This is a genomic window from Arenibacter antarcticus, assembly GCF_041320605.1.
Taxonomy (GTDB): Bacteria; Bacteroidota; Bacteroidia; order Flavobacteriales; family Flavobacteriaceae; genus Arenibacter; species Arenibacter antarcticus.
Genome location: NZ_CP166679.1, coordinates 1,960,829 through 2,018,499, shown reverse-complemented (window position 1 = coordinate 2,018,499; position 57,671 = coordinate 1,960,829). Strand labels below are relative to the sequence as shown.

58 protein-coding genes and 1 riboswitch (2 of these 59 running past the window's edge) are annotated in these 57,671 nt (G+C 39.4%); of the genes, 31 read left to right on the top strand and 27 right to left on the bottom strand.

Annotated features, from left to right (window positions below; all coding sequences use genetic code 11):
* The 9 genes from KCTC52924_RS08295 to KCTC52924_RS08255 form a co-directional block, all read right to left on the bottom strand.
* Positions 1-275: the 5' portion of a 2Fe-2S iron-sulfur cluster-binding protein gene (locus tag KCTC52924_RS08295; RefSeq protein ID WP_251806259.1), read on the bottom strand. The gene continues 55 nt to the left of window position 1, outside the view; 275 of the gene's 330 nt are visible here — the first part of the coding sequence; the start codon lies at positions 273-275; the stop codon falls past the left edge of the window.
* 140 nt (positions 276-415) lie between these two features.
* Positions 416-1,474 (bottom strand): NAD(P)/FAD-dependent oxidoreductase, encoded by a 1,059-nt coding sequence (locus tag KCTC52924_RS08290; protein ID WP_251806258.1) that lies wholly within the window; start codon positions 1,472-1,474, stop codon positions 416-418.
* 72 nt (positions 1,475-1,546) lie between these two features.
* The gene (locus tag KCTC52924_RS08285) at positions 1,547-1,786 is read right to left on the bottom strand and encodes a NifU family protein (RefSeq protein ID WP_251806257.1); all 240 of its coding nucleotides are present in this window, start codon (positions 1,784-1,786) and stop codon (positions 1,547-1,549) included.
* A 2-nt stretch (positions 1,787-1,788) separates the two neighbouring features.
* Positions 1,789-2,934 (bottom strand): Mrp/NBP35 family ATP-binding protein, encoded by a 1,146-nt coding sequence (locus tag KCTC52924_RS08280; protein ID WP_251806256.1) that lies wholly within the window; start codon positions 2,932-2,934, stop codon positions 1,789-1,791.
* A 161-nt stretch (positions 2,935-3,095) separates the two neighbouring features.
* A complete protein-coding gene (locus tag KCTC52924_RS08275; protein WP_251806255.1) occupies positions 3,096-3,431 on the bottom strand; it encodes an MGMT family protein in 336 nt (111 codons plus the stop codon).
* The gene (locus KCTC52924_RS08270; RefSeq protein WP_251806254.1) at positions 3,431-4,063 is read right to left on the bottom strand and encodes a LysE family transporter; all 633 of its coding nucleotides are present in this window, start codon (positions 4,061-4,063) and stop codon (positions 3,431-3,433) included. Before KCTC52924_RS08270 ends, KCTC52924_RS08275 begins: the two co-directional genes overlap by 1 nt.
* 3 nt (positions 4,064-4,066) lie before the next feature.
* Complete coding sequence (trmB, locus tag KCTC52924_RS08265) at positions 4,067-4,738, bottom strand: tRNA (guanosine(46)-N7)-methyltransferase TrmB (RefSeq protein ID WP_251806253.1); 672 nt, start codon at positions 4,736-4,738, stop codon at positions 4,067-4,069.
* A 200-nt stretch (positions 4,739-4,938) separates the two neighbouring features.
* Entirely contained in the window at positions 4,939-5,994 is a 1,056-nt protein-coding gene (locus KCTC52924_RS08260; protein ID WP_251806252.1) for a cell wall metabolism sensor histidine kinase WalK, read from the bottom strand.
* Entirely contained in the window at positions 5,994-6,680 is a 687-nt protein-coding gene (locus tag KCTC52924_RS08255) for a response regulator transcription factor (RefSeq protein WP_251806251.1), read from the bottom strand. Before KCTC52924_RS08255 ends, KCTC52924_RS08260 begins: the two co-directional genes overlap by 1 nt.
* Before the next feature lie 280 nt (positions 6,681-6,960).
* On the opposite strand from KCTC52924_RS08255, the gene KCTC52924_RS08250 reads away from it, so the two are divergent.
* The 5 genes from KCTC52924_RS08250 to KCTC52924_RS08230 all read left to right on the top strand — a co-directional run bounded on the left by KCTC52924_RS08250 (position 6,961) and on the right by KCTC52924_RS08230 (position 13,690).
* Entirely contained in the window at positions 6,961-8,406 is a 1,446-nt protein-coding gene (locus tag KCTC52924_RS08250; protein WP_251806250.1) for a hypothetical protein, read from the top strand.
* Positions 8,407-8,495: 89 nt separating this feature from the next.
* Positions 8,496-11,324, top strand: a complete 2,829-nt coding sequence (locus KCTC52924_RS08245) for a TonB-dependent receptor (RefSeq protein WP_251806249.1) — start codon at positions 8,496-8,498, stop codon at positions 11,322-11,324.
* A 383-nt stretch (positions 11,325-11,707) separates the two neighbouring features.
* A complete protein-coding gene (locus KCTC52924_RS08240; RefSeq protein WP_251806248.1) occupies positions 11,708-12,019 on the top strand; it encodes a T9SS type A sorting domain-containing protein in 312 nt (103 codons plus the stop codon).
* Positions 12,020-12,200: 181 nt separating this feature from the next.
* Positions 12,201-12,524: a T9SS type A sorting domain-containing protein gene (locus KCTC52924_RS08235; RefSeq protein ID WP_251806247.1), complete on the top strand. Its 324-nt coding sequence runs from the start codon at positions 12,201-12,203 to the stop codon at positions 12,522-12,524.
* 176 nt (positions 12,525-12,700) lie between these two features.
* On the top strand, positions 12,701-13,690 hold the full coding sequence (locus tag KCTC52924_RS08230; protein WP_251806246.1) for an acyl transferase: 990 nt from the start codon (positions 12,701-12,703) through the stop codon (positions 13,688-13,690).
* On the opposite strand, the gene KCTC52924_RS08225 is transcribed toward KCTC52924_RS08230, so the two are convergent.
* Both KCTC52924_RS08225 and tyrS read right to left on the bottom strand, forming a co-directional pair.
* Complete coding sequence (locus tag KCTC52924_RS08225; protein WP_251806245.1) at positions 13,685-14,215, bottom strand: hypothetical protein; 531 nt, start codon at positions 14,213-14,215, stop codon at positions 13,685-13,687. The genes KCTC52924_RS08230 and KCTC52924_RS08225 overlap by 6 nt on opposite strands.
* 184 nt (positions 14,216-14,399) lie before the next feature.
* A complete protein-coding gene (gene tyrS, locus KCTC52924_RS08220; protein ID WP_251806244.1) occupies positions 14,400-15,695 on the bottom strand; it encodes a tyrosine--tRNA ligase in 1,296 nt (431 codons plus the stop codon).
* A 314-nt stretch (positions 15,696-16,009) separates the two neighbouring features.
* Here tyrS and KCTC52924_RS08215 point away from each other — a divergent pair, with 314 nt between their 5' ends.
* On the top strand, positions 16,010-17,017 hold the full coding sequence (locus KCTC52924_RS08215) for an NAD-dependent epimerase/dehydratase family protein (protein WP_251806243.1): 1,008 nt from the start codon (positions 16,010-16,012) through the stop codon (positions 17,015-17,017).
* Here the strand turns inward: KCTC52924_RS08215 and KCTC52924_RS08210 are convergent.
* From KCTC52924_RS08210 to KCTC52924_RS08200, 3 genes are read right to left on the bottom strand one after another with little or no spacing between them, the layout of a single operon-like run.
* A complete protein-coding gene (locus tag KCTC52924_RS08210; RefSeq protein WP_251806242.1) occupies positions 16,998-17,417 on the bottom strand; it encodes a DUF4296 domain-containing protein in 420 nt (139 codons plus the stop codon). The two genes, KCTC52924_RS08215 and KCTC52924_RS08210, sit on opposite strands and share 20 nt — an antisense overlap.
* 2 nt (positions 17,418-17,419) lie before the next feature.
* The gene (locus KCTC52924_RS08205) at positions 17,420-18,754 is read right to left on the bottom strand and encodes a dihydroorotase (protein WP_251806241.1); all 1,335 of its coding nucleotides are present in this window, start codon (positions 18,752-18,754) and stop codon (positions 17,420-17,422) included.
* A gap of 1 nt (position 18,755) precedes the next feature.
* Positions 18,756-19,484 (bottom strand): polyprenol monophosphomannose synthase, encoded by a 729-nt coding sequence (locus tag KCTC52924_RS08200; protein ID WP_251806240.1) that lies wholly within the window; start codon positions 19,482-19,484, stop codon positions 18,756-18,758.
* 279 nt (positions 19,485-19,763) lie between these two features.
* On the opposite strand from KCTC52924_RS08200, the gene KCTC52924_RS08195 reads away from it, so the two are divergent.
* From KCTC52924_RS08195 to KCTC52924_RS08185, 3 genes are read left to right on the top strand one after another with little or no spacing between them, the layout of a single operon-like run.
* The gene (locus tag KCTC52924_RS08195) at positions 19,764-21,431 is read left to right on the top strand and encodes a glycosyltransferase family 39 protein (protein ID WP_251806239.1); all 1,668 of its coding nucleotides are present in this window, start codon (positions 19,764-19,766) and stop codon (positions 21,429-21,431) included.
* Positions 21,431-22,096 carry a DUF4271 domain-containing protein gene (locus KCTC52924_RS08190; RefSeq protein ID WP_251806238.1) on the top strand — a complete coding sequence of 222 codons (666 nt, stop codon included), beginning with the start codon at positions 21,431-21,433 and terminating at the stop codon, positions 22,094-22,096. Before KCTC52924_RS08195 ends, KCTC52924_RS08190 begins: the two co-directional genes overlap by 1 nt.
* A complete protein-coding gene (locus KCTC52924_RS08185; RefSeq protein ID WP_251806237.1) occupies positions 22,093-22,839 on the top strand; it encodes a uroporphyrinogen-III synthase in 747 nt (248 codons plus the stop codon). Before KCTC52924_RS08190 ends, KCTC52924_RS08185 begins: the two co-directional genes overlap by 4 nt.
* 94 nt (positions 22,840-22,933) lie before the next feature.
* Here KCTC52924_RS08185 and pckA read toward each other — a convergent pair whose 3' ends face one another.
* Together pckA and KCTC52924_RS08175 are read right to left on the bottom strand one after the other, a co-directional pair.
* Positions 22,934-24,550, bottom strand: a complete 1,617-nt coding sequence (gene pckA / locus KCTC52924_RS08180) for a phosphoenolpyruvate carboxykinase (ATP) (RefSeq protein WP_251806236.1) — start codon at positions 24,548-24,550, stop codon at positions 22,934-22,936.
* A gap of 60 nt (positions 24,551-24,610) precedes the next feature.
* Positions 24,611-25,003 (bottom strand): DUF423 domain-containing protein, encoded by a 393-nt coding sequence (locus tag KCTC52924_RS08175; protein WP_251806235.1) that lies wholly within the window; start codon positions 25,001-25,003, stop codon positions 24,611-24,613.
* A 78-nt stretch (positions 25,004-25,081) separates the two neighbouring features.
* On the opposite strand from KCTC52924_RS08175, the gene KCTC52924_RS08170 reads away from it, so the two are divergent.
* The 4 genes from KCTC52924_RS08170 to KCTC52924_RS08155 all read left to right on the top strand — a co-directional run bounded on the left by KCTC52924_RS08170 (position 25,082) and on the right by KCTC52924_RS08155 (position 28,162).
* On the top strand, positions 25,082-26,458 hold the full coding sequence (locus KCTC52924_RS08170) for a saccharopine dehydrogenase family protein (RefSeq protein WP_251806234.1): 1,377 nt from the start codon (positions 25,082-25,084) through the stop codon (positions 26,456-26,458).
* Between the two features lie 173 nt (positions 26,459-26,631).
* On the top strand, positions 26,632-27,102 hold the full coding sequence (locus KCTC52924_RS08165) for an Lrp/AsnC ligand binding domain-containing protein (protein WP_251806233.1): 471 nt from the start codon (positions 26,632-26,634) through the stop codon (positions 27,100-27,102).
* 40 nt (positions 27,103-27,142) lie between these two features.
* Positions 27,143-27,463: a hypothetical protein gene (locus KCTC52924_RS08160; protein WP_251806232.1), complete on the top strand. Its 321-nt coding sequence runs from the start codon at positions 27,143-27,145 to the stop codon at positions 27,461-27,463.
* Positions 27,464-27,646: 183 nt separating this feature from the next.
* Entirely contained in the window at positions 27,647-28,162 is a 516-nt protein-coding gene (locus KCTC52924_RS08155) for a ferritin (RefSeq protein WP_251806231.1), read from the top strand.
* A gap of 247 nt (positions 28,163-28,409) precedes the next feature.
* On the opposite strand, the gene KCTC52924_RS08150 is transcribed toward KCTC52924_RS08155, so the two are convergent.
* Both KCTC52924_RS08150 and leuS read right to left on the bottom strand, forming a co-directional pair.
* Positions 28,410-29,105, bottom strand: a complete 696-nt coding sequence (locus KCTC52924_RS08150) for a zinc metallopeptidase (protein ID WP_251806230.1) — start codon at positions 29,103-29,105, stop codon at positions 28,410-28,412.
* Between the two features lie 175 nt (positions 29,106-29,280).
* Positions 29,281-32,214, bottom strand: a complete 2,934-nt coding sequence (gene leuS, locus KCTC52924_RS08145) for a leucine--tRNA ligase (RefSeq protein WP_251806229.1) — start codon at positions 32,212-32,214, stop codon at positions 29,281-29,283.
* 229 nt (positions 32,215-32,443) lie between these two features.
* On the opposite strand from leuS, the gene KCTC52924_RS08140 reads away from it, so the two are divergent.
* The 6 genes from KCTC52924_RS08140 to KCTC52924_RS08115 all read left to right on the top strand — a co-directional run bounded on the left by KCTC52924_RS08140 (position 32,444) and on the right by KCTC52924_RS08115 (position 37,882).
* Complete coding sequence (locus KCTC52924_RS08140) at positions 32,444-34,321, top strand: T9SS type B sorting domain-containing protein (RefSeq protein WP_251806228.1); 1,878 nt, start codon at positions 32,444-32,446, stop codon at positions 34,319-34,321.
* A 110-nt stretch (positions 34,322-34,431) separates the two neighbouring features.
* Positions 34,432-35,310 (top strand): ABC transporter permease, encoded by an 879-nt coding sequence (locus KCTC52924_RS08135; protein WP_251806227.1) that lies wholly within the window; start codon positions 34,432-34,434, stop codon positions 35,308-35,310.
* A gap of 9 nt (positions 35,311-35,319) precedes the next feature.
* On the top strand, positions 35,320-35,586 hold the full coding sequence (locus KCTC52924_RS08130) for a DUF3098 domain-containing protein (protein ID WP_251806226.1): 267 nt from the start codon (positions 35,320-35,322) through the stop codon (positions 35,584-35,586).
* A 3-nt stretch (positions 35,587-35,589) separates the two neighbouring features.
* On the top strand, positions 35,590-36,375 hold the full coding sequence (uppP, locus tag KCTC52924_RS08125; RefSeq protein WP_251806225.1) for an undecaprenyl-diphosphatase UppP: 786 nt from the start codon (positions 35,590-35,592) through the stop codon (positions 36,373-36,375).
* Positions 36,375-37,070 (top strand): tRNA pseudouridine(55) synthase TruB, encoded by a 696-nt coding sequence (truB, locus tag KCTC52924_RS08120; protein WP_251806224.1) that lies wholly within the window; start codon positions 36,375-36,377, stop codon positions 37,068-37,070. Before uppP ends, truB begins: the two co-directional genes overlap by 1 nt.
* 80 nt (positions 37,071-37,150) lie before the next feature.
* On the top strand, positions 37,151-37,882 hold the full coding sequence (locus KCTC52924_RS08115; protein WP_251806223.1) for a hypothetical protein: 732 nt from the start codon (positions 37,151-37,153) through the stop codon (positions 37,880-37,882).
* Here the strand turns inward: KCTC52924_RS08115 and KCTC52924_RS08110 are convergent.
* Positions 37,865-38,491 carry a thioredoxin family protein gene (locus tag KCTC52924_RS08110; RefSeq protein WP_251806222.1) on the bottom strand — a complete coding sequence of 209 codons (627 nt, stop codon included), beginning with the start codon at positions 38,489-38,491 and terminating at the stop codon, positions 37,865-37,867. The genes KCTC52924_RS08115 and KCTC52924_RS08110 overlap by 18 nt on opposite strands.
* A gap of 118 nt (positions 38,492-38,609) precedes the next feature.
* Positions 38,610-39,545: a YitT family protein gene (locus KCTC52924_RS08105; protein WP_251806221.1), complete on the bottom strand. Its 936-nt coding sequence runs from the start codon at positions 39,543-39,545 to the stop codon at positions 38,610-38,612.
* Positions 39,546-39,832: 287 nt separating this feature from the next.
* Between KCTC52924_RS08105 and KCTC52924_RS08100 the strand changes: the two genes are divergently transcribed.
* Both KCTC52924_RS08100 and KCTC52924_RS08095 read left to right on the top strand, forming a co-directional pair.
* Positions 39,833-40,396 carry a DNA-3-methyladenine glycosylase I gene (locus KCTC52924_RS08100; protein ID WP_251806220.1) on the top strand — a complete coding sequence of 188 codons (564 nt, stop codon included), beginning with the start codon at positions 39,833-39,835 and terminating at the stop codon, positions 40,394-40,396.
* Positions 40,386-40,958, top strand: coding sequence for a hypothetical protein (locus KCTC52924_RS08095; protein ID WP_251806219.1), 573 nt, complete (start codon positions 40,386-40,388; stop codon positions 40,956-40,958). Before KCTC52924_RS08100 ends, KCTC52924_RS08095 begins: the two co-directional genes overlap by 11 nt.
* Here KCTC52924_RS08095 and aat read toward each other — a convergent pair.
* From aat to KCTC52924_RS08080, 3 genes are all read right to left on the bottom strand, one after another.
* A complete protein-coding gene (aat, locus tag KCTC52924_RS08090; RefSeq protein WP_251806218.1) occupies positions 40,933-41,604 on the bottom strand; it encodes a leucyl/phenylalanyl-tRNA--protein transferase in 672 nt (223 codons plus the stop codon). The two genes, KCTC52924_RS08095 and aat, sit on opposite strands and share 26 nt — an antisense overlap.
* Positions 41,605-41,727: 123 nt before the next feature.
* On the bottom strand, positions 41,728-42,105 hold the full coding sequence (locus KCTC52924_RS08085) for a DUF3127 domain-containing protein (RefSeq protein ID WP_251806217.1): 378 nt from the start codon (positions 42,103-42,105) through the stop codon (positions 41,728-41,730).
* Between the two features lie 294 nt (positions 42,106-42,399).
* On the bottom strand, positions 42,400-43,281 hold the full coding sequence (locus KCTC52924_RS08080) for a flavin reductase family protein (protein WP_251806460.1): 882 nt from the start codon (positions 43,279-43,281) through the stop codon (positions 42,400-42,402).
* Between the two features lie 125 nt (positions 43,282-43,406).
* Here KCTC52924_RS08080 and KCTC52924_RS08075 point away from each other — a divergent pair, with 125 nt between their 5' ends.
* Complete coding sequence (locus tag KCTC52924_RS08075; protein ID WP_251806216.1) at positions 43,407-44,555, top strand: PAS domain-containing sensor histidine kinase; 1,149 nt, start codon at positions 43,407-43,409, stop codon at positions 44,553-44,555.
* Positions 44,556-44,559: 4 nt separating this feature from the next.
* Entirely contained in the window at positions 44,560-44,910 is a 351-nt protein-coding gene (locus KCTC52924_RS08070; RefSeq protein WP_251806215.1) for a hypothetical protein, read from the top strand.
* Here the strand turns inward: KCTC52924_RS08070 and KCTC52924_RS08065 are convergent.
* Positions 44,903-45,295: an HIT family protein gene (locus tag KCTC52924_RS08065; protein WP_251806214.1), complete on the bottom strand. Its 393-nt coding sequence runs from the start codon at positions 45,293-45,295 to the stop codon at positions 44,903-44,905. The genes KCTC52924_RS08070 and KCTC52924_RS08065 overlap by 8 nt on opposite strands.
* Positions 45,296-45,477: 182 nt before the next feature.
* Positions 45,478-45,951 carry a transcription elongation factor GreA gene (gene greA / locus KCTC52924_RS08060; protein ID WP_251806213.1) on the bottom strand — a complete coding sequence of 158 codons (474 nt, stop codon included), beginning with the start codon at positions 45,949-45,951 and terminating at the stop codon, positions 45,478-45,480.
* A gap of 116 nt (positions 45,952-46,067) precedes the next feature.
* Here greA and KCTC52924_RS08055 point away from each other — a divergent pair, with 116 nt between their 5' ends.
* Entirely contained in the window at positions 46,068-46,496 is a 429-nt protein-coding gene (locus KCTC52924_RS08055) for a hypothetical protein (protein ID WP_251806212.1), read from the top strand.
* Between the two features lie 3 nt (positions 46,497-46,499).
* Here the strand turns inward: KCTC52924_RS08055 and KCTC52924_RS08050 are convergent, their stop codons facing one another.
* Positions 46,500-47,483, bottom strand: coding sequence for a Gfo/Idh/MocA family protein (locus KCTC52924_RS08050; protein WP_251806211.1), 984 nt, complete (start codon positions 47,481-47,483; stop codon positions 46,500-46,502).
* A 364-nt stretch (positions 47,484-47,847) separates the two neighbouring features.
* On the opposite strand from KCTC52924_RS08050, the gene KCTC52924_RS08045 reads away from it, so the two are divergent.
* From KCTC52924_RS08045 to KCTC52924_RS08020, 6 genes are all read left to right on the top strand, one after another.
* A complete protein-coding gene (locus KCTC52924_RS08045) occupies positions 47,848-47,970 on the top strand; it encodes a DUF1080 domain-containing protein (RefSeq protein WP_251806210.1) in 123 nt (40 codons plus the stop codon).
* Positions 47,971-48,070: 100 nt separating this feature from the next.
* On the top strand, positions 48,071-48,541 hold the full coding sequence (locus KCTC52924_RS08040) for an OsmC family protein (protein ID WP_251806209.1): 471 nt from the start codon (positions 48,071-48,073) through the stop codon (positions 48,539-48,541).
* A gap of 286 nt (positions 48,542-48,827) precedes the next feature.
* A complete protein-coding gene (locus KCTC52924_RS08035; protein WP_251806208.1) occupies positions 48,828-49,421 on the top strand; it encodes a DUF1080 domain-containing protein in 594 nt (197 codons plus the stop codon).
* A 147-nt stretch (positions 49,422-49,568) separates the two neighbouring features.
* Positions 49,569-50,672 (top strand): PmoA family protein, encoded by a 1,104-nt coding sequence (locus KCTC52924_RS08030; RefSeq protein WP_251806207.1) that lies wholly within the window; start codon positions 49,569-49,571, stop codon positions 50,670-50,672.
* Positions 50,673-50,729: 57 nt separating this feature from the next.
* The gene (locus KCTC52924_RS08025; RefSeq protein ID WP_251806206.1) at positions 50,730-52,106 is read left to right on the top strand and encodes a Gfo/Idh/MocA family protein; all 1,377 of its coding nucleotides are present in this window, start codon (positions 50,730-50,732) and stop codon (positions 52,104-52,106) included.
* Between the two features lie 398 nt (positions 52,107-52,504).
* The gene (locus KCTC52924_RS08020) at positions 52,505-53,104 is read left to right on the top strand and encodes a collagen-like protein (protein WP_251806205.1); all 600 of its coding nucleotides are present in this window, start codon (positions 52,505-52,507) and stop codon (positions 53,102-53,104) included.
* Positions 53,105-53,347: 243 nt separating this feature from the next.
* Here the strand turns inward: KCTC52924_RS08020 and KCTC52924_RS08015 are convergent, their stop codons facing one another.
* On the bottom strand, positions 53,348-55,510 hold the full coding sequence (locus KCTC52924_RS08015) for a TonB-dependent receptor (protein WP_370671545.1): 2,163 nt from the start codon (positions 55,508-55,510) through the stop codon (positions 53,348-53,350).
* A 116-nt stretch (positions 55,511-55,626) separates the two neighbouring features.
* Positions 55,627-55,721: riboswitch (TPP riboswitch) on the bottom strand.
* Between the two features lie 126 nt (positions 55,722-55,847).
* Here KCTC52924_RS08015 and KCTC52924_RS08010 point away from each other — a divergent pair.
* A protein-coding gene (locus KCTC52924_RS08010) for an ATP-binding protein (RefSeq protein WP_251806203.1) crosses the window boundary here: on the top strand, positions 55,848-57,671 show its 5' portion. It continues 648 nt past the right edge of the window; 1,824 of the gene's 2,472 nt are visible here — the first part of the coding sequence; it begins with the start codon at positions 55,848-55,850; the stop codon falls past the right edge of the window.

Sequence of the window (57,671 nt, the reverse complement as noted above, 5' to 3'; positions counted from 1 at the left end):
ATTTGACAGCCTAAACGGCTGTTATTCTTCACGTGAAATGCTTCCGCCAACATAGCGTCTTCATCATCGGACATTTCCGGAAGCGGATGGTCAGATTCCACATAACACTGGCAAGAGGCACACATGGCCATTCCTCCACATATCCCAATAGTGCCCTCAGGAGCAAGTTCGTAAGAACGTACGATCTCCATAAGGTTCATATTCATATCCGTTGGGGCATCAACTTCGTGCAATACTCCGTCCCTATCCTTAATTTTTATTTTTATATCGCTCATTATGTTGGTTAAAATGACAAAAGCTCACTACAAAGTCCCAAAATACAAAAAGGGCGAAACCAATCTGGATCTCTTTTATTTTTGAAGTGAATACCGTTGTAAATGCAGTTTTAGAAGTTTAGGTATTCGTTAAATATCTATTAAATTATGGTTTTTACCACCGCTTTGGGAGCTTCTTTCTTACTTCCGTCAAAACCGGAAACACCGCCTACAGTTGTATATTTCATAACGTATTTTTTATCTGGAAAAATACGCTGATAGGCACTTTGGCACATTAAGGTTGCCTCGTGAAAACCACATAGGATCAACTTTAATTTTCCAGGATAGGTATTTACATCTCCGATGGCGTATATGCCAGGTATATTGGTCTGATAATCAAAAGTATCCACTTTAATGGCATTTTTCTCGATTTCCAGTCCCCAATCTCCTATTGGACCTAATTTTGGGGAAAGCCCGAACAAGGGGATAAAATGGTCTACTTCGTGTATGATTTCCTCATCAATATCTCCCGATTTTTGAATCACAACCGCCTCTAGGGTGTCGGTTCCCTTTAATCCTACCACTTCTGCAGGGGTAATTAGTTTAATACGACCAAGGTTTTTAAGGGTCTGGACTTTCTCAACGGAATCCAAAGCTCCCCTAAATTCATTTCTCCTATGTACCAAGGTTACCTCCGAAGCCACATCGGCCAAAAAAATACTCCAATCCAAGGCAGAATCTCCTCCCCCTGAGATCAGGACTCTTTTATCGCGAAAAACCTCTGGGTCCTTTATAAAATAGGAAACGCCCTTATCCTCAAAAGCATTTAAATTGTTTATCAGGGGTTTTCTTGGCTCGAAGCTCCCCAAACCACCTGCTATGGCAATTACTGGTGCATTGTGCTTGGTCCCCTTATTAGTAGTAACTACAAAAGTCCCATCTTCCAATTTCTCTATGGTATTAGCGCGTTCCCCAAGGGTAAAACCTGGTTGAAACGGCTTAATCTGTTCCATTAAATTATTCACGAGATCTCCTGCCAATACTTCAGGAAACCCAGGAATATCATAAATGGGTTTTTTAGGATAAATCTCCGAACACTGTCCCCCTGCCTGCGGCAGAGCGTCTATAAGGTGGCACTTTAACTGTAATAGGCCTGCTTCAAAAACAGCAAAAAGGCCAGTAGGACCAGCACCAATTATTAGAATATCTGTTTTAATCATGAAAAAGTAAGCTTAAAATAGCCGTAAAGCTATAAAAGGAGATGGTATCAGTTTATGATAATAATCAGATATTCACTCCACATTAATCACTTCTAGTATCTGAGGCGCATATTTTTTTATGGTCATTTCTACACCGGTTTTAAGGGTCATTTGGTTTACTGTACAGCCCACACATGCCCCTTCCAATCTAACTTTTACAGAAGTATCGTTATCGATGGAAATAAGGGAAATATCCCCTCCATCACTTTGTAAAAAAGGTCGGATTTCATCCAGGGCCTTTTCTACATTATTCTTTAGTTCAATAGATGTCATAGTTACTTCTTTTTAACAGCCGAACAACCCGCCATTGTAGTTATTTTAATAGCTTCCGTAGGCGGTAAGCCCTTGTTCCTTCCTACTACTTCCCTAACCACATTTTTGGTGATTTCCTCAAATGCGCTCTCTATCGGTGTAGCAGTTTGCATTGCTGCTGGCCTTCCTAAATCCCCAGCTTCCCTAACACTCTGCACCAAAGGAATTTCTCCCAAGAATGGCACTTTTAGATCTTCTGCCAAATGCTTGGCACCTTCCTTACCAAAGATATAATATTTATTGTTTGGCAATTCATCAGGAGTGAAATAGGCCATATTTTCTATTATCCCCAAAACCGGAACGTTAATGGACTCTTGTTGGAACATGGCAACCCCTTTCCTAGCATCGGCCAAAGCCACCTCTTGGGGAGTGCTCACTACTACCACACCCGTGATGGGCAACGACTGCATTATACTCAAATGTATATCTCCTGTACCCGGAGGCAAATCGAGCAACATAAAGTCCAACTCTCCCCAATGGGCATCAAAAATCATTTGATTAAGGGCTTTCGCCGCCATTGGGCCTCGCCAAATTACCGCTTGGTTAGGTTGAGTAAAGAATCCTATAGAAAGGATTTTTACCCCATAATTCTCCACGGGTTTCATCTTAGATTTCCCGTCAATATTAACTGATAGGGGCTTTTCCAAAGCAACGTCGAACATGATAGGCATGGAAGGACCATATATATCAGCATCCAACAAACCTACCTTAAATCCCATTTTCGCCAAGGTAACCGCTAAGTTTGCTGTAATGGTAGATTTACCTACCCCTCCTTTACCAGATGCGACGGCAATAATATTTTTGATCCCGGGAATAGCCTTCCCTTTAATTTCGTTTACCTCGGCTTTGGCTTTGGCAGGGGTCTCAACCTTTACATTAACGGTTATTTTAGCCTTTTGGTAAACTTCGGAATGGATAATTTTTAAAATTTCCACCTCCGTTTTCTTTCGGGCCTGCAAGCTAGGGTTGGCAATAGTAATATCTACCACCACCTCATCACCAAACACCATTATATTTTTTAATGCACCACTTTCAACCATGTTTTGGCCCTCTCCTGGAACCGTGATATTCTCCAGTGCCTTCCTTATATCGTTCTTGTCTAATTTCATCCTAATACATTCTTATTCAGTTTTTATTAAAACTGATTCTAAATTACAAAGATAAGGTTTAGGACCGAGAATAAGAAGCATGGAATTAAAAAGTAACACCTATAAGAGGCCATTATTTTTATAGCGTAGAAAAGTAAATAAAAAATGGGGGGCGATAATCTCTATTGCAACTCCTTCCAGGGGTCCCAGAAGAATTTTTCAAACTCCACAATTTGATTGTCTACTATTATAATCCCCTCATTTTCCAGTAATTGCTGCATCAAATTAGTCCCATCAAAGTGATGTTTCCCAGTTAATAGACCCTTGCGGTTTACCACCCGATGTGCGGGGACATCCTCCATATTATGGGCGCTGTTCATAGCCCAACCTACCATCCGTGCACTCCTTGCCATACCTAAATATTTGGCAATGGCGCCGTAGGATGTCACGCGCCCATAGGGTATCTCCCGGACTACGACATACACTTTTTGGAAAAAGTTGGTGTTTTCGGGATTCATTAGGTATACAAAATCCGGATTAAAGTAATTACGAGTAAAAGCATCATTAAAACGCTTAGGATATAGTTGGAATTTTTTGAAAACCTGCCGGATTTTATTTCCAACTTGGTAAAATAAATAGTGTACAAATAAAGCACAGTAAAGGTTCCACAACCTGCGGCCAAAATAAAGGTGGCTATGTCCTTAAATTGAAATTTGATCCAACCAGAGGCATTCCACATTGCGTTAAGCCCACTGTAATAAGGGATGGCAAGTAAGTTTACGGCTGCTAATAACACCCCTTTAAAAAAACTGTTCCTCTTGCTTACCTTAACAATCTCTAGAGGGGCCTCCCCATTGATTTTTGCGGCTTTTAAAAAAAAATATATTGCAAAAAAGGCAAAGATGACCAGCGCTATCTTTAACAACAGATCTATTACCCCGGGATTATTAAATAAGTATTTAGAGATTAATACGGAAATATAGGCTTGGACCATGATCATGCATGCCACCCCCAAACTAAAAATTATTCCGTTAGTCTTCCCTTTTTCTACGCTGATCTTGGCAGCGTTCATATTTAACAATCCAGGAGGTACCGTAGCCATAAAGGCTGCAGAGAAGGTGGCAAAAAAAAGAACTATAATATGCTCCATGGACTAATATACTCTAAACTTGATATATGTAATGGGCTTTCCTTTTTCAAGATACTGCTTTTCATAGAATGTCTGAATTTCCAATACTTCCTTAGGACTTCCTTCGTTCTTGTACACATCGTGATTGGCATAGATAACTTCCAAACCGCTTCCATGTAAGAGTCCTAAAGTATAGCCATGCATAAACTCACTATCGGTCTTTAGGTTTACGGTACCTTCTTCTTTTAGTATCGTTTTATATTTTTCTAGAAACAGGGCATTGGTAAGCCTGTGTTTAGTTCGTTTGTATTTGATCTGCGGATCTGGAAAGGTAATCCAAATTTCGGAAACCTCATTTTCATCAAACAGCTCATCAATTAATTCTATCTGCGTTCTAATAAATGCGGTATTCTTAATGCCTTCGTCTATAGCAGTTTTAGCACCACGCCAAAATCGAGCTCCCTTAATATCGATCCCAATAAAGTTTTTATTCCCATTTTGCTGGGCCATACCGATGGTGTATTCACCCTTTCCACAGCCAAGCTCCAGGACTATAGGATTGTCATTCCCGAAAAATTTATTCCATTTTCCTTTATGTGGGAACCCTTCGTTTACAATTTCCTCCCTGGTAGGTTGTATTACGTTTCCAAAGGTCTCGTTCTCCTTAAATCTTTTAAGTTTGTTCTTGCTTCCCACAGATTTCAACTATTTAATAATTTGGCAAAGCTAAGGAAATCTAACTTGTTTCTCAGGGGTGTGCCATTACCATCTTAAAAATAGCTCCAAACAACTGTTTTAATAAGGATGTAAAGCGACCTACTACGGCAACGGGCATTACCAAAAATAGATTAAAACGCTGGAAACATGAGGGAAATCCGCGGAATTACAGTTCCAGATTACGCCTTCTTAATAATGGATTTTTCTAAGGTAAATGAAAATTCCGAGCCAATATCATGAACACTCTCCACATAAATCTTTTCGTCATGGGCCTCAATAATGTGTTTTACTATTGCTAAACCAAGCCCAGAACCACCTTCTGTACGGCTACCGCTTTTATCTACTCTATAAAAGCGTTCAAATATCCTTCCAAAATGTTGTTTAGAAATCCCCTCCCCGTTATCGGTTACCCTTACAATAACCTTATTTTTTATCAAGTTCTCCACACTTACCTCCGTGGTACCATTCCTTTGTCCGTATTTTATGGAATTCACTAAAAGGTTGGTAATTACCTGTTGTATCTTTTCTTTGTCTGCCCTAACAAAGATCGGCTTCTTGTATTCCATATCGAACGTCAGGATTATGTCTTTTTTCTCGGCTTTCATTTCCAAAAGTTCAAAAACATTTCGTACTAATTCCAAAATATCAAAATCCTCGAGATTCATTTTTTGGCCTTCTACCTCCAATTTCGTGATCAAATCCAAATCTTGGACAATATAAATAAGCCGCTCTACCCCTTTATTGGCACGTTGTAAATATCTTTTTCGCAACTCCTTGTCATCCATAGCGCCGTCTAGCAGCGTTAGGATATATCCCTGCACCGTAAAGAGTGGGGTTTTTAATTCGTGAGAAACGTTGCCCAAAAAGTCTTTCCTGTACTCTTCCCTTATTTTCAGGGTGTCGATTTCGATTTTCTTGTCCTTTGCAAATTTTTCTATTTCGTTAGTCAACGTCCGCATATCAGTAGTCACGGTCCTAGAAGCCAGGGAAGTGGATTGAAGGAGGGTAACATCCTTATATATTTTTTCTATCCTTCTATAAATAAATTTCTCTACCCTAACTTGAAGAATAACAAAAGAAATGACACTAGCGGCAATTGTAAATCCAACTAATTGCCACCAATCCTCTTTTCCCGTAAGGAGCTGTATTACCCAAAGTAACAGGGATAATACTACCGAAATCAGTAATCCAGAACGCAGTGCAAATCGATATGATTTTTTTATGATGGTCGCCATTACAATACAAACTTATACCCTACTCCCTTTACGGTTTTAAAATGATCGTCTCCAAGTTTTTCACGTAATTTCCGAATATGAACATCTATAGTCCTACCTCCAACAACCACTTCGTTTCCCCAAACCCTATCCAATATCACGTCCCTCTTAAAAACCTTATTGGGCTTGGAAGTCAAAAGCGCCAATAGCTCAAATTCTTTTCTGGGTAGAATTATCTCTTCCCCTAGATTAATAATTTTATATTCCTCTCTATTGATAGTGATATCACCTACATTAACGATGTCCGCTTCCTCAATCCCATCATTCTTTAGTCTTCTCAGCAAAGCTTTTACCTTGCTCACCAAAACCTTGGGTCTTATGGGTTTGGTGATATAATCGTCCGCTCCGGCATCAAACCCGGCCATCTGGGAATAGTCTTCTCCTCTGGCGGTAAGAAAGGTAATTATAGTATTTTCCAAACCGGCAGTTTTACGAAGAATTTCGCAGGCTTCGATCCCGTCCATTTCTGGCATCATTACATCTAAAATGATTAAATGCGGCTTTTTTTTCTTTGCCTTGGCGACGCCCTCAACGCCATTTTTTGCAGTAAAGACATCATATCCCTCAGCAGATAAATTATAACTCACAATTTCTAGAATGTCGGGCTCATCATCCACTAGGAGTATTTTAATATCTTTCTTTTTCATCTATTTCTTTTGCTTTTTTTACGATTTTCTATTCCTGGGAACAGTTTGCAAACTTTCTTTTAATTGGTAAGGGACATCCCTATTTACATCACTTAATGCTCTTGATTTACCATTTCAAAAGTAAAGATAATACTATTACCCCTAACCAATTAACGATCATTTCATATAGTAACAATATGGTAACCTTTAGCCAACAAATGGTTAATATCGGGCTAACCCCAGCTTTACAATTGAGTGATTTATTTGCAGTGTTTTATAAATCGAACTAAACATTAAAAAAATGAATCTTAGAAAAACACTTCAATCCAAACAACTGCAATTCGCTGCAATAGCATTCCTTAGTATTTTACTCACCTCTTGCAGTAACGATGACGAGCCACCAGTTTCCGATGCAATTGCCACTTGTAATGACGGCATTCGCAACCAAGGGGAAAAGGGAATAGATTGCGGCGGACCCAATTGCCAGCCTTGTATAGATGACATAGCCACTTGCAATGACGGCATTCAGAACGGGGATGAAACCGGAATAGATATAGGAGGCGCCTGTGCCGAAATAATTACCATCTCGGGAGAAATAAGTTCAGACACCAAATGGACGGCCAACAATATATATCATTTGGCGGGGAAAGTGGTAGTGGGGGTAGGAAAGACCCTTACCATAGAACCGGGTACCATTATAAAAGGAAAGTCTGGTAGCGGATCCCTAGCTTCTGCACTAATTGTACAGAGAGGCGCTACCATTATGGCCAAGGGAACTGCAGGAAATCCCATTATTTTTACTGCGGAAGCCGATAATATTGGTGTAGGCCAAAAAGCCGGAACCAACTTGGACGAATCCCAAAGGGGGCTTTGGGGCGGACTTATCATTCTAGGAAGGGCAAGTGGATCCTTTAAAGGAGATGTGTCTGAAGTACAGATAGAAGGAATTCCTGCAGATGACACCTATGGACTATACGGTCCAGGGGATGCACTAAACGATGAGGATAATTCCGGGGTTTTACAGTATATCTCCATTAGACATGGGGGCGCATTGATAGGGGAAGGAAATGAAATAAACGGACTTACCCTAGGCTCTGTAGGAAGTGGCACTAAAATAGACCATATTGAAATTGTGGCCAATGTAGACGACGGGATCGAGTTTTTTGGGGGTACCGTAAACGCGACCAATCTTTTGGTATGGGCACAGGGAGATGACGCTTTGGACATAGATCAGGCTTATTCTGGCACCATAGACAATGCAGTAGTCATATTAGAGGAGTCTTCAGATCACGCCTTTGAAATTGATGGGCCCGAGGGATCCCTTGAAGGCTCTTTTACCTTAAAAAATGCTACTATTATTGGTAGTGCTACAGCCGCAGACGGGGAATATGCAGATTACCGCAGCAACGCCATGGGGACTACCTCCAATATTTATGCCTATGGATTTCCAGAGGGCAAGGATGTGGAATTGGACGCTAACGATGTGGCCCAAAACTTTTTAGACGGCAAATTGGTTTTTGAAGCCTGGGAAGTGGTAGGTTTTGATAACTCTATATTTTCGGAAAAAGTAAAAAAAGATGCCACCGGAAACGACGTACAGTCTAAAATAATCCTAGCCCCCTCCTTTACGGAAAGAGCGGCAGCTTGGACTACTCAAGTGGAAAAAGACGCACAAACCGTTGGAGCGGACACCTCCGTTTTTTCATGGACCTTTTACGCTATGAGCCAAGGAGCCTCTGCTTTCTAAGACAAAATAATTTTCTCACCAATTTATCATTTGCCCGCCAACACCTAATTGCGGGCAATTGGTCCTTTTATAGTTAACGAACTTTTTATATGAAATATCAACTTAGACTCTCCATTTTTATATTCTTCCTATTTCAGCTCCTATATCCCCAAGGCGGGGAGGTAATTGGCTCCCTAATAGATGCCGACTTTCAGGATCCCGTCCCATTTGCCAACATCATTGTTAAGGGAACATCAGTAGGGACTACCACAGATTACGATGGAAATTATAAGCTTGAGTTGGAAGAAGGCACCTACTCCCTCGCGTTTTCCTTCATCGGCTATAAAACAGTAGAAGTTACAGACATTGTGGTTTCCCAGAAAGAGTCTATTAAGTTAGACGTCACCATGGAAACTTCTGCCGAGGGGCTGGAAGAGGTTGTGGTATCGGTAAGTATTAAAAAAAACACCGAAAAGTCAGTTTTGGGCATTCAAAAAAGGGCGGTGAACCTGTTGGACGGACTCTCTGCGGAGACCTTCAAAAAAATGGGGGCCAACGATGTGGCAAGTGCCATTAAAAGCGTCCCGGGAGTATCTGTACAAGGCGGGAAATATGTATATGTTAGGGGACTCGGGGATCGGTATACCAAATCTATTTTGAACGGGGTAGATATACCTGGTCTTGATCCGGACAGAAATACCATCCAATTGGATATTTTTCCCACCAATATCATAGACAATATCCTGGTACTTAAATCGGCCTCCGCAGATCTACCCTCAGATTTCACGGGAGGAATCGTCAATATTATGACCAAGGACTATCCCAATAAAAAAGAACACAGCTTCTCTTTAAGCGGCAGTTATAATCCTGAAATGCACTTTAATGAGAATTATTTGGATTACAAAGGAAGCTCCACTGATTTTCTGGGGTTTGATAATGGAACCCGAAGCGTTCCTATTAATCGCAATCAATATATCCCCAACACTTTTGAATACAGTCCTTTATTAACAGCCATCACCAAAAAGTTTAATCCAACACTGTCTGCAATGAGGGAAAAAAGCGGAATGGATTACAGTTTGGGTTTTACCACTGGAAATCAATATCAGGTAGGAGAGGGCGTAAATAGAATCGGATTTTTTGGCTCCATTTCCTATAAAAATAAAACCACTTTCTACGAGGGTGCGGAAAATAATTTTTATAGAAAAAATGCAGACACCTCCATATACGAGTTGGAAACGGATAGGACCCAAAAAGGAGATTTGGGCAAGCACAATATATTACTGAGTGGACTTTTTGGCACTTCTTTTAAAACAGAAAGATCTAACTACAAGCTTAATATGCTTCATATACAAAATGGGGAGTCTACTGCTGGATATTTCCAACAAAGTTTGAATTTTTCAGATTATATAAATTTCTCAAAAGACAACTTGGAATATACACAGCGCGCTATATCCAACCTACAACTAACAGGCACACATAATAGCACGGACGCCAGTTGGACAACGGATTGGACGCTAAGCCCCACTCTTTCCAGAATTCAGGACAAGGATATTAGAACAACCTCTTTTCGGGTAGAGGATGGTGTGTATAGCATCCCACAAAACAATCAGCCCAAACGGATATGGAGAGATTTAGAAGAGGTGAATGCGGTAGCGAAATTGGACCTCACTAAGAAATACCAGTTTTTCAACAAAGATGCCAAGTTAAAATTTGGAGCATATGGTGCCTATAAAGATCGAGATTTCGGCATATTAAACTTTGAATTGGAAAACAATGCCCAAACCACCAAATTTAACGGCATAGCAGATCATATTTTATTGGATGAAAACCTATGGACCGTCAATACTAATTCTGGCACCTATATAGATCCAGACATCTCCATTTCCGAGCCTGCTAATACTTACCAAGCCAAGCAGGAGAATATTGCCGGTTATATATCCAATGAGTTTAAGGTAGGTCAAAAACTACGGACCATCCTAGGGCTTAGGGTAGAGAAATTTGTATCGAGATACACTGGAGAAGACAACAAGGACATTAACGATCCACAAAAAGTAATTTACAACAACGAACCAATCATAGATAAATTAGATTTTTTTCCAACCGCCAATTTAATCTATGAATTAAACGAAAATATCAATCTAAGGGGCTCCTATTCCCGGACCACCGCAAGACCATCCTTTAAGGAGGCATCCATTGCCAAGATATTTGATCCCTTGTCCAACAATACCTTTATCGGGAATATTGAGTTAGAACCCACCTATATCAATAATTTTGATTTTAGGATGGAATGGTTTGGGGAAAGTGCCGAAATGATCGCATTGAGTAGTTTTTACAAAAGATTTACAGACCCAATAGAACTCACTTATTTTAAATCTTCCTCCGATAATTTTACGCCCAAAAACCTAGGCGATGCGGAGGTGATAGGGCTGGAATTTGAATTGCGAAAAAACTTAGGTTTTATAGCCCCGATGCTAACCAACTTCAGTCTTAACCTCAATACCTCTTTAATAAAATCGACCCAAGTATATGGAGAAAGTGAACGCAATCTTAGAGAATTGGGATTAAGGGAGGGAGAAAGTCTGGGGAATAACAGGGAACTTCAGGGGCAATCGCCATTCTTAATCAACACCGGATTAAATTATGAGGGAATCCATAATGGCGTACATATAGGCCTTAATTACAATGTACAAGGAAAAACGCTTCAAGTGGTGGGCAACGGTTTTGTCCCGGACGTGTACTCTATGCCCTTTAACCATTTAAATTTCAATTTCGCTAAAAATTTTGGGATCAATAAGGAGCAAACTATAAGTTTTAAGATAGAAAACTTGTTGGATAAGGCAATCGTAAGCGAATATGAGTCCTATAGGGCGGAAAACAAAACCTTCTCAAAAAGAAATCCAGGTAGGGCTTTTTCTTTGGGATATAGCATAAAATTCTAATTTGAACAATACTAGTTTTTTCATTAAATGATACATGATTTTAGTCACGTTTCTGCTCTAAATTTCAAATTATTTTCATTTAGAGCAGAAGATTTGACTAAAGCCAATAACACAACCGACTAACCACCACGGGCTAAAGCCCGTGGTTATTTAAATTGGGGTTATATGCTAAAATGAACCCAGTCACAGGAAAACCAAATCCAGTACTATAAGAAGATACTAAAAAGGTGGTATCAATTTCCAATAACATCATGAATATTCTTCAGTTTATTGGCGTACTTCCATTGCATTTCATCGATTTTAATTGCATAACATTGAGGACTACCAACGCTCTGTCCTGAATTTTATTACATTTGTGTAAAATAAATTGTAGTTTAGTCTAAATGAAGCAACTCTACTTAATTGTCACATTCTTATTCCTTTCGTTTTCCTATGGACAAGATTCCAAAGGGAACAGTGGGGATATAGATGGCTTCAAATTATATCCCAACCCTGCTACCGATGGAAGGGTATATATTAGCACAACCCTAAACGCCCCCAAAAAGGTACTTATATTTGATATATTTGGCTCCTTGGTTCTACAAACTACCATTATTGGAAAAGAATTGAATTTAGAAAATCTAGATTCGGGCGTGTATATGCTAAGGGTCACTGAACATAACAAAGTAGTCGCCAGAAAACTGGTAATCAAATAGATTCTCAAAATAATCCACCCACTACAATCGCCCTTAACCACCTCATTTTTAGTCGATAAACAACACTAATCGATTACAATATCATTCTTTACCTACAAATTCGGTCAGTTTACAACAAAATAGTTTTGTCAGATAGGTCTTTTCCTATATTTAAAATGTTGATCCCAAATCAATATTGACTATGAAACTATTTTACACCTTACTGTTCGTTGTATTTTCCTTGGCCCTAAACGCTCAAGAATTAGCCCAACTCTCCGACAATAAAGAGTTGGCCATGACAAACTTTAAGTTATACCCCAACCCCACCTTTGATGGCGCAGTACACATAACAACAAAAGACAATGCAATAAAAAATATTGTTGTTTACGATATTTTTGGAGGGATTGTGCTTCAGGATAAGATAAGCAGCACCTTGTTAAATGTCTCAAAACTAACTCCGGGAATTTATGCGCTTCAAGTTACCGAAAACCAAAAAGTAATGACTAGAAAATTGGTGATCAAATAACATTATCAACTACCGCGACGCTATTCCACAATATTAAACCAGTTGAAACCGCTACATTCCTAGAAAATAGGAACACCTCCTACCTAATTTATTGAAGCATCATATTAAACCCATTTATCTTCAATAATATTTAATTTTGACTCGTAGCCACTGCATATATTATTACTTTTGTAGCTGTGAATTGGAACAAGCCCTATACAAATATATTTAGCATTGATAGTGATAAAGAGTTTAATGCCTTAGCGTTAGAAACTTTTGGGTCACAATATCATCACAATCCGTTATATCGCGAATTTTGCCAGCATTTGGGAAGGAACGAATCCAATGTTAAACGCATAGAAGACATCCCTTTTCTTCCTATTTCCTTTTTTAAATCTCATAAAGTAATCTGTGGCACATTTCAGCCTGAGATTATTTTCACGAGTAGTGGCACAACGGGCAGTGAGGTTAGCCAGCACTTTGTAAAGGATATTTCCATATACGAACAAAGTTACCTAACCGCATTTGAAAAATTTTATGGCGCCATAAACGACCATTGCATCTTGGCCTTACTCCCTTCCTATTTAGAACGCGAAGGATCTTCTTTAATTTATATGGCCGATGACCTGATAATAAAGAGCAAGCATCCCGATAGTGGTTTTTACTTGGATGACTTGGAACATCTACAAAGGACGCTACTAAAATTGGAGAAAAGCAATACCAAAATACTACTCTTAGGGGTTTCCTTTGCCCTGTTAGACATGGCGGAAAAATATAATTTACAGCTAAAAAATACGGTAATCATGGAAACCGGCGGAATGAAAGGCCGGAAAAAGGAAATGATTCGAGAAGAACTACACCAGGTGTTAAAAACCGGATTTGGGGTGCCCCATATTCACTCAGAATACGGGATGACAGAACTGTTATCCCAAGCGTATTCCCATGGAAACGGCATTTTTTATTCTCCAAAATGGATGAAAGTATTAACTAGGGAAACGGAGGACCCCTTATCTATACAAGAACCTGGAAAATCTGGGGGAATAAATATTATTGACCTTGCCAATGTACATTCTTGTGCGTTTATAGCCACCCAGGACCTTGGCAAAGTACATCCAGATGGAAGTTTTGAGATATTGGGACGTTTTGATCATTCGGACGTCCGAGGCTGTAATTTAATGGTCCTATAGCCCTAGGATCTTGGCATCCACAAAGAATACAGATACTATCTCTATCTCATAATCCGAGGATAGAAATTCGTCCATAACTGTTTTAAGCCGCAAAGAATAGCTGTCTTTTTTAATATATTCCTTTAAGTCTTCCACGGAAGTTTCCAATTCCAATAGTCCACCTGCAGTTTCGGATACCTCTTCATTCCAGGCAATACGAATTTCGGGAAGATCCTCCGCTGACATATACACGGTAATGGATTCTAAAAAACTAAAATCCTCCCCCTCCGGAGAGATTATGTTTAGACTAAGGTGCCTCAATATAATTTCTTCTATAAGATCCTTTCTTGTGTCGTTTACAGCAAACTCGGAAGTAGCATTCGTTTCCTTTTCCGGGGAATAAATATCAAAGGGCAAATCTATACCTGTAGTGGAGGGTATAACCACACGCTGCTTATAATCCATCTCAAATTTGGTGAGTTCATCCAACTTATCACAAGCACTAAATCGAGCTATAACGGCAAAAATCATCAAATATTTCTTCATAAAATCTATAATTCTAGTACCCTAACGGAAAAACGACTACTATATTTTGCCTCAGCTCGTCCCCTTGCCTCTGGAGCCAAAACCATAAAAACATTTCTATCCACCCCCAAAGGAGTGATAAAACAACAATCCCTGAGGCAGAGCCATCAGGGATTGTTTAAATTTAAACTCAAATGAATGCGACCTATTGCACTACAAGAACAAAATAATTCTTTTTCCCACGTTGTAACAGTACAAACTTATTATTGATCAGGTCTACAGTAGTTATGGTATAATCTTCCTTTACTTTTTCTTGGTTCACGGAAATCGAATTTTGTTTTAATTCCCGTCTAGCCTCTCCATTAGATCCCAAAAAGTTTGTTTTAGCAGCTAGGGCTCCGATCATATCAAGACCATTTTCAATATCTTCCCTAGCAACCTCAGCTTGTGGTACGCCTTCAAAAACATCCAAAAATATTTTTTCGTTCAATTTCTTAAGATCTTCGGAAGTCGATTTCCCAAAAAGAATATTACTAGCCTGTATGGCATTGTCCAAATCGTCTTGGGAATGCACCATTACGGTAATTTCATCTGCCAATCGCCTCTGTAACACCCTTAGATGTGGTGCTTCCTTATGAGTATTTACCAAATCGATTATTTCATCCTTGCTTAAAAAGGTGAATATTTTGATATATTTTTCAGCGTCCTCATCCGAAGTATTCAACCAATACTGGTAGAATTTATAGGGTGATGTCCTTTCGGAATCCAACCAAATATTACCACCCTCAGATTTTCCAAATTTGGTGCCATCGGCCTTTGTGATCAAAGGGCAAGTAAGGGCGTACCCTTTACCGCCGTCGATCCTACGAACAAGTTCGGCACCAGTGGTAATATTCCCCCATTGATCACTACCTCCCATTTGAAGTGTGCAATTATGGGTTCTATATAGGTGTAGAAAATCGTATCCCTGCACCAATTGATAAGTGAATTCGGTAAAGGATAATCCTTCACTTGCCTCAGCCGTCAATCTTTTTTTAACTGAATCCTTGGCCATCATATAATTCACGGTAATATGCTTACCTACATCACGGATAAATTCTAAAAAGGAAAAATCCTTCATCCAGTCGTAATTATTAACCAAGATCGCACTATTATCCTTACCACTATTAAAGTCTAAGAAGCGAGCAAGTTGGCCTTTTATCCCTGCTTGGTTATGTGCCAAAGTAGCTTCATCTAGCAAATTACGTTCTGAAGATTTCCCGGAAGGATCACCGATCATCCCTGTGGCTCCACCAATCAGAGCATAGGGTTTATGTCCTGCCAATTGAAAATGCCGCAGCATCATCACCCCTACCAAGTGCCCGATATGAAGTGAATCTGCTGTAGGGTCTATTCCTACATAGGCAGACTGCATACCACTTAATAAATGTTCCTCTGTTCCGGGCATCACGTCGTGCAACATACCCCTCCATCTTAGTTCTTCTACAAAATTTGAAGTCATGCTTAAAATTTACTTTTCTATAATAGCGGCAAAGATAAAGCAAATAGCTTGCTTTCTTCTTGCTAAAAACAGAATAAAATAATCTAAGGACCACCATTTCATGTGGCGAACAAGAAGACAGTTGATCCATTTCCTTGTAATTTTAGACAATACAACCAAAATTTTAAAATCGCGGCTCCATGAGGAGACCAAAAAAATAGCTTCTAACCCTCCATTTTGTACCTGCTGGTATAGGCTGGGGGATAAATATTGAAACCCAGTTTTAAGCATCAATGAATTTTAGATTTATCCGTGTAAATGAGTAAATTTGGGCCATGATTTTAGTCACAGGAGGTACGGGTTTGGTGGGAGCACATCTTCTCTTGCACTTATTGCAATTGGGCAAGGAAGTAAAAGCCACGTATAGAACAACCAGCAATTTAAAGGAAGTAGAGAAAGTTTTTAGCTACTATAGTGAGGCATCTAACTCCTTATTTAAAAAAATTAATTGGGTAGAGGCTGATCTTAACGATATTCCTGCTTTGGAAATAGCGTTTCAAAACGTTACCCAAGTATACCATTGTGCCGCCCTAATTTCATTTAATCCCAGCGACTATGAACTACTGAGGACCGTTAATGTAGAAGGAACCAAAAACATTGTAAATCTTTGTATAGCGCACCAAATAAAAAAATTGTGCTATGTAAGCTCCATAGCAGCTATAGGGAGAACGCTAGACGAGCAGGCCGCCACAGAGGAAACGGATTGGACCACTCACCACGCCAATGTATACGCGCTGTCCAAAATGGATGCCGAACTTGAGGTCTGGCGTGGGTCACAGGAAAATCTGCCGGTGGTAATCGTTAATCCAGGGGTTATTATAGGACCTGGCTTTTGGGATACTGGTACCGGACTCCTTTTTCAAAACGCTTATAAAGCAAGAAAATTCTATCCTCCAGGAGGCACTGCCTTTGTTGCAGTGCAGGATGTGGTTTCCTTAATGACCCAATTGATGGATGCTGCCGTTAAGAACGAAAAATTCATTGCCGTTGCGGAAAATCTAAGTTATAAGGAAATTTTAGATCGGCTAACCAAGGCCTTTAACAGATCAGGCCCTAAAATTCAGCTTAAATTTTGGCAATTGGAACTATTTTGGAGATTGGATTGGTTGGCAGTCCTGTTGACTAACCGAGACCGGAGGCTCACCAAAAATTCGGTTCGTTCCTTACGAAAAACACAGCGGTTCAATAACAGTAAATCCAAAGAGTTCCTAGGGCGTTCCTATGAATCTTTGGAGAATATCATTACCCTTTCCTGCGCCAAGTTTATAGAAGAGAATCCTTAGACTTTATTGATTTTGCCTTTAGTAATTCCTTGGCTTTTTCTGCTGCTTTCTCGGTAGCTTCTTCCTGTTTGGCTTTCAGGAACTCCTCTTCACTTTCCAATTTCACCTTCACTTCGGTATATATAGTCTCATAAACCGTTGGTAGGGATGCATAAAAAGCATCGCTAGTTACCAATTGAAGACTATCAATAGCATATTTTTTATAGATATAACCCATGGGCTCTATCTCGTATTCATTTAAAATATTTTGATTGATGGATCGGCCGGCATTCAACAAAGAGATATCGTACAGAATAGAAACCATCTCCTCCTGTGGAATAAGGTTGTTTGGCTTTTTCACCACTTCCTCATTGCAGGCTACTAAGAATAAAAGAAATAGGGCTAGCAGGTATTTTACCATAACTATCTATTAAAGGTTAACCTCATTGCGTTTCTTTCCTTGGAAAACAATCCATTTTCATAGGCCAAATGGCCATTTACAAAAGTGTGACTTATTTTTGAACGGAAAGAATTCCCTTCAAAGGGAGACCAACCGCACTTATAGGCGATATTGTCCTTGGTCACTTTCCATGGATCGTTTAGATCTACCACTACTAGGTCTGCAAAATACCCTTCCTTAACATATCCCCGTTTCTCTACCTGAAACAACTTTGCGGGATTATGGCACATTTTTTCCACTAGCTTCTCTAAGCTTATTTTTCCGGAATGATAGTTTTCTAGCATAGCGGGCAAGGCGTGTTGCACCAACGGCCCTCCAGACGGGGCTACGGTATACAAATTGTTTTTCTCTTCTAGGGTATGAGGAGCGTGGTCAGTTGCGATTACGTCTATACGATCATCTAACAATGCCTCCCATAGCTGGTCACGATCAGCGGCGGTCTTCACGGCAGGGTTCCATTTAATTAGCGTCCCTTTGGTTTCATAATCCTCCTCGGAAAACCAGAGGTGGTGAATACAGACCTCCGAGGTTATTTTCTTTTGTTCTAGGGGAATGTCATTCCTAAAAAGCCCTGTCTCCTTCCCTGTGGAAACATGAAAAATATGGAGTCGGGCTCCAGTTTTTTTCGCTAGAGCAACGGCTTTGGACGACGACAGGTAGCAGGCTTCCGCGCTCCTTATCATAGAGTGGTATTTCATAGGAATATCTTCCCCGTAACGCTCTTTATAGAACGCCATATTTTTTCGTATCGTGGATTCATCCTCACAATGTGTGGAAATCACCATCTCGGTATTCCTAAATATTTTTTCGATGACCTCTTCGTTGTCTACCAACATATTTCCGGTAGATGAGCCTAAAAAAAGCTTGACCCCTGAACAGGCATTTTTGTCCAATTTTTTAAGTTCTTCCAGATTATCATTGGTTCCCCCAAACAGGAAGGAATAATTGGCAAAAGCCGATTGTCTGGCAATCTCAAATTTGTCTTCCAAGGCTGCAATCGTAGTGGTCTGCGGATTGGTATTGGGCTGTTCCATGAATGTAGTGATCCCTCCAGCGACAGCTGCCCTGCTTTCCGTGGCAATGTTCCCTTTATGGGTAAGTCCAGGTTCCCTAAAATGCACCTGGTCATCTATAACTCCTGGCAAAACATATTTTCCTTCCACATTAATCTCCTTAGCTCCAATGGAAGCTATATGGTTATCAATCTTTTGGATCTTATTATTTTCCAATAAGATGTCCCCGGTAAAGATTTGGCCTTCATTAACAATGGTAGCGTTCTTTAGTATCGTTTTGCCCATATTAAAATTTATTTTTTCGAAACAAGCTCCTAATTTTCATTTGAAGTACGCCAAATACGGCCTCTCCAACTATGGATGTACTCATTTTTGATTTACCACGGATCCTATCGGTGAAAATTATAGGTACTTCTACAAGCTTGTATTTTTGAAGATAGGCCCTAAATTTCATTTCTATTTGAAATGCGTATCCAATAAATTTAACCGAATCCAGATCAATGGTTTCCAAAACTTTTCTTTTATAGCAGACAAAGCCTGCTGTTGGGTCGTGCACCCTCATCCCGGTAATCAACTTTACATAAAACGATGCCCCATAAGATAAAAGAATCCTGTGCAAAGGCCAATTAACAACATTGATCCCTTTTTTGTACCTAGAACCTATGGCCACATCTGCCCCGTCTAAACATCCTTGATACAGTTTTATTAGATCGGTGGGAGCATGTGAAAAATCGGCATCCATTTCAAAAATATAGTCGAATTTTCTTTCAATGGCCCATTTAAATCCATGGATATAGGCTGTTCCCAACCCAAATTTCTCCTGTCTCACCTCTAAAAATAGGCGATTTTCAAATTTCCCCTGTAATGACCTTACCGCCTCAGCGGTTCCATCTGGAGAATTATCGTCAACGATAAGAATGCTGAAATCCTTCTCCAATGCAAAGACCGCGTGAATAATAAGCTCAATGTTCTCAATTTCATTGAAGGTAGGAATAATGACTAAGCTATCCGCCATCTATATATTTCAATTTTAGCAAAAATAGTATTTTAAAATCTGTAGTGAAACATAGAACCATTTTTATGCTTTTTTTAAACTTTAGGTTCTTTTTATAATGAAGTGTTCGGAATCTAAAATAGCAGGAATTATACTGAAATAAAATTATTTTTCCGCACTTTAAAAAGGGTGAAGTGGTCAAAAAAGAGGGTGAACTATGATGATTAATATGATCTTTGTAGGTAAAAGAAAAAGTTTAAACCACTGCAATGTGTAATTTTGCTGTGGAAACCATATCCAATGCTACAAAAAATACCTAAAATTCTCCTAGTATTTATAGCGTTGACCTTTGTGCTGAATATAGTACAGAGTGCAACTACGGAGTTGTTATTGGATGAAGCCTACTATTGGTACTACGCCCAAAATTTAGCCTGGGGCTATTTTGACCATCCCCCGATGGTGGCATGGATGACCTGGCTGGGGAGTGCTATTTTTCCCGGAGAACTAGGGGTACGGTTCCTAAGCTGTATCCTATACTCCTTAAACCTTGTATTTCTTTGGCAGTTGATAAACCATCCAAAAAAGGAAACCTATACGCTTCATTTCTGCGTTCTTGTTTTGGCCGTTACTCTGATGCATGCCTATGGTTTCCTTAGCTTGCCAGACACTTATCTGCTGTTTTTTGTCACCCTATTTTTATTGGCCTATAAGCATTTTATAAAAAAAAATACGCTTTTAAATTCCATGCTTTTAGGCCTATTGATGGCTGCCATGATGTACAGCAAGTACCATGGCGTATTGGTTATTATTTTTGTCTTGTTTTCAAATACACAACTGATATTTAATAAATATGCCTGGTTTTCCGTAGCAATTGCACTTATTTGTTACGTTCCACATTTGATATGGATGTTTAACCACAACTTTATAAGTCTTGGTTATCACCTTTCCGATAGACCGAACAGTCCATATAATTTTGTGAATTTCACCCTTGGATATATCTTAAACTTGATGGCACTCTTCGGATTAATTTTTCCATTAGTATACTATGCACTTCTAAAGACTAAGATTAAGGAGCTGTTTACAAAGGCATTAGTGTATTTGACCTATGGATTTATTATTTTCTTTTTTATTAGTAGTTTTAATAGAAAAGTACAAGCCCAATGGCTGGTGGCCATCTGCATTCCGCTACTATTAATCAGCTTTAATTACCTGATGGACCACCCCAAGCACAGGCGGTGGATTTTCGGTTTGGGATTGGCAAATATTGCTATTTTGCTTTTTTTAAGGGTATGGTTGGTTACTGGATCCGTTCTACCTATTCCATTTGAAACACATTTTAATAAAAAATGGGTGAGTTTTATACAAAAACATGTTGGGAACATGCCTGTGGTCTTTGATAATTCTTATGGAAATGCGGCTATTTACGCCTTTTATACCGGCAATAAATCCTATTCCCTTAACAATACCCAATACCGACTAAACCAATATTCCATAGACAATTCGGAAGAAGCGGTACAACATAGGCGCATATTGTACGTTTCTAGATATTTAAATAAGGGAGACCTCCAATTTATTGGCGCAAAGGGGGAGGAGTACCGGGCAAAGTATATGGATGATTTTGAATCTTATAGAAAACTGCAGTGTATAATCCCCGAAAAATCTATCTCTTTAAAAGATAGTGCCGCAGTTATTTTAAAGGTATATAACCCCTATCTGGAGGATATAGACCTAAAAAAGCTTAGGTTTGGGGTTAGTTTTTTAAATCGATACAAGCGGGTAACGGAAATCACATTTATCGATGTTAAGCCAGAAAACCCTAGTGTGTTACAACTTAAACAGGAAGACACCACCTACTTTAAAATAAATATACCGAAACCAAAAACAGAAGGTACTGCCTACCTAAGAATGGGAATTTCTGAAAATGGGCTATATTTAGGATATAACGGTAAAAACATAATGCTGGAATAATGGAAGCCATACTAAGAAACCCCACTACCGCAGATTGGATCACTTTGATCCTATTCTCCAGCATACTTTTTATGGTACTTGCCAAAAATTTATTTTACAGCAGGTTTCTCAATTTTATTATTCTGCCTTTTAACAACAAGTACATTTTTATGTACAACAAAAAAGACAAGCTTTTTAATTGGTTCAATATTTTTATCACTGGTTTCCAAATACTTAATTTGTCACTTTTTCTATTTTTTATAAACGAGGTTTTTTTCACTCCCGTGGAAAAGCATGCAGTAGAAACTTATGGGGCCATACTCCTTGGTCTGATCGTTTTTCTTATGTTAAAGCTGTTTTTCCAACTGAGCAACGGTTTTATCTTCAATTCCAAGTCCACCATTTCCGAAATAGTCTTTAAAAAACTCTCTTATTTAAATTATAGCGGCATTATAATGCTTTTGGCCAATCTTGCCTTGAATTTTATATTCCCAGGTTCTAAAACCGTGGTTTTCACAAGTATTCTATTGATTCTCTTGATTAATATTATGGGGTGGGCTACCGCCCTGAGAAATCATCAAAATTTCATTGCCAGTAATTTTATGTATTTTATTTTGTATCTTTGCGCTTTAGAAATAGCACCAATAATTTTAATTGGCAGCTATTTGTTAGAACGAAGCCTATGAAAGTAAAAACGATATTGGTTTCTCAGCCAGAACCTAAAATGGAGAACTCTCCATATTCCAAAATCATAGAAAAGGAAAAAGTAAAAGTTGACTTTAGGCCCTTTATTCATGTAGAGGGGGTTGACGCCAAAATGGTTAGGCAGCAAAAAATTGATCTTAATAATTTTACAGCCATTATCCTTACCAGCAGAAATGCTGTGGATCACTTTTTTAGGATTGCCGATGAAATGAGGTTTAAGGTGCCAGATTCTATGAAATACTTCTGTCAGTCTGAAGCCGTGGCTTATTACCTGCAAAAGTATGTGGTATATAGGAAGCGTAAAATTTACGTAGGCAAAATGAATCTTCCTGATTTAAGTGTGTTGTTAAAGAAGTACAAGGACGAGAAATTCCTTTTACCATCTTCTGATGTACTAAAACCAATAGTTCCTGAAACTTTAACCAATTTAGGACTAAACTGGACCAGAGGGATCTTTTACAAAACCGTTATCAGCGATCTTTCCGATTTAAGGGATGTATACTACGATGTATTGGTATTCTTTAGTCCTTCCGGGATAGAATCGCTATTGAAGAATTTCCCTGATTTTGATCAGAAAGGCACTAGAATTGCCGTATTCGGGAATTCAACGGTAAAAGCGGCCACTGATGCAGGTTTAAGGATAGATATTCAAGCTCCTACGCCAGAGACTCCATCCATGACCATGGCACTTCAAAAGTACATTACCACTGTAAACAAAAGATAAGGTCCTGCTTAACTCCCTATTATTTTTTTGGGAATCACAGTAAAAGGTCTAAAAAAGTTAAATAAAAACCCGAGGGAAACCTCGGGTTTTATTATTAGAACGCGTAACGTTGTGGTCCTCCACGTCTTATTTCCTCACTGGCAAAAGATTCGAACTTCTTAAAATTCTCTCTAAAGGCATTGGTAAGTTTAAAAGCCGTTGTATAGTAAGCCTTATCATCGTTCCACGTGGCCCTCGGACTTAAGACACTAGTGGGTACACCTGGACACTCCCTAGGTTGCGCCACACCAAATACGGAATGGATATGGTATTTGTCATAGCAGTACAATCCCAAATCACCGTTGAGCACAGCATTAATCATTGCCCGTGTGTATTTTAGTTTCATTCGTGTTCCCACACCGTAGGGCCCTCCTGTCCATCCAGTATTCACCAACCAAACATTTACTCCGGCATCTTTCATTTTCTCACTCAACATCTCAGCGTATTTCGCTGGATGCAATGGCATAAACGGCGCCCCAAAACAAGCGGAAAAATTAGGCACTGGCTCCACTACCCCTGCTTCGGTTCCGGCCACTTTAGCCGTATATCCAGAAATAAAATGGTACGCTGCCTGACTAGGGGTAAGTTTAGAGATTGGAGGTAGTACCCCAAAGGCATCGGCTGTTAAGAAAAATATATTCTTTGGATTTTTGCCTATAGAGGGCACCTGTATGTTTTCTATATTGTAAATTGGATAGCTTACCCTTGTATTCTGTGTTATGGAGGTATCTTCATAGTCCACTACCCCATTGGCATCCAAAATCACATTTTCCAAAAGCGCTCCTTTTTTAATGGCACCAAAAATTTCAGGCTCATTATCTTCACAGAGGTGGATTACCTTCGCATAACATCCGCCCTCAAAATTAAATACCGTGTTGTCCTTGGTCCAACCATGCTCATCATCCCCAATCAATTTTCTATTCGGATCAGCAGACAAAGTAGTTTTTCCGGTACCAGAAAGTCCAAAAAAGATAGCTGTATCCCCGTCTTCCCCAACATTGGAGGAGCAGTGCATTGGAAGACAATTTTTATACACCGGAAGAATAAAATTTAGGGCAGAAAATATCCCCTTTTTTATTTCACCCGTATATCCAGTACCTCCGATAAGGGCAATTTTTCTACTAAAATTTAAGATTGCAAAATTGTGTTGCCTTGTTCCATCAGTAGCGCTATCGGCCATAAAACCCGGGGCGTTGATTACCGTCCATTCGGCCTCAAAACCAACCAATTCTTCCGCAGTTGGCCTCAAAAACATATTATAGGCAAACATATTGGACCAAGGATATTCGTTAATCACCCTAATGTTCATTTTATAGTCCTCGTCTGCACAGGCAAAACAATCCCTAACATAGAGTTCTTTCTCATCAAGATAGTTTATCACCTTATCATAAAGGGCATCAAAATTATCGCTAGCAAAAGGAATATTTACATTGCCCCACCAAACCTTATCCTCGGTTATTTGATCCCTAACTATAAATCTATCTAGTGGAGATCTTCCGGTAAATTCCCCGGTATTTATAGCAAGTGCACCTGTAGATGAGGCAACACCCATTCCCTTCTCAATGCTAATCTGGTGCAACTTGGTAGGTGGTAATTGATAATGGATATTACTGTTTATTAAACCATACTGTTTTAACGAAATCGATTTCGTAGATGAAGTAGATGAATCCATAATAACTTGGTTTTATTTGTCAAAATTAGAAAAAAATAAGGTTTTAGACGGTAATTAAATTTATTTTGGATTTTCCGTTTTCATTACCCCGACTCCCAGAAGAACCCAACCAACGATAAGAAAAACACCTCCCAATGGGGTGATGAGCGCAATTCGTTTAAAGTCGAAACTTGTTAATTCATTGGTTGCAAGAAAATATATGGAAAACGAAAAACAAATAATTCCTAGTACAATAAAATACGAAATTAATTTCCTTTTCTTGGTAGATAACGGATTCAATGTGCTTAATATCATCAGAAAAAATGCATGGTACATTTGGTATTGCACCCCAGTACCAAATGTATCTAAGGACTTGGAATCTACCAGATTGGTCAGTCCGTGAGCTCCAAAGGCACCGAGCATTACGGCAGTTAGGCCGAAAAATATTCCCAAGCCCAGAATTGTTTTGTTCATAACTTATTTCATCAAATTCTTTACAAATATAACATTTTGATATCTTAGTAATCGTTTAACTCGAAAGTAAAATTACGTATGTTGCGAAAAATAGTGATCCTAGGTGCCGGAAAATCGACCTCATATATGCTTGATTATTTGTTAGAAAAATCAGTGGAAGAAAACCTTCATCTCACCATTTGTGATTTATTACCTGAAACGTTACCAGACAAGATAAAAAAGCACAAGGCTTGCAGCATATTGAAGCTAGATATATTTAATGAAGCCGATAGAAGCAATGCAATTAAGGCTTCTGATATTGTTATTTCTATGTTACCTGCACACCTACATATTATAGTTGCCAAAGATTGCATTGCACACAAAAAGCACTTGGTAACCGCATCCTATGTTAGTGACCAAATCCAAGCCCTAGATACTCAAGCCAAAGAAAATGGACTGATTTTTATGAATGAAATTGGATTGGATCCGGGAATAGACCATATGAGTGCCATGCAGGCTATAGATCAAATTAGGGAAAAGGGCGGCAAAATGATCCTGTTCGAATCCTTTACTGGCGGACTTGTAGCGCCTGAAAGCGACAATAATCTTTGGAACTATAAATTCACCTGGAATCCCAGAAACGTTGTCCTTGCCGGACAGGGTGGGGCAGCGATGTTCTTTCAAGAAGGCACCTATAAATATATCCCATATCACAAATTATTCCGTCGTACAGAGTTTTTGGATGTCGAGGGATATGGCAAATTTGAAGTCTATGCCAACAGGGACTCCTTAAAATACAGGGAAGCCTACGGATTACAGAATGCCCTTACCCTTTATAGGGGAACCATGAGGAGAGTGGGTTTCTCCAAAGCGTGGAACATGTTCGTGCAAATGGGAATGACCGATGACAGCTATACCATAGAGCATTCTGAAGGTATGTCGTATAGGGAATTTGCCAATCTATTTCTTCCCTATTCCCCAACCGATAGTGTTGAATTAAAAATGCGCCACTACCTTAAGATCGACCAAGACGATATTATGTGGGATAAACTTAAAGAGTTAAACTTATTTGACGCAAATAAAAAAATATTTCTAAAAAATGCTACTCCTGCCCAGGTATTACAAAAAATACTGGAAGACAGCTGGACCCTTGGGGACCAAGACAAGGATATGATTGTTATGTACCACAAATTTGGCTACAAGCTTAACGGAAAAAAAGAGCAGATAGATTCTAATATGGTGGTGCTTGGAGAAGACAGAACTCACACTGCCATGGCCAAAACAGTTGGGTTACCGGTAGCGATTGCCACATTATTTATATTGAATAAAAAAATAACCACTCCAGGAGTACAGATCCCGATTAAAAAGGAGGTATACGGGCCAATATTAGAAGAACTTAAAAAGTTTGGCATCCATTTTAAAGAATACAAGGTCCCATATTTGGGTTATAATCCAGATTTTGTTTCAGGTCAATAATTAAAATATTTTAAGAATACCTTCCTCACCACGGCCTTTTACGAATTCGCCGTATTTTCCTGTAAAGTGACTGGTACAACCTAGCTGCCCCAGACTAAGTTGCGAACGCATTAAAGTAAATTTACAGTTTGAAACTATTTTAATATATTTATGATGAAATTTGAAATTAAAAAATGAGATCTTCTGATGAAAAAGTTAAAATAGATGGAATTGACAAGAAAATTCTAAATTTTCTAATGCTGGATGCCAGAAAACCAATCCTTGAAATAGCCCGAAAAATAGGGATATCTGGCGCAGCCATACATCAGCGCTTGCGAAAACTAGAAGCTTCTGGCTTAATCGCGGGATCAAAGTTTATTATAAATCCTAAGGCATTAGGATACACCACAATGGCCTATATTGGCATCTATTTGGACAAGGCCATGAGCAACCCATTGGCAGTAAAAGAATTGGAGAAAATTCCTGAAGTATTGGAATGTCATTACACTACGGGGAATTGGTCTATCTTAATAAAGGTACTCTGTAGGGACAACGAACATTTAATGCAAGTACTCAATAAGGATATACAACAAATAGAAGGCGTTTCTCGTACAGAAACCTTTATTTCCTTAGATCAACAGATAGACCGTCAAATTACGGTGTAATATTTGGATTGAGTCTAAATAAGTATTATTTTTGCACTCAATGAGCACAGTTTGTCAATCTAAATTCTATACCCTTTTTCAATCCGATGTGGATCGATGTTTTTATATAGATTTTGGCCAGAAAGTTGTTAAACTCACTTTTTGCCAATTGTTGGCATTGCGACAAAAAGTAAATTCCATTTCCATAGAAGCTCACTTTGATGCGGACCTCAACAAACATGGATTTGAAATACTTGTTCTGTGCAATAAGGAGCATTTGTTTCTACTCAATACTCTTGAGATATTGGACCTAAAACACTTGGTTTGCCATGGGTTTGCACGGTTGGGTATATCTTCAGAAAATATAATGGCAGTTTCCTGAACCCGTTATCCTTAAACAATTTCAGTCTAATTACTTTTAAGGTATTCCATTCTCTTTTCAATTTCAATTTTGATATCTTTATACGAAATAAGGGGAATTTCGGAGGTCCGATAATTAGTTTTGGACCACTTTATCATTAGGTTCCCATCAAAACACAACTCTTAATTAATAAAATATAGGAATATGAAAAATATTGCAAGACAACAGATGAGTATAAAGGTCAGTACTATGGACCTTCTCAACAAACAGATAAAATTGGAGGCCCATGCTTCTGCCACGTATTTGGCCATGGCCTCTTGGTGTGACCAAAATGCATTTGCAAATAGTGCAGATTTCTTCTATGCGCAATCCGCAGAGGAGCGGGAGCATATGATGAAAATATTCAGATTTATAACAGATTGTGGGGGAATTGCTATCTCGCCAACTGTAGAGAATATCAACCATGACTTTTCAAGTCTAGAAGAAGTCTTTGAGAATGCTTTGGATCACGAGATCATGGTGACTAAATCCATTCATGAACTTTTGGCCACAGCCAGAAAGGATCAGGACTATGTAGTGGAAAATTTCCTTCAGTGGTTTGTTGCAGAACAACTAGAAGAAGAGAAAGCACTTAGAGATATTTTGGATATGTTCGAATTAATGGGTAGAGATGGTATTGCTCTTAAATTTATTGACGAACGTATTAAAATAGGAGCGTAGTACTACAACGTATAATCACTGCCTACCCTTTTCTATTTAGAAGGTCAAAAAGTTTACAAAATAAAATGTCAATAAAAAAAGGAGATGTGAACCATCTCCTTTTTTTATTTCCTGTTTAACGTCCATTACCTCAGGGCAATCCCATGGGGCTAGGCACAAAACTACCGATAACATTTCAACGCCCGCCTGAACGGAACGGGCAGGCAAGCTTAGAGCTTTGAAATCTCGCTTAGTGAGTACCTTTCATTTAATCCCTTCCACCAAAGACCTGCATGGCCCAGTAGACTAGGGAAGCTAAAGATCCAATGGCCGCCACCAGATATGTTCTTGCAGCCCACTTTAAAGCATCTTCAGAGCCTGCATATTCCTCCTGCGTTACTATGTTCTTATTTTTCAACCAAGCCAACGCCCTGTTACTGGCATCATATTCTACGGGGAGCGTAATAAAACTAAATAATGTAGCAAAGCCCATCATCACTAATCCCGCTACGGCAACCCAATACCCAAACCCCACTCCAGCTGCTGCACCTAGCATAATTCCACCAAATACAACCCACATAGACATGCCCGAGGTTACACTCACAATAGGCACCAATTTGGAACGCATGGTAAGCCATTCATATGCCGTTGCGTGCTGCACCGCATGCCCTACCTCGTGGGCAGCTACTGCGGCGGACGAAGCATTACGCTGATTGTAGACACTTTCGCTTAAATTTACGGTCTTGTTCACTGGATTGTAGTGATCGGTTAATTTTCCCGGGGTAGAGATAACCTTAACATCCCGAATCCCGTGATCCGCCAACATTTTCTCCGCAATCTCGGCGCCACTCATTCCATTACGCAAATGCACCTTGGAATAATGTTTAAATTTACTTTTCAACTTATTGCTCACCAACCAGCTTACTAAAGCAATGGCACCCAACAATATATAATACATCATCATAACAATATTCTTTTATAATTAACCTAATATAAGCTAACAATTTCTATTAGCAATAGCAAAAAGCTCGCCAAAATTATCAATACAAAACATTTCATTAATAAGGATACCTCAGCTGACAAAATGTCTCGCGCACACCGCACTACACCCTTCTAAAGCGTCAACTACTTCCCCTTGGTTATCCGACTATATTCACGATTTTCCCGGGTACTACAATTATCTTTTTTGGAGTACGCCCCTGTAATTGTTCTTGGGTCTTAGCATGTCCTAAAACCGCCGTTTCTATCTCCTCTTTAGAAAGGTCTGCCGACAATTCCAATTTAAACCGCACCTTACCATTGAAAGAGATAGGATATTCCTTACTGCTTTCCACTAGATATTTTGGTTCAAATTTTGGAAAGGATGCCGTAGCAATGGACGTACTATGTCCTAACCTACTCCAGAGTTCCTCGGCTATATGGGGAGCATAGGGGGCTAGCACAACTACTAAGGACTCCAATACTTCCCTATTGGTACATTTTTGGGCCGCCAATTCATTTACACAGATCATAAAGGTTGCCACAGAGGTATTGAAGGAAAAATTTTCAATATCTTCTTCTACCTTTTTAATGGTTTTATGCAGTGTTTTTAAATTATCGGCGGTAGGCACTCCTTCGGTAACCGCAAAGCTTCCTTCTGGACCACTGTGGCACAAACGCCATATTTTTTTAAGGAAGCTATACACCCCGCTTATCCCTGCCGTATTCCATGGCTTGGACTGCTCCAAAGGCCCTAGGAACATCTCGTATAAGCGTAGGGAATCTGCCCCATACTCCTCACAGATACTATCCGGACTTACCACATTGTATTTGGATTTGGACATTTTTTCCACTTCTCGGGAAACTTTAAATGTACCGTCAGATTTCTTAATAAAATCGATTTCTGCGTATTCCGACTGCCATTTTACAAAAGCATCAACATCTAAGTTATCAGACGCATCTACCATAGTCACATCTGCATGTATTTCCTGAATAACATATTCACCATATTTTTCTACATACCCCATCAACGGACTTTCAGCAACGGACTTCTCAGAAGGCTTCAAGTAATCATCTAGTATATCTGTATCGCAAAAAACAAAAAATGGACGGTCATCTACCTCAAACTGCAGCCTTTTTGCTAGGGCACTTGTCCCGGTGATCATCCCTTGATTGATCAGTTTCTTTGCAAATTCTGGTTTAGGAACAATTCCTTTATCGAACAAAAACTTTTGCCAGAAACGGGAGTACAACAAATGTCCTGTAGCATGCTCACTCCCTCCAATATACAGATCCACATCTTGCCAATAATTAATGGCATCCTTTGAGAATACCTCATCGGAATTATTGGGATCCATATAGCGATTAAAGTAGAACGAACTTCCTGCCCATCCCGGCATGGTATTCAATTCCAACGGAAAAACCGTCTTATTGTCTATTAATGTATTGCTGACTACTGCCGACTTCGCTACGTCCCAAGCCCAGTCGGTAGCGTTCCCCAAAGGAGGTTCCCCGGTCTCTGTAGGTAAGTATTTTTCTACTTCCGGCAATACTATGGGCAGCTGTTCGGCCGCAATCATTTGTGGCATACCGTCTACATAATATACGGGAAATGGTTCACCCCAGTAGCGTTGTCTACTAAAAACGGCATCCCGCAACCTATAGTTTATTTTTCCTTGGCCCTGTTCCAATTGCTCCAACTCAAAAATGGCACGTTTGACCGCCGTTTTATAGGGCATTCCGTTTAGGAAATCGGAATTGGCAATAATGGTATTTTCTTTATCGGAAAAGGCTTCCTCGCTAACATCCACGCCCTCAAATATATTGGGAATAGGGATATTAAAATGTCGAGCAAAATCGTGATCACGCTGGTCCCCACAAGGAACGGACATCACCGCCCCCGTACCATAGCCCGCCAAAACATAGTCGCCTATCCAAATCGGAATGGGCTTCTTGGTAAATGGATGTTCGGCATAGGCACCTGTAAAAGCTCCTGTAATGGTTTTCACATCAGCCATCCGGTCGCGCTCACTGCGTTTTGCTGTAGCCTCTATATAGTTCATCACCTCAGATTTTTGTTCTGGGGTGGTAATTTTTGCAACCAGATCGTGTTCTGGGGCTAGGGTCATAAAACTTACCCCAAAAATTGTATCAGGACGGGTAGTGAAGACGGAAATATCTCCCCCTTTGTCCCCTCCTAGGGAGTGAGCTAAAGGGAGGATCTTAAAGCTTACACTTGCACCCTCGGACCTTCCAATCCAATTGACTTGGGAATCTTTTAACGGCTGCGGCCAATCCAACATGGTCAAATCGTCCAACAATCTTTGGGCATAGGCAGATATACGCATGCTCCATTGGGTCATTTTTTTACGGATAACGGGGTGGCCACCACGTTCCGAAACTCCATTGACCATTTCATCATTGGCCAATACTGTTCCTAATACCGGACACCAGTTTACCTCAGTTTCCGCCAAATAGGTCAATCTATATTGTAGTAATACCTGTTGTTTTTGAGTATTGGAATAGGCATTCCAGTCAGAAGCGGTAAATGACGTAACGTCATCATCACAGATTGCATTTACCGATTTATTTCCTTCGTTCTCAAAAATAGAAACAAGTTCGGCAACGTCCATGGCCTTATCGGCATCCCTATCATACCAGGAATTAAAGAGCTGTATAAAAATCCATTGCGTCCATTTGTAATAATTGGAATCGGAGGTACGTACTTCCCGGCTCCAGTCGAAAGAAAACCCGATCTTATCCAATTGCTCTCGGTACCTATTAATATTAGTTTCCGTAGTAATGGCGGGGTGCTGTCCCGTCTGTATGGCATATTGCTCTGCAGGAAGTCCGAACGAATCGTATCCCATAGGATGTAAAACATTAAATCCTTTATGCCTTTTATACCGTGCATAGATATCACTGGCAATATAGCCCAATGGATGGCCCACATGCAGTCCCGCCCCTGAGGGATAGGGAAACATATCTAACACATAAAATTTTTCCTTTTCGGAATTGTTTTCCGCCTTAAAGGTTTGGTTTTCTGCCCAATACCTTTGCCACTTTTCCTCAATCTTCTTAAAATCGTAATTCATGTACCAAAATTGTATCGCCTACTTGGCATTAAATACCAAGCAGGATTTATCGACCGCAAAAATAGGTCTAATCTATGAAAGGCGAAAAGATATTATCAACTTAACACCCAAGCACTAAGCCATCGTTCCTTAGTTGATTATATTTAAATTTTACAACAATTTTATTCAAGTTTAGATTAATCCCCCAAAGAAGTTTAGATTAATGCCCTAAATCCTATATCTTTAAAAAGTGATAAAAAAATTTAGAAACCTCCCAGCATCGCTTCTTCCTATCCTTCTACTATTTACCAACAGTCTGCTGGGACAATTAGGATTCTGCCCCGGCAATACGGGCCAACCTATTTTTACGGAAGATTTTGGGAATGGAGTGTCTAACGGACCACCGTTAGCAGCGGGCATCACCACTTACCAATATGTAGACGGGGTTCCGAGTGATGGCAGTTACACTATCTCTAGCGCTACGCCATTCTATAATTGGCACAGGATTACAGATCATACCCCCAACGATACCAATGGGAAAGCCTTTATCGTAAATGCCGATTATACTGCGGGGGAATTTTTTAAACGACCGGTCAACGGCCTTTGTGAGAACACCTCTTATGAATTCTCATCTTGGGTCCTAAACTTATTGCCGGCATCGGGCTGCAACAACAATGGCATTCCCATAAATGTACGATTTGAAATTTGGGACGATACCGACACCCAAAGATTAGCGTGGGGCGATACCGGAAACATTCCCGGCACAGCTTCATCGCTTTGGCGGCAATATGGCCTAGTATTCCAAACTCTCCCTGGACAAACCTCGGTTATCCTAAAAATGCTGAATAACGGGGAGGGCGGATGTGGAAACGATTTGGCCATAGATGATATTGTCTTTAGGACCTGTGGAGATGCCATTACCATTGCAGACGGACTAGATAATTTAGACCTGGCTTTTTGCGAAACCGCCCCTGCAAGCAGTGTAACGATTACGGCAACACCAGATGAATCCATTTACAAAAGTCATGCTTTTCAATGGCAAGATAGTTCCGATGGAGTAGTATGGACGGATATTCTAGGCGAAGATAACGAAACATATACCTCTCCTCTGCTTACGAACGATACGTTCTTTCGGGTAAAATTGGCAGAGGATGTCATTAATCTAGCTAACCCCCTTTGCAGTACAATATCAGATGTTTTCAAGGTAATTATTGTTCCAAAACCACTACCCCCAACCAGCAATGGAGACATAGCTACTTGTGTCAATGACAACATACCACTAACTGTAAGTGTCCCTGCGGATATACTGGTAAACTGGTACGACGCCCCCTTTGGAGGAAATCTTTTACTAGAGAATAGCACCTCATACTTGGCACCTAGTGATGGCACCTATTATGCCGAGGCCGTATCTACTTTGGCAGATTGCTATGCCGATAGCAGAACCGCGCTTAGCCTGACCCTTTATGAGCTCCCTGTGGTAACAGACGAAACCCATTCTTTTTGTGAAGGAGAAGATATTATTCTATACGCAAATATCAGTAATGTAACTTATAATTGGAGTACCGGGGAAACTACCTCTAATATTATTGTGGATACAGCAGGGACTTATACCCTTATTGTTACCAACCCCAACGGTTGCCAAAGCACCAAGTCCATTACCGTATCGCAAATAGACCGCCCCATAATTAGATCCGTTAGCTCGGAAGAATATACGATCAAAGTTCTTGCAAAAAACCTTGGGTCCTTTGAATATTCCTTAGACGGTATCAATTATCAGGATCAAAATAGTTTTAAAAATAGGGAAGGCGGCCTTTATACGATCTATGTAAGGGAGAAATCCGGATGTGGGTTAACCACTATGGAATACCTGCACTTGGTAATCCCCAAATTCTTTACGCCAAACGGCGACAACCACAATGATCTGTTCATTATTCACGGCACTGATAACTTTCAAAATTCTGAGTTGAATATTTATGACCGATATGGAAACTTATTGAGAAACATTAGAAATGCTCCTTTTGAATGGAACGGTACTTTTAAGAACAAGGCCTTACCAGCATCGGACTATTGGTACAGTCTAAAACTGGACCATATAGAAAAACGAGGCCATTTTACCCTAAAAAGATAATCACTTATTTATAATCTCAAAAGGAATAGTAGGGGTCTCAAAAAAATGAAAATAAATCAGACATTTTAAATTCAATTTACTTTGTTATTTTTACACATTGATTTTCAACTATGAGCACATCTTTTGAACGTTTTCAAAAAAGAAAGCTAATTTCCTCTTATTTCTCGGTAGTCCTTAGCATTGGTCTAGTACTTTTTCTATTGGGCATACTGGGGCTTTTGGTGCTGAATACTAAAAAGTTAGCCGATCATTTTAAAGAACAAATTACCATATCGGTTTTTTTAAAGGACAGCGCCAAAGAAGTGGAAATAAACCAATTACAAAAAGGCTTGGCGATGGCAGCATACACAAAAAAAGCCACCTTTGTCTCCAAGGAGGAGGCTGCAGAGAAGCACAGTGAGGAAATTGGAGAGAATTTTTTGGATTTCTTGGGGTACAACCCTCTTAAAAATTCCATAGACGTGCAGTTAAATGCTGCATATGTGCAAACGGATAGCATTGCTGACATTGCCAAGGAAATATCCACAAAAGGATATGTTGAGGAAGTAAGTTATGACGAGCCCTTAATTACCTTGCTCAATGACAACGTTAAGAAACTGAGCTTTTGGATATTGGTGGCCAGCGGGATATTCACCTTTATTGCCGTACTGTTGATTAACAGTTCCATAAGGCTCTCAATTTATTCCAAGCGTTTTATTATAAAGACCATGCAAATGGTAGGGGCCACCAAGTCGTTTATAAGACGACCATTTATATGGACCAATATTAAATTAGGGGTATTGGGAGCCGTTATTGCCCTAATTGCACTTGGAATAGTGCTTTATTATGTTGACCAAAACTTCCCGGAACTAAACCTTCTCCAAGACCCTACGATCCTGATCATACTTTTTGTAGGTGTTTTTAGTTTAGGAGTCATAATTTCCTTGTTAAGTACATATTTTGCTACACAACGCTTCCTAAATTTGAGGACAGATGATTTATATTACTAAATTTGCAGCATGAGTCAGAAAAAAAATAATAATCAGGCACAAAAACCTATGCAGGAGTTTATCTTTCAGAAAAAAAACTACCTGTTTATGTTTATTGGCCTAGCCTTTATTGCCTTAGGGTTTATCCTAATGAGTGGTGGAGGAATGGACGATCCCAACGTTTTTAATCCTCAAGTATACAATTTTAGAAGAATACGACTTGCCCCAACCTTGGTCTTAATCGGTCTGGGAATTGAAGTTTACGCTATTCTGTTAAACCCTCATAAGAAAAAATAAATTTTGGACATATTAAAGGTTATTATTTTAGCCATAATAGAAGGTCTTACGGAGTATTTACCCGTTTCTTCTACTGGACATTTGATCATTGCTTCTTCATTTTTTGGTATTGCACAAGAAGATTTCACTAAATTATTTACCATTGTCATCCAATTGGGAACCATTCTTTCTGTTGTGGTGCTTTATTATAAGCGATTTCTTCAAAGCGTCGATTTTTATTTCAAATTACTGGTAGCTTTTATTCCCGCTGTAGTATTTGGGCTTCTTTTAAGCAGTTACATAGACACCCTATTAGAAAGCCCCTTAACCGTGGCCGTTTCCTTAGTCCTTGGGGGACTGGTACTTTTAAAGGTCGATAATTGGTTCGGAGATTCTGAAAACACTGAAATCTCTTACTCCACCGCCTTTAAAATAGGCATTTTTCAATGCTTGGCGATGATACCAGGCGTATCTAGAAGTGGCGCCAGTATTGTTGGGGGAATGTCGCAAAAACTTTCTAGGACCGCGGCAGCAGAATTTTCTTTTTTCCTTGCCGTACCTACCATGCTAGGAGCAACATTAAAGAAGAGCTACGATTATTATATGGCTGGTTTCACCTTGACGGGTGAGCAAATCAATTTTTTAATTATTGGAAACGTGGTTGGTTTTTTGGTAGCATTATTTGCCATCAAAACATTTATCGGATTTTTAAGTAAGCACGGTTTTAAAATATTTGGATACTATAGAATTATAGTAGGATTGGCAATTCTAGTTATACATTATTTCATTAGCCCCCTAACAGTTATTTAATGACCAAGGAAGATTTTTTGGAGGGAAAGTTGTTACTCATCGATAAACCGTTGGGGTGGAGCTCCTTTCAGGCTGTAAACTCCTTAAAATGGGCCATTCGAAAGAAATTTCAACTAAAAAAAATAAAAATAGGCCATGCCGGAACCTTAGATCCTTTGGCCACCGGACTACTATTGATATGTACGGGAAAATCTACCAAGACCATAAATATATTGCAGGGGCAAGAGAAGGAATATACGGGAAGTATTACTTTAGGTGCCACTACCCCGTCTTACGACCTGGAAACGGAAATAGATAAACACTTTCCCACTGACCATCTTACCGAAGATTTGATCCAAGAGGCCACAAGTCATTTTATAGGAGATATTGAGCAGGTGCCACCCGTGTTTTCAGCGCTTAAAAAAGATGGGAAGCGACTTTATGAATATGCCAGGGAAGGGAAGACCGTTGAAATTAAAAAACGACCAGTCTCTATCACCGAATTTGAAATTACCCGAATTGAACTACCCATAATAGATTTTAGGGTGGTCTGCAGCAAAGGCACCTATATCAGATCATTGGCCCACGATTTTGGCGAAAAAGTGGGATCTGGCGCACATTTATCCGCTCTGAGAAGAACCAAAATAGGCGATTACAACGTAAATAAAGCCATAAGCCCCGAGGAATTTGGTAAATTACTGCAGATAGACAGTTAAAGGCATCAATATGCTGAGGTGGCAACCAATCCGTTCGTCGATAATTTAAAATATTTTTGATAAAACGCGGTTATAACCCTATGAACTTGAACAAGAAGCAGCTTTCTTTATTAATAACATTCTTTACCATGTCCTTGCTGATATTGTCCTTATACAATATTCACTTAGGGCAGAAGGAACAGGACGAGTATGTTATTGAATTAAGTTTGCTGGAGGAGGAAGATCTCGAGTTAATAATTGAGGAAGAAATTGAGGCCATGGAAGACATGGCCAAATCTGCATCCATAAAGAGCCATATGGCCTACAACGAGGCGAACAAACCGAGTTTCGGTAATCCAGAACCTCTAAAGACCTTAGAAGAAATTATGGAGGAACAGGAACAGTCCTCGGACAGCGAGGATCCTTCAGAATATCTAAGTTCAGATTCGGAATACGCTACTAGGGTAAAAGAACTTGCGCAAAGACGACGGGAAAAACAAGAGTTACTTGGAGAAAAAGAGGCAAGTAAGGAGGTTATGACCAATAATTTAGCAAAACGAAACACTTCGGTCTCCTACTCCCTACTAGACAGGAGGCATATCAGCCTACCCATACCCATATACACCTGTATTGAAGGCGGAAAAGTAGTTATCAACATTAAAGTGGACACTCTTGGAAGGGTAATTGAAGCCGAAGTGAACAAAAAAAGCTCTAGCACCTTAAATGGTTGTCTCATAGACAACGCGATAGCATACGCCTTAAAATCCCAATTTAATTCGGGCAGCCGCTCAGATCAGATGGGAACGATAACCTACTTATTCCAAGAAAAGTAGCGGTAACAGGTCTTTTATAGTACTTTGCCCTTTATCCTTATTATACCATTGCTGTAATTCCTCTTTAAATTCTGGTGTAAACACCCCATATTTATCCTTTTGATCCTGTACCATTTTGGCGGCTACGGAAGGTCTAGAACCCCATTCCCCTATAATATCCCCACTTGCATTGTCTATAGCGATCAGCTTTGGAATAGCCATGGACCCATTGGCCATAAAACGCTGCATCAGCTCCGTATTTTCATCGCGCAATAACAGCTTTAGGGAAATTTTATTATTAAGGTTTGCAATTTTGTTCATTACAGGAAGGGTTTGCGCAGCATCACCGCACCAACTTTCGGTAAGCACCAACCAGGTAATTTCCCGATCTACACGCTCTATTTTTGACACAGTTTCTGCCCCAATCTTAAGGGTTTTGTCTAAGCGCCTCATCCGTTGGTCGTTTAATAAGGTATAATTGCTTAGCTCCTCATTTTGAATTGGTCCGGTAGATGCACCTTCCAGAACCAAGGTGGCTATCATTTTTCGGTAATCCCCATAACTCATTCCTCTTTCCAAGCTTTTTTCAATAAGCTGCGAATCTAAAAGTGTTTCTGATTTCTGCTCCATATTCTTATACCTAACAATAAGGTGCAAAAATAGTGATTCTATAGACCATAAAGCGTAACAAAGGTTACATAGGTTTATTATGCCGTTGCATTACTAAAGAACTTTTTGATAAACAGTTTTAATGATTTAGGGCCCGTTTTTTAATCATCCCACCCCTAGTGTCGTTTACACTGTTCATGACTACAAAAGCATTAGAGTCAATTTTCTCAATTTCGGTATTCAACTTACTTATTTCCAGTCTTGTTATAACCGCGTAAAGAATATCATAATCCTTAACTACCCCATTTTGTGCATAACCTCCACGCCCGGCATAAATAGTTACTCCTCTTCCCAACTTTTCGGTGATCATTAACCTAATCTCTTCGCTTCGAACAGAAATTATGGTTACTCCCGTATACTCTTCAATACCATCTACAACAAAATCCAAGGTTTTGGAGGCAGATAGATAGGTAAGCATGGAATAAAGGGCTATTTCCAAGGAAAGGAAATATGCCGCTGCTGTAAATATGATCACGTTGATCACTATAATATTGTCCCCTATTTTGGTCCTTAATTTCTTACTAATATATATGGCGAGTACCTCCGTGCCATCCAATACTCCACCTCCCCTGATGGAGAGCCCAATACCCGCTCCTAGAAAAAATCCGCCAAACACCGCCACCAACAGTTCATCATCCGTTACCTCGGGAAAATGTACGGTGGCAAGTACTACAGCCAGTCCGAGGATAGCTAGGGACGTCTTTATAGCAAATTGTTTACCTATTACCTTAAACCCAAGATAAATAAAGGGCAGGTTTACTAAAATAATAAGCAGGTACAAAGGAATTTTAAATATTTCCGTAAGCAATAGGGATATTCCTGTTGCCCCACCATCAATAAAACCATTGGGCAACAAGAAGCTCTTTAACCCAAAGGCGGCCGAAAAAATCCCTAAAACAATAAAAATCACATCGCGAATAAGAGAAATTATGCCAACTCTAAACCGTCTCGATTTTCTCCAATAGCTAGACGTATTTTTCTTAAAGTCGTGTTTTTTTCTCTTTTTGTCAACCATATAATGCGCTCATTAAGTATTTCTCAAAAACCAACCTGGACGTAATTGAGCTACAAACACAGCACCATCATGAGATATATGTCTATAACCCGAAAACCATAACCAACACGCACAATGGCAATACCGGAATTCTAGGAGTAATTCTTGAAATAGAAATTGAATGGGCCGAAATTACAATAATTCATGCTTTTATTGATAATCATCACATAAAAAATGATTTAATTATTGTTCTTGAACCCTATAATTAAATCGATATATTCCATACATTTAAAATATATAAGTGTCTAATGGAAAAGCATAAATGTGGATGGTGCAAGGGTGATGCCCTTTACGAAAAATACCATGACGAAGAATGGGGTGTTCCCCTTAAGGACGATGCCCAATTATTTGAATTTTTAATCTTAGAAACGTTCCAAGCAGGATTAAGTTGGATTACCATTCTTAGAAAAAGGGAAAATTTCAGGAAGGCATTCGATCAATTTGATTACCAAAAAATTGCAAATTATTCCGAAGAAAAGATAGAATCACTCTTACAAGATTCGGGAATTGTTAGGAACAGGCTCAAAATTAGGGCCACAGTGACAAATGCCATAGAATTTATGAAAATACAGGAACAATACGGTAGTTTTAGTAGCTATATATGGGGCTTTATTGACGGCATCCCTATAAAAAACAAGGTTAAAAATTACAAAGATGTCCCAGCTACAACCCCTTTGTCCGACGCTATCAGCAAAGACCTAAAAAAACGGGGCTTTAAGTTTGTGGGCAGTACCGTGCTTTACGCGCATATGCAAGCCACTGGCATGGTAAACGATCACGAAATAAATTGCTTTAGATATCATGAGGTATAAACTCCCACTTTTTCTAGCCTTTTTAATTCTAAGTTCTCTTTGCTTTTCACAATCAAAACCGGAACGGGAACATCGAATCAAAAAATCACAATTTCCTATAATTGCAACTGCTGTAATTCCGGAAGCTGCAAAACGTATTCGCTACTACAAAGAAATAGATACCGTTAATACTCTTTTCACACTAAAATTCAAGTTGAAAAGAATGAAATACGAAATAGAGGTAGACGACACTGGCGAAATTGAACAATTGGGATTTCTTGTAAAGGAAGTAGATATTCCTAGGGACGTCTATTCGGGGATCCATAATTTTTTGAATAGCAATTTTCAAAAAGTCAAGATTAAGCGCATATTACAATGGTATCCTGCCGACACTAAGGACGCCCTAAAAAACACCTTTCAAAATTTGATACTTCCCACAAATACTTACGGATTATTAGTGAGGGGAAAGAAAAGGACACAGCAAAAGAATAATCGAGATTATATGCTCTTATTCAATTCGGAAGGAAAATTTCTAAAGATAAGGGAGGCACTCCCAGTTAATTTTGACCGAGTTCTTTATTAGGAGGCAGCGCTGTAGCTTTTAAAATTTCAATAAATTCACTCCTAGGAATTTCCTTAGCCCCCAAACTTTCCAAATGCGAATTGTACACTTGGCAATCGATCACCTTATATCCCTGTGCCTCTAATTCCTGAGCCAAATGTATAAAAGCGTATTTAGAAGCATTGCTGGCCTTGCTAAACATACTTTCGCCACAGAAAACATGCCCTAGATCTACTCCGTACAAGCCTCCTACCAAAACATCTTCATCCCAGACTTCTATGGATTTGGCTATTCCAATTTCATGTAAATGAATATAGGCCTTTTTCATCCCATCGGTTATCCAGGTTCCATTTTGACCTTTGCGATCTATGGCCGAACACTCTTGAAGCACCTCTATAAAATTGGTGTTCCAAGTAATTTTGAAAGAATTCCTTTTAATTAACTGTCGCATGCTCTTGGATATCCTGACCTCTTTAGGAAACAATACCATTCTAGGGTCGGGGCTCCACCATAGAATCGGGGAATCTTCATTAAACCATGGGAAAATTCCGTTTCTGTAGGCCAAAACCAATCTTTCTGGGGATAGATTACCACCTACCGCCAACAACCCCTCTTCATCTGCATTCTCAACATTGGGAAATACTAAACGGTCATCTAAAAGAAACATGCACAATAGTTTTTTGGTTCTTAAAAATAAGAAAACCTACCCAGCTACATGCCGGGCAGGTTGTTTAAACAATATTATTAGACTTGAGTGATACTCCTCAATCTATATGGCCAACCTTCTTATCTAAAAAGGAAGATCGTCATGATCTTCTTCATTTAAATTATCTGCCGGCTCAAAGGCATCCATAGGAGGTACTGGAGGCATTCCGGCACCACCTGCTTCTTGTTGTAAGTTTTCTATACGCCATCCTTGGATAGAGTTAAAATATTTGGTTTCCCCTTGTGGGTTTACCCATTCTCTACCTCTTAGGTTGATGCTGATTTTCACTGACTGACCTACTCCAAAATTATTCAACAGATCACATTTATCCTGTACAAATTCCACCATAATATGCTGCGGGTACTGCTCCTCGGTAGTCACTACTACCTCTCTTTTTCTAAATCCGTTGCTCCCAAAAGTTTGGGTCTCACTTACCATTTTAATTTTCCCTTGTACTTCCATTTTCCTATTTTTCTAAATAATTCTAATTGATATTCTTTTTTTGTCAATATTAAGGATTTTGGCTAGGAACACCTAGAACAAAACCTTCCATCTTCTTTTAGCCCCTAATTTTTAACATCCACATGCGTTATGGGCTCTTATTCCGTTGTTTTTTTAACAGTCATACTTCGACTGCCTCTGGCAGGTAATCTTGCCTAACGGTAGTCAGATTCACATTTCTTCATTCGTATTTGCAACCAATTTTAGGTCATGCTCATTTTATAGGATCCATATTCACACTTTGGTATCCTATTATTAGATTTCGGCTTCCGCCAGCAAACACATCCATGCGGCCATCAATTCGTTGTTTTTTAAAAGAGCCTGTGCTTTCTTATGCAACTGATCCGGATCTCCAGAACTTAGTAGGACCCGAAGTCCCACATCGTTATCAATATAGCTCTTAACTTCTTCCGTAGTAGGCAGTTTTTCTATATTCCCCAACTTTCCCAGATCATTTCCGGTAAGAATATGGCTTAACCGTATATAATCGGGAAGTTGATCTATGCCGATCCCTATTGTGGAAATTGGCTTAGGAACTTCAAATAGTCCCAGATTGGCTCTACTGTACCAATCACCACCCATACGGGCTACTTGATCTATCTTATATGGGTCTACACGACCATTTTCATCCAAAATATCTGCATCCAAATGAATTTTTACCACTTCACAGAAAACCAGATTTCCTGCTCCCCCCTCTTTTCCCAAAGGCTCTACCTTAATTACCTTACATTCAAACTGCACAGGAGATTCTGCCACTCTAAAGGGTTTTACCAAATCCGATTTTAACATGGTAAACCCGGCCTTAATAAATTCATTCTCCCCTACTTTATACTCTGTACTAGCCAAGGATACTTGTTGCACCATGGCGTAGTTTACAATATTCACGACTACTTCCTTGGTTTCTATAATATTGTCCAAGGTGTGTTTGGTGGTATTGTTACGAACCCGTCTAGCTGGCGAAAATACTAGGATAGGCGGATTGGCGCTAAATACATTAAAAAAACTAAATGGCGATAAATTTGGCCTCCCCCTCTTATCAACGGTACTGGCAAAAGCAATAGGCCTAGGCCCAACAGCACCCAACAAAAGTCCATGCAATTTTGCAGTGGTGACTTCTGTAACCTCAAGGGAAACCATTTTCTTCATAGCAAACAAAGGTACTAAATTACGGGCAAAAGGAAATAAATCCCAGCTTCCTAAAATAGAATATCTTTGCCGAAAATACGTTATCTTGTTATTGTTATGATTAATATAATTGATGGATGAATTTTAGTCCTAAAAAGAAAACTCCCAATATTCTATTACTAATAGCCTCCTTCGCTATAGTTAGTCTTATACTATGGAACACCAATAGTTTTTTTAAAAAGTTTAAGGAGGAAGAACGGTATAAAATGCAGATCTGGGCCACGGCTCAGTCAGAATTCCTATCCCTTCCCGTAGAGGCCGACCCTGGAAATCTTCATATAAAGATATTTCAGAACAACACCTCAACCCCAATGATATTGGTAAACAAGGACAGTTCCATTAAAATTAATAATATGCCGGGGGCGCTTAGCTCGGACACAGCCTATATCAATAGAAAAATCAGAAAATTTAAATCGGAAAACAATCCGATATTTATTGAATACAAAGGCGAAAATTTAGCCACACTTTATTATGGCAATTCTGAAGTCCTCAACAAGTTAAAATATTATCCCATTGCGCTCTTATTGATCATCTTCCTATTTGGAACAGTTATCTATTTTCTCTTTAAGACCAACAAAACCTCTGAACAAAACAAATTATGGGCTGGGATGGCCAAGGAAACAGCACATCAAATAGGCACTCCATTATCATCGCTATTGGGATGGAACGAACTCTTAAAATCAGAAAATATCAACCCTGAAATAACCAAGGAAATAGAAAAGGACATCACCCGGTTGGAAACCATTACCAATCGCTTCTCAAAAATAGGGTCTCTTCCCATTCTTGCGGAACACGACCTAGTAGAAGAAACCAAAAATGCCTACCACTATCTCAAATCAAGGAGTTCCAAACTCATCAATTTCTCCTTCCAAACCCATGTGGACCATGTTCCTGTTTTACTTAATAAAGCGCTTTATAATTGGACTATAGAAAATTTGGTAAAAAATGGTATAGATGCCATGCGCGGGAAAGGAAATATCTCCATAGAAATCTTTCCGAGCGGAAGTAGTGTTAAAGTTCTTATAACCGATACTGGTTCTGGAATTTCCAAGAATAATTTCCAAACTATATTTAATCCAGGGGTTACCACCAAAAAAAGGGGGTGGGGATTGGGACTTTCTTTGGTAAAAAGAATAGTAGAGGAATACCACAATGGTAAAATTAAAGTACTTTCGTCGTCTGAAAAAGGTACCATAATGCAAATTTCATTAAAAGTTAAAAAATAAATTGATGGCAAAGGAGAAATTGGTGGTTTTGAAGGAGGCAGATTTAACCAATAACTGTCCCGAATGTTTTAATCAGGAATTAAAGCTTACTTTTTATCAAAAGCACACATATGGCAGGTTGTTTGACAGGACCACTAAGGATATTACCCATGAAATAAAATGTACCAAATGCAACTCATTGATCTACCCTGTAACTTGGACAGAAGATATAGAGAGAGTATATGATTATTACCGCAGAATGGTGGCACCTAGCAAAGCAATTATAAGGTTTACCACCTTGTTCTATATTCTTATCCTATTGTTGATCTCTGTTGTTGCCACAGGGGCTTATGTTATAATTGCTAACGTTATATAATTCTTTCCCGAATTTTTTTTGCAATCTCTAGGAAATCGTCTTTGGACAAGGATACCTTATGCTGAAAAGTGGCATCGCGCATTGCGTTTAACGGGATAAGGTGGACATGCACATGGGGTACTTCCAAACCTATCACAGTTAAACCTACCCGATCGCAAGGTATAGCGGCCTCTATGGCCATCCCAATTTTTCTTGAAAACGCCATAAGCCCCATATAGGTATCTTCATCCAAATCCAACAGTCGGTCTACCTCCATCTTAGGGATACACAACGTATGGCCCTTAGCATTTGGATTGATATCTAAAAAAGCATAAAATCGATCGTCCTCTGCTATTTTATAGGAGGGAATTTCCCCATTGATGATTTTTGTAAAAATAGAAGCCATAAGTCTTTGTCAGTTTTTGATGTTATAGAGCATTGAAGCACAATACCTATGTGGTACTACTCCCTTTTGCCACTTTTGATTACAATTTACTAAAAGACATTCATAAAACCGTAATACTATAAAATAGTTAGGCCTTAATTGCAACAAACAATTAAGGCCTTTACTAAATTGTATAAATAAAATTATCTAGAAATTTCCAGTACTTCAAATTTCAACGTCCCGTTGGGCACAGTGATTTCAGCGGTTTCGCCTACTTTTTTCCCCAGTAACCCTTTTCCTATAGGCGAATTTACAGAAATTTTAGCAGATTTTAAATCCGCTTCACTTTCTGCAACAAGGGTGTATTTCATTTCCATTCCGTTATTGATATTTTTCAACTTCACGGTAGATAATACCAGCACCTTGGAATTGTCCAATTGCGATTCATCTATTAGTCGGGCATTGGACAATACTGCCTCCATTTTAGAGATTTTCATCTCCAATAAGCCTTGAGCCTCTTTGGCTGCATCATATTCCGCATTCTCGGATAAATCTCCCTTATCCCTCGCCTCTCCAATTGCCTGAGAGGCTTTTGGACGCTCCACATCCTTAAGGAAGTTTAGCTCCTCCCTCAATTTCTTTAGCCCTTCTGCTGTGTAATAAGATACTTTGCTCATTCGTTCTGCGTTTAATAAATAGGAAAATCCTCTTTAATTTATTTAAAGAGGATTTAAGACAAATATACATAATTTTTGTTCAATTTTGTTTTAGATTTCTTAAATAGACTACTTATATGAAACCTATCCTTGGACTGCTGATATTAGCCATTTTTATTTCTTGTGACAATAACCACTCCGATCGAAACCCCTATTTACTGGAGACTAATTTTAGATACCCAATAAATCTAAACTACGAGATTGACTTAAGATATCCCGGAAATGCCATTCATATTAAGGACGCTACCGTTGGCATCCGTGGTGCATTTGTATTCTACTCCGGAAGTTCCTATTTAGCATGGGAGGCCAGTTGCCCCAATCATGCCCCCAACGACTGCTCTACCATGAGCCTAGAAGGTCTAATAGTAACTTGCTCTTGTGAAGGATATAGATACCATCTATCTAACGGCCAATTATTGGATAGGCCCGATGATGGGAAACGATATCATGATCTACTTTTCTACCAGGCAACTTTAAGCGGCAATACCGTAATCATTTCCAATTAGAACTTACAAGTTCCCTAAAATACGGTCCATAATCCAACTGGTATGTAGACCAGATTTTCCCATTGACGGATGCTCCCTATTCTCCAATAAATGCGCCCTGATGTTTTCTACATGATACTGTTGCACATGCAGCGGATGTTCGATAAAAGTGCGGGTAACCCCCTCCTTATTTTCCAGGGCTACATCTTCCTCATTAAATATGGAAAACTCAATTTTCCCTTCACTCCCTAAAATCTCTACCCTATCTTCACTATTAAAGGTGGCGAAATTCCAGTGGGCAGTGCCCAAAACCCCATTCTTATGGACCCAACTAGCAGCTATGGCATCCTTAGCAGCGTATAGACCCTGTTGATTTGTGCTTGTCCCGAACACCTCATCCATTTCCCCCAACAAATAGGCGAACAGATCCAAACCATGACTTGCCAAATCGTCAAAGTACCCTCCAGGGGCAATTAACGCATCGGTACGCCAGTTATAGGACTTTTCAAGATCCAATGCGCTTGGCGGCCTACAAAACTGCCAACGAATATGTCTTACAGCTCCTATATTTCCTCGATCTAGCCATTCCTTGATTTTTAAGAATCTCGGCAAAGACCGGCGGTAATAAGCAACAAAAAGAGGCAACCCTTTAGTGGAAAAACTATTGTAAATCTCCAAGCTATCGGCATAATTAGAAGCCATGGGTTTTTCTATACAACAAGGCTTTCCTGCTTCGGCCACTTTTAGGGCATACAATTTATGTGTATCTGGCGGGGTGGCAATATATACGGCATCTATTTCTGAGTCCAAAATAAGGTCATCCCCACAAGAATAAAACTTAGGAACCCCGTGCCTTTTAGCATAATCCTCCGCCTTTTCGATATTCCGTCTCATTACCCCCTCTAACTGAAAATTTGGGGTATGCTGGTAGGGAGGACCGCTCTTTACTTCCGTTACCGCTCCACACCCAATAATACCCCATCGTAGTGGTTGCCGATACTTATCCATAATTATTGATTTCTTAATCTATTCTCTAAGTTGATACCAAAAATAGGGAATAGTTATCCATTACGATACTAACTCTAGGACTGATGATGGACACCAAATGAATAGTGTAATACTGGCACGAATGAATAAAAAACGTATTTTAGTAAGCATGACGTTAAATGCCCCCTTTAAAATACTGTGATTAAACAGCAATAACCATTCTACCTAACCCTATGAGAAATTCAAAATCAAATACAACATTTTATTTTTGGAAGATTGAGGCAACCCCGATACATTAAAGACTAAAATAAAAAAAGGAACATGGAATACCTGTACTTTAATTGTAAGCGGCAATAGATTGCAACACTAGGTAAATGGGATTTTAATGAGTGAAGTAATCGATAACGATTCCATAAATAGCAAAGCATCGGGACATCTAGGGCTACAGGTTCATGTAGGACCACCAATGAAGGTAGCATACAGGAATATTCAACTTAAAAATCCTTAATTAGTCCAACTAAGGAGGCTATTGCTTTATTAGTCAGTTTATATTTAGAGTTCAAAAATGCGCTATAATCCTTAATATTTATTGATTTTCATCAACCCAAATGAAGAAACACCACTACAAAGCAAGAGTTATTTGGACTGGAAATGAAGGCAAAGGCACTCTAGACCGCAGATCCTATAATCGCAACCATTCAATATCTTGTGAAGGAAAATATAGCGATATAAGGGGTTCATCGGATCCTTCCTTTTCTGGGGACGGATCAAAATATAATCCCGAAGATTTATTTCTATCCTCCTTATCTGCCTGCCATATGCTTTGGTACTTGCATTTATGTTCCATGAATAACATTGTAGTTACGGATTATACGGACAATCCAACTGGCATTATGGAAGAAACCGCTGATGGTAGTGGAAGGTTTATAGAGGTAATATTAAATCCTATCGTGAAGATTAACAATTCGGCCATGTTACAACAAGCAAATGAATTACATATTGAGGCTAATAAAATGTGTTTTATCGCTAATTCCTGCAACTTTAAAATCGGACACAACCCTGAAACCACAGCAGAATAAAGGTTTTTAAATTAGTATGAAAATGTCGCCAATCTAACATTTTTGGATTGAAAAAGGGAAAAAGCAGGCCCATTAAATCCAAAACATCTTTTGAATCTTGATTTAGGTAACTCCCTCACTTCATATTTCTTACCTGTATATAATAGAATTTTGCCAATCTGTCTAATTGTGGCTGGTTTTAGTTAAAAAAGTTGGATAATGACAAATTTTTTAGATAGATTTATAGGGCAAGACAATGATAATCAAGCAGTATTGAGAATTACCTATTCCAAATCTCCACTTTGCCATGAAAGAAATAATAGCATGGGCCATAGCGCTCTTATTTACACTCACTGTTTATTCCCAACAGCCAAAATTAAAAAGTGCTTTTAACGGAAAGAACCTCAGCGGCTGGACCGAGCCCACCGATAATAAGTGGTGGTCTGCAGAAAACGGAATATTGATCGGCAAAAGTGATCCAGATAAAAAGGGCTCCATACTCTGGACCAAAAAAGAATTTAAGGATTTTGAATTTGAAACGGAATTCCGTTATGTGGAGGGTACCGTAGATTCTGGAATCTTTATCCGTAACGACAAACAACAGATTCAATTGGGAATCTCTGGTTCCCTAAAGCGCGACATGACGGCATCGCCCTATATCGCTGGATTAGGATACCCCGTAGAAGCCCAGAACATTCAAGAAATCTTAAAGCCTAATAACTGGAATACCATGAAAGTGATCGCTATTGCAGGTTATTACGAAGTTTGGCTTAACAACATCCATGTTATGAGTTACACTTCGGACAGTTTTATAGAACAGGGCCCAATTGGCCTGCAAGTACATCCCAACAATAATATGATTATAAATTTTAGAAATATCAAAGTTGCAAGCGTCAATTAGGACATGGTATAAGCACAACCTAACATCATAATAAGTATGAAATAAGCATGACCGAAATTTGGTTACTTATACCAATGAGGAAATGTGAACCTGACTGCCGTCAGGCAAGTTTACATATGACCGTTAAAAAACAATAAATATCAACATATGAAAATTGAAAGACAAAAATTTAGTGGTCTTCACTTAATGTTAGGGGTACTCCTACTGTTTTTGGGATCTATTTCCTGTAAACAGAAAAAGGCAGAAGCCACCAATCTGTTAGAAGTGGGCACGAATAAAGAAAAAAGAATTCAATTGGTCAGGGACGATACCCAGAAGAAAGTATCCGTTATGATAGACGGCAAGTTGTTTACCGCCTATCGCTACCCCAATACCATTAAAAAACCTATCCTGTATCCCCTCATAACTCCAAATGGCACCAATATTACTCGGAAATTTCCCTTGGAACCTTCTGTTGGGGAACGCGTAGATCATCCCCACCAAGTAGGGCTATGGTTCAACTACGGGGATGTAAATGGCTTAGATTTTTGGAACAATTCCGATTCCATCAAGGTTGAAGAGAGCCATCAATACGGCACCATAGTACACAAACAAATCCTAGATATGGAGGATGGGGACGATAAGGCCAAACTAAAGGTGACCATGGATTGGATTTCTTCAAAAGGGGAGGTTTTGCTAACCGAAAACACCACCTTTATTTTTAGGGGGAAGGCCAATGAATACTCTATAGATCGCATCACCAATCTCAGCGCTGCTAACGGAAAAGTTGATTTTAAGGACAATAAGGAAGGGGTGCTGGGTATCAGGGTCGCCAGAGAACTGGAACACCCTTCCGATAAACCCGACATTTTTACCGATGCCAATGGGCTCCCTACAGCTGTGCCAGTACTTAACAATGATGGGGTAAACGGAAATTACATAAACAGCGAAGGCATGGAAGGGAACGACTGTTGGGGAAAAAGGTCTAATTGGGTTAATTTAACATCTACCATTCGCGATGAAAAGATTTCTTTGGTAATCCTTGACCATAAAAAAAATGTGGGCTATCCTACCTACTGGCATGCAAGAGGGTATGGTTTGTTCGCTGCCAATCCATTAGGACAAGAAATTTTCAGCAATGGTAAGGAGAAACTAAACCTAAGTTTGAAACAAGGTGAGGACGTAACTTTTAAACATCGGATTATTGTGGCCAGCAAGAATTTGGAGAAATCTGAAATCGATTCGCAATTTTCCGAATTCTCAAAAGAGTAACCCCCTTAACTGCCTATCAGCACACTAAACTATATAGTTGATTTTTAAAATTAAATTATGGGAAACAGAAGAAATTTTATTAAAAAAACCACCATGGCCAGTACAGGAATCGTCATAGGAGCTTCGGCATTTTCCGCCAAGTCCTACGGGAATATCCTAGGGGCAAATGATCGAATTATATTAGGTTCCATTGGAGTTCGTGGCCGAGGAAAAGGCCTGATGGAGAATTTTGCAAAAATGTATGCCGATGGGGTAAGGATAAAGACCATTTGCGATGTAGATTCTTCATTTTTAGAGGAACGTGTAGCCTTGGCGGCAACACATCAAAATGGCAACAGACCTGGCACGGAAGAGGATTTGCGAAAAGTCTATGACGACAAGGAGATAGATGCGGTTGTTATTGCCACCCCAAACCATTGGCATGCACTATCAACCATCTGGGCCTGCCAGGCAGGAAAGCACGTATATGTTGAAAAACCAAGTTCCCACAATGTATGGGAAGGAAGAAAAATGGTAGAGGCCGCTAGGAAATACAATCGGTTGGTACAGGTAGGATTTCAAAACCGCTCTATAAGCAATGTAATGCAGGCAATGGAGTTTCTCCATAATGGAGGAATAGGAGAAGTATTTATGGCAAGGGGCACTTGTTTTAAGCCACGCGACTCCTTTGGTATTGCCCCAGACAGTGCTCCACCGACAAGTCTTAATTACGATCTTTGGTTAGGACCAGCCACCTATAGGCCTTATAACGAAAAAAGGGGGCATTATAATTGGCATTGGCATTGGAATACGGGAAATGGGGATACTGGCAACCAGGGACCACATCAATTTGATGTAGCGCGATGGGGCCTTAACAAAAACGAACATCCCATAAAAGTACAATCTATGGGTGGAATTTTTGGGATGACGCCCCAAGAATGTTCCCAAGAAACCCCCAATACCCAAACTTCCGTATTTGAATATGCGGATGGTAAAATATTAGAATTTGAAACCCGAGGGAGGTACACCAACCACGAAGCCAATTTAGGAATCAAAATAGGCAATGTGTTTTATGGCACTAATGGATGGATGGAAGTAAATGGTGATACTTGGAAGGCCTACAAAGGCGAAGAAACCGAACCGTTTGCTGGTTCTGAAATGGGTGTAGGAGCGGCAGTTGGTGGCGATAGCACCTTTTTAACAGCACCTGATAGCAAGGGGCATTTTGGGAATTTTATAGACGGACTTCGCTCTGGCAACCCTAAAGATTTAAATTGTGATATTGAAATTGGACATACCTCTACGGTGCTTCCATTAATAGCGAATATTGCCTATAAGGTAGGTGAAACATTAAAATTTGATGGAAAAACAGAAAAATTTATTGGCAACAAAAAAGCAGATGCCATGTTAACCAGAAAATATAGGGCACCATATGTGGTTCCTGATAAAGTGTAAGGCCCACAAACAGCTCTTCAGTTATATGGTTACAAGGTTAAAAAGTGATGCAAGCCACTTAATAATCTTGTAACTATACAACTTGGCTTATCTATCGTTATTGTTCGTTCATACATTATCCCCGTGTAGTTATACATCACCCCTTTCCTTTTATACTCAAAATTAACTTTCCTTCACTCATAAACATCTAACTATTAGATAGATATATGTTACATTGTTGGCAAAGTGTGTTACATATGTGGCACATTCTTCAGGTCCTTTGCCCTAATTTTAGACTAAAGAAAGGTTTCCTTCCCAAATAGGATTGTTAAAGGGAAAACCATTTAAGTAACTACCCCCTCCGTTTACTTCATGTTGCCTATGAGATCTACTATAATAAATCATATAAAATGCAAATTATGAAAACAAGCAAGAATTTAACTCTAAAGTTTTTTGCCTTTTTAATTATTTCAGGCCTAATTATGTCTTGTTCAAAAGATGATGGGGAAATAGGACCACAGGGTCCACAAGGTACACAAGGCGATCAGGGTGATCAAGGCCCCAAGGGCGATACAGGTACGGCCAATGTAATCTATTCAGCTTGGATCGAAACTGAATTCCCGACTAATATTTCTGCTCCAGGAGCTGGCTTCGATATCGAAGCCCCAGACCTAACCCAAGATATTATGGACAAAGGCACGGTTATGGTATTCGGTAGGAACCTGACAATTTTCGGGTTCGATTATTTTGCTTTGCCATTCATTACTAGTGGTAACCAGCACAACTTCAGGATAGAAATGGAAAAAGTGTTGCGCATAACCGCGGCAACGCTATCCGGTGCAGCCTCTTCCCAGGTAGGCAGTCCGTTTTTTGAGGGTTACCGATATGTAATAATTCCGGGCGGACAACCTGCATCTAATAGCGCTGGGAAATCATCACAAACAGAAGCTTTGAAATATACAGAAATGACTTATGAAGAGTTGAGGCAGCATTTTAATATTCCAGACGATGAGAACTAACCGTGAAGCCACAAAGTCTAAGGTGATTTACGGGATGTTTCCCAGACCCACACAATCCTAAATTACAACGGATACGAAATGATTGATGCAGCTATCGAGGACATTTTCGCGTTACAGATAATCTCCTTAACTAGTTATAAATAATAAGGCTATAAAGTTAAAAAGATAAATTTCCATCTTCTTAACCTTATAGCCTTTTAACCATATAGTTCTCCAATAAACTATTTGGGCATTTATCTTAAATTAAAAATTAATAGTTGCTCCTAACAGGAAATTGATACCTGCCTGAGGATAATATCCAGCTCCTTCCACGGTAGTAATGGTACCTTGAACAGAATAATCGTCATCGTAGGTAAAGAAATACCCATTAGATTCATAAAGGTTATCAAAGATATTGTTGACCAGACCAGAGAGTACAATGTTCTTAATAAACGAATTGGTCTCAATAACATATTGCACATTGATATCCGTTTGGGAATAGGCATCCAACACCGAGCTCTTTGCATCTATATTCCCCATATACTGCTTGCCCACATATTTTGTCAACAAACTTAGCTGTAACTTGGCATCTGGCATATAGGTGAAAATATTCCCCGCAATTACGCTTGGCGAAAATGAAATATGGGTATCCCCTAGATTTTGAAGGTTCCCATCGCGTTGAAAAACAAAATCTTTGTTCCTATTGTCGCTAAGAGCAACATTTGGGCGGAGAATAAACTTATCCCCTAAGGTCAACATCGCATCAACCTCCAATCCCAGTCTATAGCTATCACCAACATTGGCGCGCAGTGCTCCACCTACATCGTTTAATTCCCCGGTAAGAACCAATTGATCTTTGTACTTCATATAGTACAAATTGGTGTTTAAACGAACTCCCGAAGAAATATGACGCCATCCCAATTCAAAATCGTCCAATTTTTCAGGTTTTGGATTTCCACCCTTATAATCGTTCCTATTGGGTTCCCTATTGGCCACGGCATAAGAAAGATAAAAATTGTGCTGGGCATTTAGGTCATAAGTAATTCCCGCTTTCGGATTAAAAAAATTAAAGGTATCGTCTACCAATCCTGTCTCCACTCCATTTGCGGTATATGCTATGTTCCTAAATTGTAAATCCCCATAAGCGCTCCAGTTCCTATTTAATTTATAATTGGCCTTAGCGTAAATATTCATATCACTCTTGGTAGAGGTATCATCATAGTACCTGCCCTTATAATCCTTATTGTTGGAAAAACGGGCCCATATAATTTCTCCAAAATGATCTCCAGAATAGTTATTCCATCCTCCACCTAGAATTACATCTAAACCTTCATTTCGATAATTGACAGAAAATGTTGTACCATAAAAGTCATTTTCCAACCACCTTCTACGGATCAAATCGGTTGCACTTACTGTTTCCCCGTCCTTATCAAAAGGGGTTATCCCATAAGTACTAAAATCATCATCTTCCTTATACTGTTCAAAATATCCTTCCCCGCGAGTGTAGTGCAAGGCTAGATTAGTGCTCCAGCTATCCGAAAGTTTTTGGTTCCAATGCAATTGAAAGTGATTCTGCTTATAGTCGTCCACCTCATTATCATAAAATTGGGTAACTCCATTTTCATCCGTATACTCTCCTGCAGTGTTGTAGGTGCGATTGTCGGCTAACTGCACCTTATCAATTCCGTTCCACGCCTGGTAGGTGGTTTGATGGCCCCCGAACATTAATGCCTTGATCAAGGTGCGATCATCCAAATAAGATCCTTGCAAAAAGTAGGAATTCAACTCAGAGGATGCCCTATCTATATACCCATCGGAGGTAATTCTGGACAATCGACCAGAAATCTCTATATGATCGTTAAGCACACCGGTGCTAAACTTTAAATTGTTCTTTAGCGTATTAAAACTGCCGACGGAAGAATTAATTTCACCATAAGCTTCATTGGAGACGGCATCGGTCAGGATATTTAAACTGGCCCCAAATGCTCCGGATCCGTTAGTGGAAGTCCCTACTCCCCTTTGTAGCTGAAGGCTTTGGGTAGAAGAGGCGAAATCGGGCATATTCACCCAAAACGATCCATGTGATTCGGAATCGTTGTACGGAATTCCGTTGATGGTCACGTTTACTCGGGTTCCATCACTACCCCTTACCCTGATCCCGGTATAACCAACTCCTGCCCCAGCATCTGATGTGGTAACCACTGCAGGCAGAAAATTCATTAGGATCGGAATATCCTGACCTAAATTCCTGGATTGGATCTGTTTCTTAGTAAGATTGGTGAAAGTAACAGGCGACTCTTTCGTAACGCGAATCGCAGATACCAAAACTTCATCTAAAGCAATTTGACTGCCTTCTAAAGAATCTTTTGGTTTTTCTTGGCCGAAGGCCGATAATACGACACCAAACATGGCAGCCGTTGTGAACATAGTTTTCATTCGTAATACATTTGTTACGAATAAAAGGGGCTATTATTCTTGTTAAAAATTGATTTTTGTTTTTTCCCGACCAAAAATTGTATCGAAAATAAAACGTAAGAAATTCCCGAACGCGATTTTCGCATCCCTTGGCAGCATTACCTGCCCAGGTTCCTTGGGTATAATCTCAGCCTACCGTAGCAAGCACCCCTTTGAGATGGGCACAAATCTACATCCCCTAAAATCAATTTCAAAATTAAAATCCACTTTTAATAATTAACTTTTTTTATAGACAGATAGAGGTGCAAAACCGTATTTTAGAAGCGGCACATTACACAGTAATTCAAAAATGAACAAAAGCAAAAACAAGTTTACCATCAAAATAATGTTCAGCTATTTTATGCTAGGAATATTAGCCTTAGTTGTCGGGTATTTCATAGTATCTGAAATAAAGGTATACGTATCTACTGAAATTAATGCTGAAAATGACTCCAAACTATTAAAAACAGGCTCTTTACTTACCGAATTATATCAGGCGGAAAGTCTCTCTAAATTGGCGCTTCAAAAAAAGACCTCTAAAAGTTTTACCGCCTACACCCAAAAGATAGATTCAATTTTTATCTCTATAGACTCCGTAAAACTACTGACTGACAATGACTATCAAAAAAAATTATTGGACAGTGTACAGGTATTGCTTAAAAAAAAGGTATTCAACAGCAATGAACTTTTACGATTAAAACGGAATAGCGAGGACAACAGTTCCATAGACAATGCCCTATTAGAACTAAGCAAAATTGAACAATCCATGGGAAAGCTCCCCCCAGAGAGTTTTAACCCAAACTACGCTGACTTACCAGAAAAATCTCGTGAAATTTTAAAAAATTACGCCGACTACCTCAGTGATAATGTCCCAAAAGATTCGCGAGACCGTGCTACGGCCTTAGAGATAGATTCCATTATTACCGCTTCAAAATTGCTATTGCAGGAAGCCAAACAGCAAAAAATTCAGACCTTCCGAACTTTAGCACAAAAAGAGATGGAACTCAGCAGGGCCGATCTGGAAATTTCTCAACAATTAAGAAGTATCATTTCCGCTTTTGAACAGGAAGTGATGGCGAAATCGTATGACGACAACTTAAAAAAACAGGACGCCCTTAAACGTAGTATACGGCTTGCCAGTGTTGCAGCCTTACTGGGATTTGCCATTGTAGGGCTCTTCACCTTTCTTATCACCAAGGATTATTGGAAGGTCCAATTGTTTCGGGAACAGTTGGAAAAAGAAAAGAAATTTTCTGAATCCCTATTAAAAAGCAGGGAACAACTAATAGCCACTGTAAGTCACGACCTCCGAACTCCGCTCAATACCATTACTGGGTATTCCGAATTGATGGAAACTACCGGGCTAACGGGACTACAGGTTTCCTATCTAAAAAATGTAAAATCGGCCTCCCATTACGTAGATAGCTTAGTAAACGATTTATTGGATTTTTCCAAGTTGGAGGCTGGAAAATTAAAAATTGAAAAATCTCCTTTTATATTAGTCGATCTTATCACTGAGACCGCCGAAAACTTAAAGGAACTTAATACTAGAAAGAAGATTGTATTACAATTGGAACTGGATCCCCGTTTAAATAATCCGGTATTAGGCGATGCCTTTAGGGTCCGACAAATTCTGACCAATCTAATCGGGAACGCTTATAAATTTACGGAGGAAGGTTTTGTGAAGATCACGGCAAAAATCATTCAGGAATCAGGCGACACCTACAAAACCCGAATTCAGATAATCGATTCAGGAATTGGAATAAAAAGAGAAAAACAAGAACAAATCTTTAAGGAATTTACTCAGGCCGAAGACCATACCGATAAAAAATACGGAGGTTATGGATTGGGACTTACCATTTCTAAAAAGCTCACGGAACTATTAGGTGGTAAGATTAGCTTAAATAGTCAGGAAGGAAAAGGCAGTACCTTTATAATTGAAATTCCTTTTGAGCTCGCTCAACTCCCCCTTGAAAAAAATGATATAATAGAAATATTACCACAAGACAACCTATCGCTACTAATTCTAGACGATGATCCGGCCATGTTAAAACTATTAAATGAGGTCTGTCAACACCTAAATTTTACGGCCCATACTTTTAGCAACTTTTATGAGATTGATAAAAGTGCAGAT

Bases quoted from the DNA above. Each gene is read 5' to 3' on its own strand.
- KCTC52924_RS08290 (WP_251806258.1), bottom strand. From the start codon at position 1,474: ATGATTAAAACAGATATTCTAATAATTGGTGCTGGTCCTACTGGCCTT.
- KCTC52924_RS08285 (WP_251806257.1), bottom strand. From the start codon at position 1,786: ATGACATCTATTGAACTAAAGAATAATGTAGAAAAGGCCCTGGATGAA.
- KCTC52924_RS08280 (WP_251806256.1), bottom strand. From the start codon at position 2,934: ATGAAATTAGACAAGAACGATATAAGGAAGGCACTGGAGAATATCACG.
- KCTC52924_RS08275 (WP_251806255.1), bottom strand. From the start codon at position 3,431: ATGAATCCCGAAAACACCAACTTTTTCCAAAAAGTGTATGTCGTAGTC.
- KCTC52924_RS08270 (WP_251806254.1), bottom strand. From the start codon at position 4,063: ATGGAGCATATTATAGTTCTTTTTTTTGCCACCTTCTCTGCAGCCTTT.
- KCTC52924_RS08260 (WP_251806252.1), bottom strand. From the start codon at position 5,994: ATGGCGACCATCATAAAAAAATCATATCGATTTGCACTGCGTTCTGGA.
- KCTC52924_RS08255 (WP_251806251.1), bottom strand. From the start codon at position 6,680: ATGAAAAAGAAAGATATTAAAATACTCCTAGTGGATGATGAGCCCGAC.
- KCTC52924_RS08250 (WP_251806250.1), top strand. From the start codon at position 6,961: ATGAATCTTAGAAAAACACTTCAATCCAAACAACTGCAATTCGCTGCA.
- KCTC52924_RS08245 (WP_251806249.1), top strand. From the start codon at position 8,496: ATGAAATATCAACTTAGACTCTCCATTTTTATATTCTTCCTATTTCAG.
- KCTC52924_RS08240 (WP_251806248.1), top strand. From the start codon at position 11,708: ATGAAGCAACTCTACTTAATTGTCACATTCTTATTCCTTTCGTTTTCC.
- KCTC52924_RS08235 (WP_251806247.1), top strand. From the start codon at position 12,201: ATGAAACTATTTTACACCTTACTGTTCGTTGTATTTTCCTTGGCCCTA.
- KCTC52924_RS08225 (WP_251806245.1), bottom strand. From the start codon at position 14,215: ATGAAGAAATATTTGATGATTTTTGCCGTTATAGCTCGATTTAGTGCT.
- tyrS (WP_251806244.1), bottom strand. From the start codon at position 15,695: ATGACTTCAAATTTTGTAGAAGAACTAAGATGGAGGGGTATGTTGCAC.
- KCTC52924_RS08215 (WP_251806243.1), top strand. From the start codon at position 16,010: ATGATTTTAGTCACAGGAGGTACGGGTTTGGTGGGAGCACATCTTCTC.
- KCTC52924_RS08210 (WP_251806242.1), bottom strand. From the start codon at position 17,417: ATGGTAAAATACCTGCTAGCCCTATTTCTTTTATTCTTAGTAGCCTGC.
- KCTC52924_RS08205 (WP_251806241.1), bottom strand. From the start codon at position 18,754: ATGGGCAAAACGATACTAAAGAACGCTACCATTGTTAATGAAGGCCAA.
- KCTC52924_RS08200 (WP_251806240.1), bottom strand. From the start codon at position 19,484: ATGGCGGATAGCTTAGTCATTATTCCTACCTTCAATGAAATTGAGAAC.
- KCTC52924_RS08195 (WP_251806239.1), top strand. From the start codon at position 19,764: ATGCTACAAAAAATACCTAAAATTCTCCTAGTATTTATAGCGTTGACC.
- KCTC52924_RS08190 (WP_251806238.1), top strand. From the start codon at position 21,431: ATGGAAGCCATACTAAGAAACCCCACTACCGCAGATTGGATCACTTTG.
- KCTC52924_RS08185 (WP_251806237.1), top strand. From the start codon at position 22,093: ATGAAAGTAAAAACGATATTGGTTTCTCAGCCAGAACCTAAAATGGAG.
- pckA (WP_251806236.1), bottom strand. From the start codon at position 24,550: ATGGATTCATCTACTTCATCTACGAAATCGATTTCGTTAAAACAGTAT.
- KCTC52924_RS08175 (WP_251806235.1), bottom strand. From the start codon at position 25,003: ATGAACAAAACAATTCTGGGCTTGGGAATATTTTTCGGCCTAACTGCC.
- KCTC52924_RS08170 (WP_251806234.1), top strand. From the start codon at position 25,082: ATGTTGCGAAAAATAGTGATCCTAGGTGCCGGAAAATCGACCTCATAT.
- KCTC52924_RS08165 (WP_251806233.1), top strand. From the start codon at position 26,632: ATGAGATCTTCTGATGAAAAAGTTAAAATAGATGGAATTGACAAGAAA.
- KCTC52924_RS08160 (WP_251806232.1), top strand. From the start codon at position 27,143: ATGAGCACAGTTTGTCAATCTAAATTCTATACCCTTTTTCAATCCGAT.
- KCTC52924_RS08155 (WP_251806231.1), top strand. From the start codon at position 27,647: ATGAAAAATATTGCAAGACAACAGATGAGTATAAAGGTCAGTACTATG.
- KCTC52924_RS08150 (WP_251806230.1), bottom strand. From the start codon at position 29,105: ATGATGATGTATTATATATTGTTGGGTGCCATTGCTTTAGTAAGCTGG.
- leuS (WP_251806229.1), bottom strand. From the start codon at position 32,214: ATGAATTACGATTTTAAGAAGATTGAGGAAAAGTGGCAAAGGTATTGG.
- KCTC52924_RS08135 (WP_251806227.1), top strand. From the start codon at position 34,432: ATGAGCACATCTTTTGAACGTTTTCAAAAAAGAAAGCTAATTTCCTCT.
- KCTC52924_RS08130 (WP_251806226.1), top strand. From the start codon at position 35,320: ATGAGTCAGAAAAAAAATAATAATCAGGCACAAAAACCTATGCAGGAG.
- truB (WP_251806224.1), top strand. From the start codon at position 36,375: ATGACCAAGGAAGATTTTTTGGAGGGAAAGTTGTTACTCATCGATAAA.
- KCTC52924_RS08115 (WP_251806223.1), top strand. From the start codon at position 37,151: ATGAACTTGAACAAGAAGCAGCTTTCTTTATTAATAACATTCTTTACC.
- KCTC52924_RS08110 (WP_251806222.1), bottom strand. From the start codon at position 38,491: ATGGAGCAGAAATCAGAAACACTTTTAGATTCGCAGCTTATTGAAAAA.
- KCTC52924_RS08105 (WP_251806221.1), bottom strand. From the start codon at position 39,545: ATGGTTGACAAAAAGAGAAAAAAACACGACTTTAAGAAAAATACGTCT.
- KCTC52924_RS08100 (WP_251806220.1), top strand. From the start codon at position 39,833: ATGGAAAAGCATAAATGTGGATGGTGCAAGGGTGATGCCCTTTACGAA.
- KCTC52924_RS08095 (WP_251806219.1), top strand. From the start codon at position 40,386: ATGAGGTATAAACTCCCACTTTTTCTAGCCTTTTTAATTCTAAGTTCT.
- aat (WP_251806218.1), bottom strand. From the start codon at position 41,604: ATGTTTCTTTTAGATGACCGTTTAGTATTTCCCAATGTTGAGAATGCA.
- KCTC52924_RS08085 (WP_251806217.1), bottom strand. From the start codon at position 42,105: ATGGAAGTACAAGGGAAAATTAAAATGGTAAGTGAGACCCAAACTTTT.
- KCTC52924_RS08080 (WP_251806460.1), bottom strand. From the start codon at position 43,281: ATGGTTTCCCTTGAGGTTACAGAAGTCACCACTGCAAAATTGCATGGA.
- KCTC52924_RS08075 (WP_251806216.1), top strand. From the start codon at position 43,407: ATGAATTTTAGTCCTAAAAAGAAAACTCCCAATATTCTATTACTAATA.
- KCTC52924_RS08070 (WP_251806215.1), top strand. From the start codon at position 44,560: ATGGCAAAGGAGAAATTGGTGGTTTTGAAGGAGGCAGATTTAACCAAT.
- KCTC52924_RS08065 (WP_251806214.1), bottom strand. From the start codon at position 45,295: ATGGCTTCTATTTTTACAAAAATCATCAATGGGGAAATTCCCTCCTAT.
- greA (WP_251806213.1), bottom strand. From the start codon at position 45,951: ATGAGCAAAGTATCTTATTACACAGCAGAAGGGCTAAAGAAATTGAGG.
- KCTC52924_RS08055 (WP_251806212.1), top strand. From the start codon at position 46,068: ATGAAACCTATCCTTGGACTGCTGATATTAGCCATTTTTATTTCTTGT.
- KCTC52924_RS08050 (WP_251806211.1), bottom strand. From the start codon at position 47,483: ATGGATAAGTATCGGCAACCACTACGATGGGGTATTATTGGGTGTGGA.
- KCTC52924_RS08045 (WP_251806210.1), top strand. From the start codon at position 47,848: ATGAGTGAAGTAATCGATAACGATTCCATAAATAGCAAAGCATCGGGA.
- KCTC52924_RS08040 (WP_251806209.1), top strand. From the start codon at position 48,071: ATGAAGAAACACCACTACAAAGCAAGAGTTATTTGGACTGGAAATGAA.
- KCTC52924_RS08035 (WP_251806208.1), top strand. From the start codon at position 48,828: ATGAAAGAAATAATAGCATGGGCCATAGCGCTCTTATTTACACTCACT.
- KCTC52924_RS08030 (WP_251806207.1), top strand. From the start codon at position 49,569: ATGAAAATTGAAAGACAAAAATTTAGTGGTCTTCACTTAATGTTAGGG.
- KCTC52924_RS08025 (WP_251806206.1), top strand. From the start codon at position 50,730: ATGGGAAACAGAAGAAATTTTATTAAAAAAACCACCATGGCCAGTACA.
- KCTC52924_RS08020 (WP_251806205.1), top strand. From the start codon at position 52,505: ATGAAAACAAGCAAGAATTTAACTCTAAAGTTTTTTGCCTTTTTAATT.
- KCTC52924_RS08015 (WP_370671545.1), bottom strand. From the start codon at position 55,510: ATGTTCACAACGGCTGCCATGTTTGGTGTCGTATTATCGGCCTTCGGC.